The following is a 56,928-nucleotide window of genomic DNA, read 5'->3' as shown; positions in this document are numbered from 1 at the left end:
GGTCGTCGGGAGCCACGTGACCAGAGACGACGACGACCTCGTGCGCCACTCCTCGGTGCGTCACGGGCACACCGGCCAATGCGGGCACACCGAACGCTGACGTCACGCCTGGCACGACGGTCACGGGGATGCCGGCCTCAGCGCAGGCCAGGAGCTCCTCGAAACCGCGGCCGAAGACGTACGGGTCGCCGCCCTTCAACCGGACGACGAACTTGCCTTCCTTGGCGCGGTCGATCAGCGTCTGGTTGATGAACTCCTGCGTGGCGGCACGGCCGTAGGGGATCTTCGCGGCGTCGACGACCTCGACGTGCGCGGGCAGTTCCTCCAGCAGTTCGCGCGGGGCCAGCCGGTCGGCGACCACCACGTCCGCGTGGGCCAGCAAACGCTTGCCCTTCACGGTGATCAGCTCGGCGTCGCCGGGGCCGCCACCCACCAGGGCCACGCCGACCGGCGCAACAGCCTGGTCCGCGATTCGGCCGTCCCGCAGAGCCGCCACGAGCCCGTCGCGAACGGACGCCGAGCGGCGGTGCTCGCCGCCCGCCAGCACGCCGAGCACAAGGCCGTCGTGCGTGCCCACGGCCGGAGTGACGGCCGTGCCCTCGACGGCGATGTCCGCGCGCACGCAGAACACACGCGACGACGTCGCCTCATCGCCGATCTGGGCATTGACCTCTACGTTGGACGTGCACGCCACCACGTACCACGCGCCCTCGACGTCACCTGGCTGGAAACGCCTCTGGTGCCACGTCAGCTCCCCCGCGTCGACCATGCCCTGGACGGCGGGTGTGACGGACGGCGACACGAGCTCGACGGCGGCGCCGGACGCGATCAGGCGGGGCAGGCGGCGCTGGGCGACCGTGCCTCCGCCGACCACGAGGACGCGCCGGCCCCGGAGATCGAGGCCGGCCAGGTAGTGCTGTTCAAACGGCATGGGTAGAAGCATCCACACCGGACCCGCCGTGTCCAGCCGAAGGGAACATGGTCACAGACTCAGCAGCTCGAAAGAGGTAGCCAGCACGCCGCCGAACCGCTCGCCCACGGTCTCCGCGGCATGACGCAGGAACGGTTCCGGCTCGGCCATGTCCCCGCCCAGCGCAGCCAGATAGGCCTTGTGCTCGCGCAGGGATGCCACCGAAGCGTCGAACGAGTCGGTGATGTCCACGGCGTGCGTGGCCAACGGCGAGGACGCCGCCGCCACGTACCGAACGCCATTCCACGGCTCCAGGCCCAGGTCCTGGAAGATCCACCGGTTGCCCGCATCGCGAACCGCGTCCACGGCCGCTCGGCCGACCGCGATGTGGTCCGCCTGGTTCCACCCACCGCTGGGCCAGGTGTCGCGGAAGTTGCTGACGATCACGAACTCCGGCCGGTGCCGCCGGATCGCCGCCGCGATGTCGCGCCGCAGCGGCACGCCGTACTCGATCACGCCGTCCTGGTGGTCCAGGAACTCGACGACGGAGACGCCGACCGCTGCGCACGACGCGATCTGCTCCTCGACCCGCAACGGCCCGGAGACCGACGGCTCCATCGAATCGATGCCCGCCTCCCCACGGCACGCGAGCAAGTACGCGATGTTCTTGCCTTGTGCGGTCCACCGCGCGATGGCGCCCGCACCGCCGTACTCCATGTCATCGGGATGAGCGACGACGACCAGCGCGCTCGACCAGTCCTCCGGCATCGCTTCTAGATCAGCCATGCCCCGCAGGATGCGCGTGAACGTGCGCACGCTGCAACCGATGTACCGAATGCCGCAGCCGATGCTCCACGTCGTGCGCGATCCGGTGCGCCTCGACCAGCGACGTCTCCCGCGCCACCACGACGGTCAACTCGGCCAGCTGACCGTGCCCGGACCAGCGCATCCGCACGTCCTCCACGGCCAGCACGCCCGGTGTGCCGCCCGCGACCTCGGAGGCCTTGCCCACCACCACCGGGTCGGCCGCGTCGAGCAAACGAGAGAACACCTGCCGTCCCGCGTCGATCAGCACCACGCCGATGAGCACGGCCACCACCAGGCCGACCAACGGGTCGACCCACCACCAACCGAGCCATGAGCCGAAAGCAGCAGCGAGGACAGCCAACGACGTGTACCCGTCCGTGCGCGCGTGCAGCCCGTCAGCCACCAACGCCGCCGAGCCGATCCGCCGCCCCACCCGGATCCGCCACTGCGCCACGAACTCGTTGCCCAGGAAGCCCACGACAGCCGCCACCGCAACGGCCGGAACAGCCGAGACGGGGCGAGGATCGATCAGCCGCGACACCGCCTCGTACCCGGCGAACACGGCGGAGAACGCCATCAACACCACCACTGCCACACCGGCGAGGTCCTCGGCCCGCCCGTAGCCGTACGGGAAACGCACCGACGCGGCCCTGCGGCTGAGCCAGAACGCGATGCCCAGCGGCACCGCGGTCAACGCGTCGGCGAAGTTGTGCACGGTGTCGGCCAGCAACGCCACCGACCCGCTGAACACCACGACCACGGCCTGGATCAGTGCCGTCACCATCAGAACGGCGAACGACCACCACACCGTGTGCTGAGGATCGGTGTGATGGCCGTGCCCGTGTCCATGCCCGAAGCCCATGACAGCAGACGCTACCCCGAAAATGTCCACTGTGGACTAATGCACAGGTTTGCCTACTGCCAAAGGCTAGTCACAACTAGAGCTGGGCGTTGATGACCGAGTAGTAGGGCGCGATCCGGCCGTACACGCCGGGGTACTTCGGCGCCGCGCAGCCCTGGCCCCACGACGTGTCACCGATGAGCTTGCCACCGAACACCAGCGGGCCACCGGAGTCGCCCTGGCAGGTGTCCACGCCACCCTGCGGGAAGCCCGCGCACACCATGGAGGTGTTGCTGTACTGCGAGTACGCGGACTTGCAGGTCGCGTCCGAGGTCAGCGGCACGTTGGCCTTCAGCAGGTACCGGGAGGCCGAACCACCGGAGGACGTCGTGCCCCAGCCGAGGATCAGCGCGGAGTTGCCCGCCGCGTACAGGGCGGTGTCGGCCGGGGTGGCGAGCGGCAGGGTGGCCGAGCTGATGTTGCGGTCCAGCGTCAGCACGGCCACGTCGTAGCCGGCGGTCGCGGTGGTGTAGTTCGGGTGGATCCAGATCTTGGTCACGTTGGCCGTGGTGCCGACGGTGGTCTGCTTGTCGTCACGGCCGTGGACGACGCGCGTGCTGGCGGGCGTGCGGCCCTTCGCGCAGTGTGCGGCGGTGACGACCTTGTTGGCCTTCACGAGAGTGCCACCGCAGAACTGGAAGTTGGCGGTGGTCGTCAGCATGACGACCCACGGGTACGTCGAGGTGCTGGCTCGCGTACCGCCGACGATCATCGGCGACACGTCGTCGGCATTGGCTGCGGGAGCAGTCATGAAGATGCTCGCGAGTGCAGTGACCACAACGGACAAGATCAGGCGATGCAGGGTTTTCGCCATAGCTGCCAGTCCTTCCCGATAACGCTGTGTGTGCACGGTGTCGAGCGGCGGCACACACAGCGTCACGGGCGGAGATTCGGCGGCATAACCGCCATTAGTCGTACATGTCCGACTTCACAGTTGACTGCTAGATGATTTTACGAGCCTTGAACGCAGCCGTGACCGTGGCGGCATCGGCGTCACCGTAGAGCTTCTTGGCCGCGGCGACGGTCGCGTTCGCGGCCTGAGCGAAGTTGGTCGACGGTGAGTAGGAGAACTGCGCCTCCAGCACGATCTTCGCCGCCTTCTCGCGCCCGAAGCTCTTGTAGATGTCGAACAGCGCACGCGACCAGATCTCGCCGTCGTCGTGCACCTCGCCGGTCTTGTCGGCGATCGTCTTGTTGGTGTCCGTACGGCGAATGCAGTGCGGCGTGGTCGTCGTGTAGGACGTCGAGTCCCAGTCCATGATGCACGCGTACGGGGTCGTCGCCGTGTCCTTCGAGTCACGGGAGGCCATGATCAAGGCCCACCAGTCACCGAAGCCCTCGCCGATCGCGCCGCCTTCCTCGGTCGAGCCGAAGCCCGGCACCTGGGCGTCCTGGATCGCGTGGCCGAGCTCGTGCCACACCACCTCGAGGTCCTCGGCGTCGTCCACTCCACCCGTGCCGAAGGTGATCTGGTCCTTCGACGGGTCGTAGAACGAGTTGTCCTCGGTCAGCCCGAGCGTCGTGAACTTCTGGGCCTCGTTGTTGACGTTCTTGAACCCGAGGCTCTGGATGTACTTCTGGGCCTCGGTGATGCCCCAGTAGGCGTTGGTCTGTTCGAAGAACGGGTTGTGGCGGGTGTACTCGAACTTCCTCGTCGAGCTCTTCGCCAGCTTGCTCGTGGCGCCCGTGATCGACGCGAAGTCACCCCGGAGGTATCCGGACGTGCCCAGGTTGGACAGCGTGACCGACTTGTACGCGGTGGCGGGCACCGCCGAGTCCGCGTCGTTCTTGTCCGTGAGGCTCTCGTTCTGCAGCGCCACCACGGGGTTCGGGCTGAAGACCTTGCCGGTGCCCTCGGCGTGCTTGACGAGGCTCTCCGAGCGGACCACAGCGCCGGTCTCCGCGTGCACCAGCGTGCGCTCGGATCCCTTGCCGTTGTCGGAGATCACCTCGTAGACGAGTCCGGTGCCGGGCAGCACCTTGAGGTTCGCCCCTTCGGGCACACCGGCCGACTTGGTCTTCGCGGACTCGGCGGTGATGGCGGGCGTGACGTCCACCGAACCAACGGTGAGGCGGCCGTCGTCCACGGTCTTCACACCGGTCGCCTTGTCGACGTGCTCGACGTAGTAGGCACCCAGCACGGGTTTTCCGTCGAAGGTCTGCTCGTACCAGGTGTGCGTGGCGGTCAGCGAATCCTTGACGGTCAGCAGCCGCAGACCTTCTTTGGGAGCCGCGGCCTGAGCGTTGACGGTCAGCATGGACAGGACGACGCCGGCGGTGCAGGCGACTGCGACGAGACGACGCGATCTCATGTCGGTCTCCAGTGCTTCGGGCCCAAGGCAGGGGGAGGGCCGTGTGCATGGCGACGCTAATCAAGAAAAGTTGAACAGAGACCCTACGAAAGAAGGAAAAACATCAGCGATCCCACACTCCGGGAACAACAATTACGTCGGCTTCGACCGGAATGTCCAACGTTGGCCCGGTTCCGAATGCGACGAACGCGACCGCCGCACCGTGCGCGGCAAGATCACCCGCACCCTCGTGCCGCACCTCCGTGCCGGACCGCAGGATGGGCGTGACCGAGCTGATCGCCTCGGGCGTTCCGACCACGAACGCGGCGCGCCGGATCTCCGCCTCCGCACGGGGTGTGCGTTCCTCCGCGTCGCCCGGCCCAAGTCCGATCAACGCCAGCCGGCCGCGCGGCAGGACTCGTGCCGCGGCCACGGTCACGTTGTCCCGCTTGAACTTCTCGGCCGCCAGCTCGACCGGTGCGCCGTGCCCGATGATCTGCGCGCCGCGCAACGCCGCCGCTTCCGCCACGCTCGCGGTGCCCATCGAGTTGCGCACCACCGAGCTCGGGTTCGGCACGCCGATCTCCGCCAGCTCGCCGGTCGGGAACGTCAGCAGCTCGGCCGTGTCGCCGTGCCAGAAACCCCAGTCCTCGACGGCATCCACGATGCCGGGCTCGTCCGCTTTGGCGTCCGCGGTCGCAAATGCCTTGATAGCACGCAGATCCAGACCGCCCTGTGCGTCCAGTTCCGACAGTGCGGCACCGACGCTCGTGGCCGACGCACCGCGCGTCGAACCCACCCCGACGACGAGCGTGCGCGGCACGATCCGCAGCACGTTGTCCTTGGCACTCGCGGCCCGGTCGTCGACGACGATCACCCAGCTGGCGTCCTCGCCTCCCGCTACGACGTTGGGCGGCAGCGCGGGCAACGGGAAGCCCAGCGGGTTGCGCAGCACGACCGTCTCGCCCGCCTCGATGGCGGCGGTGCAGGCCTCGACGTCGCCGTCGGCGGTGGCGTCGAGCTGCTCGACGAGCTCGTCCAGCACCGAGTCGATCGACGGGCCACCCGTGACGACGGCCGTGCGGTTCAACAGGTCCGCGACCTGGCGGGCGAACGTGTCCGCGTCACCTGCCAGTGCCACCACGAAATGCGCGTCGACGCACACCACGGCCGGGTCGGATCGCCTGTCCCGCAACAACGGCGCGATCAACCGGACCGCGGAGCCCGCGTCGAGGAACAGCACCGCGGCACCCAGGCGCGACCACAACTGCTGGACGGCGGGCTTGACCGAACCGTCCGGCACGACCGCGTCCGCCCCCAGGAGACCGGCGAGGTCGGCGGCGTCACCGCGCTGAGCCGGGCCCGCGAACACACCGATCACTTCTTGGTTCCCCACAACAACGTCACCGGGACTGCCGGAGCGAAACCCGAGTCGAGCAGGCGGGAGGCGGTCCAGTGCACGCCCTCCACCTCGTACCCGGCCGCCACCAGCGCATCACGCGCGGGCACGATCTCGTCGACGCTCTCGGTCGCGACGACCACGCGTCGTGCGTTCACGGCCGCGCACGCCTTGACCTCGGCGAGCTGACCGCGGCCGACGAACACGGCGTCCGGCCGGGGCAGCGCGGCCGTGTCCAGTTCGGCTTCTTCAACGCGCACGTCAACGCCGTGCGCCGCGGCGTTCGCGATGATGCGCACGCACTGCACGGGATCCGGCTCGACCGCGAGCACCGCGGCACCCAGCCGCGCGCATTCCACTGCCACCGCGCCAGAACCGGCCAGCACGTCCCAGACCAGCACGCCGGGCCGCGGGGCGAGACGAGCCAGCACGAACGCGCGGACCTCGGCGCCGAGCACGTGCGTGCGGCTCGCGAACTCCTCGTCCGGCAGCGCCCAGCCGTCGTTCGACTGGAGGAACTCGTTGTCCGCCAGGCACAACACCGCGTCGGGCGCGGTCCAGCGACGCGTCACCGCGTCCTTCGGGTCCACAGTGGACAGCTCGCCGGAGTCCGACACCGTCAGCATGCGCCGCCAGCCGGCGAGGCCCGCGCCGATCTCAGCAGGACCGATGCCTTCGGTGAGCTTGACGATCACGGCCGAGCGGGCGCGGCACACGTTCAGCGCAGGACGCAGCCCGTCCGCCGCGTCGACGATCTCGACGGGGCGCCCGGCCGCCTCCTGCAGCGCTTCGACGGTCATCAGTTGGCGGGCCGCTTGGGCTTACGGGCGGCCGGCTTCTTCTTCGCGGTCGACGTGGAGGCACGAACCGTCGGCGGCTTCGGCTTCTCCGCCGCGACCACGGTCAGCTTCGGCTTCGGAGCGGGCTCCTCGGCCGGCTTGCGCACGGACTGCTGTATTTCCTCCACCGCCGTCCACGCCGGATTCGGCTCCGCAACAGTGGCGGCGGGCACGGGCTCGTCGACGCGCGTCGAGATGCGCGTGGCGGCACGGCGCGACCAGCGGGTCGGCCGGGCGGCGCGGATCGGCTCGTCCACCGACGACGTGGCGGACGTGGAGACCCGCCGGGTCGGCTGCTTCACGGCAGCTCCGACCAGGAACAACGTCGGGCGGTACAGCTTGTGCTTCTTCACCACCGACTCCAGCTCGCCGACCGTGGTGTGCACGACCAGTTCGTCGGCCTGGCTGACCTTGTACGCGACGACGACCGGGGTCTGCTCGGAGTAGCCGCCCTGCAGGAGCTTCTCGACGAACTGACCGGTGCGCGCGCCCGAGACCGTGGCGGCCATCGTGGTCTGCAGCGCGGCGAACTCGGCGACCAGCTCGCTGCTCTCCGGCGAGATCAGCACGGTCGACGACGCCTCGGTCAGCGTGATCTCGCGGCCGATCTTGGCGGCGGCGGCGGCGACCACGGCGACACCGGGCACCACGTCGACCTCAAGGCCGAGACGCACGCACAGGTCGTGCTGTTCCTGCACACCACCACCGGTCGCGGCGTCACCCGCGTGCAGCCGGACGACCGTCTGGCGCGAGGCGGCGGCGCGGCGGTAGATGTCCGTGATCTCCTCCTGCGTCACGCGCGAGAAGTCGACCAGCTCGGCATCCGCGCGGGCGTGCTCGCGGACGCACTCGGCGTCCACCGCGGCGGGCGCCCAGATGACGACGTCGGCTTCCGCGATGCGGCGCGCGCCTCGGAGAGTGATGAGGTCAGCGGCACCCGGACCGGCACCGACGAAGGAGACCCGACCGGTCGTCGTCACGACAGCTCCACAGGGGTTCGGCTTTGGCTTAAGCGAAGACCGTACCGTCTGCCGCTCCGGCCACGAACGGGTGGCAGGCCCGCACGAACCGGGCTACGGCTTCCGGATCACCGGCGGGGTGCGTGTGGAGGTACGACGCGTGCACTCCCCCGGCCACGAATCCTTCTGCGACGGGCCGGGAATCGACGCCGCGCCAGTGCCACGCGGGCGGGGTCGAGTGCGGTGTGGACAGCTGGGTGCGGTGGAACTCGTGGCCGGTCACGCGGCTGCCGGGCGGGTGCAGCGGCGAGCTCGTGGACGCCACCGCGTCCCGGTAGCCCAAGGTCAGCTTCGGCGTCATGAACCCCTCGGCGTCGAGCACGCCGCACATCGGGTGACCGTCAAGTGATCTTGCCAGGTAAAGAAGTCCGCCGCACTCCGCGTGGACCGGCGCACCCGATCGAGCGAACCGCGTCACGGCGTCGCGCAACTTCGCGTTGGCCGACAACGCTTCCGCGTGCTGCTCCGGGAAGCCACCGGGGAGCACCAGGCCCGCAGTGCCCTCCGGGAGATCTTCGTCGTTGAGCGGATCCACGACGGCCACGGCCGCGCCCGCGGCTTTGAGGACCTCGACGTGTTCCGCGTAGCCGAACGTGAAAGCTGCTCCACCCGCGACGGCGATCAGCGGTTCGCCGGTGACCGGTTCTACCCGGGGTTCCCACGCGGCCACGGCCATCGACGGAACCGAGCTCGCCAGTCTGCGGACGGCGTCGAGATCGACGTGCTTGGCCACCGCGGCGGCGATCGCGTCCACCGCCCGGACTGCTTCCGGGCCGTGCTCTGCCGCCGTGACGAGGCCCAGATGCCTTGAGGGCAGAGAGAACTGCGGGTCTCGTGGCAGCACGCCGAGAACGTCGAGGCCCACCTCGTCGCACGCTGATCTGAGGACCTGCTCGTGGCGTTCGGAACCGACCTGGTTGAGGATCACGCCGCCGAGCCGGACCGTCGGGTCGTAGCCGCGGAAGCCGTGCAGCAGGGCCGCGAGTGATCGGCTCTGACCGCGTGCGTCCACGACGAACAGCACCGGGGCGTTGATCAGCTTGGCGACGTGTGCGGTCGAGCCGACGCCTGCTGTGTCGACACGGCCGTCGAACAGGCCCATGACGCCTTCGACGACCGCGATGTCACAGCCCTTGGAACCGTGTGCGAACAGGCCGGGGATCCGGTTTTCGCCGACCATGACCGGGTCGAGGTTGCGACCCGGCTTCCCGGTGGCCAGCGAGTGGTAGCCGGGGTCGATGTAGTCCGGGCCGACCTTGAACGGCGCGACCCGCGACCCGGCGCGGCGCAACGCGGCCATGAGGCCCGTCGCGACCGTGGTCTTGCCGCTGCCGGAGGCCGGGGCCGCGACGACCAGTCTGTTCACCACCTGGTCTCCCGCTGACCCGGACGGGCGGCCGTGCCCATCAGCCCGTTCACCACTCGATCCCCCGCTGGCCCTTCTGCCCGGCGTCCATCGGGTGCTTGACCTTGGTCATCTCCACGACGAGATCGGCGGCGTCGATCAGGACTTGTGGTGCGTACCGGCCGGTGATCACGACGTGCTGGTGGCCGGGGCGGTTCGCGAGCACGTCGACCACCTCGTGCACATCGATCCAGCCCCAGTGCAGCGGGTAGGTGAACTCGTCGAGGACGTAGAAGCCGTGGCGTTCGGCCTGGAGGCGGCGGGCGATCTCCTCCCAGCCCTCCCTGGCGGCTGCGGCGTGGTCGTCCTCGGTGCCCTGCTTGCGGGTCCAGGACCAGCCCTCGCCCATCTTGTGCCACTCGACGGCGCCGCCCTCGCCGGTCTCGTCGTGGAGTTTGCCGAGCGCCTTGAACGCGGACTCCTCGCCGACCTTCCACTTGGCGGACTTCACGAACTGGAACACGCCGATGTCCCAGCCCTGGTTCCAGCCGCGCAACGCCATGCCGAACGCCGACGTCGACTTCCCCTTCATCTCACCGGTGTGCAGCATGAGCAACGGCCGATTGCGACGCTGTCTCGTCGTCAGGCCGTCCTTGGGCACCTCGGTGGGCTGTCCCTGTGGCACTGGGGTTTCTCCTTATGCGGCGCGGACGACGCCGGCGAGGTGGTCGGCGCTGAGCTGGTCGAGGCGGACACAGGTGCCCTGGAGGGCTTCGGCGACCTTCTGCGCGAGGCCGAGGCGGATGTGGCCCTGTTCGCAGTCGACGACCACGACGGCGGTCCGTTCGAGCAGGCCCGCGGCTTTGAGCGCGTCCTTGGTGGGGTCGCCGCCGAGTCCGGACGACGTGGCGCGGCCGTCGGTGAGGAGGACGACCAGGGGGCGCTTCTGCGGGTCCCTGAGCCGTTCGATCTCCAGGATCTTGTGGGCCTTGAGGATGCCGTCCGCGAGTGGAGTGCGGCCTCCGGTGCGCATCTTCTTGAGACGGGTTGCCGCCGCGTCCACGGAAGTCGTCGGGGGCAAAGCGACTTCGGCCGTGCCGCCGCGGAACGTGATCACGCCGACCTTGTCCCGGCGCTGGTAGGCGTCGCGGAGCAGCGAGACGACCGCGCCGCTCACCGCGGACATGCGCTGACGCGCGGCCATTGAGCCCGAGGCGTCGACCACGAACAGGATGAGGTTGGACTCCTTGCCCTCCCGCACGGCCTTGCGCAGGTCTGCTGCCGTCAGGAGGAGTCCGGGGCCGCTGCGGCCGCGTTCGCGCTGGTGCGGTGCGGCGTTCAGGAGCGTGTCGACGAGGTGGAGCCCACTTCCGTCCACTTTGGACGAACGGACGATCCGGCCGGTGCGGGCGCGGGCCCTGGAACGCTTGCCCGGCGCGCCTTCTCCGACTCCGGGGACTTCCAGCAGCCTGGCCTTGAACGCCGGGGCGGGTTCCGGGGCCGGACGGTCGTTGGGCGCGTTTCCGTTGCCTGCCGGACCTTCCTGCGGTTCGGGGAGCTCACCGCCGCCGGGGCCGTCGTCGTCCGGGCCGCCGTCGTCGTTGGCGTGCTCGGCCGCCTCGCGCATGGCGTCTTCGAGCTGCTGCTCCTCGATGCCGGGCTCGTCGAACGGGTCGCGCCTGCGGCGGTGCGGGAGGGCGAGCCGGACGGCGGTTTCCACGTCCAGCTCTTCGACCTGGGTCGCGCCTCGCCAGGCCGCGTGGGCGGTGGCGGCGCGGGCGACGACGAGGTCGGCGCGCATGCCGTCGACCTCGAAAGCCGCGCAGACAGCGGCGATCCGGCGCAGCTCACTGTCCGGAAGAGACACTTGGGGAAGGTTTTCGCGTGCGTGGGTGATCTGCTGCTTGAGCTTGGCGTCTTCCTCGGCCCACCTGGCGGCGAATCCTGTGGGATCGGCTTCGTAGGCGAGCCGGCGGCGGATGACCTCGGTGCGGATGCTGACGTCGCGCGCGGCCTTCACCGCGACCGTGAGCCCGAACCGGTCGAGCAGCTGCGGCCGAAGCTCGCCTTCCTCGGGGTTCATCGTGCCGACCAGCAGGAACTGGGACGGGTGCGAGATGGACACGCCTTCGCGTTCGACGTGTGCACGGCCCATCGCGGCGGCGTCGAGCAGCAGGTCGACGAGGTGGTCGTGAAGCAGGTTGACCTCGTCGACGTAGAGCACGCCCCGGTGCGCGGCGGCGAGCAGGCCCGGCTGGAACGCCCGCACGCCCTCGGTCAGGGCCTTCTCCAGGTCGAGCGAGCCGACCAGGCGGTCCTCGGTGGCGCCCACCGGCAGTTCGACGAGCTTGGCTGGCCGCCGCTCGGCTCCCTCGTGCGGCGCGTCGGGGCAGTCGGTGCTGCCGGGGACGCAGCCGAAGCGGCAGTTCCGCGAGACGTCCAGCTCCGGCAGCAGCGCGGCAAGGGCACGCACGATGGTCGACTTCGCGGTCCCCTTCTCGCCGCGGACGAGAACGCCGCCGATGCCGGGGTGCACGGCGTTCAGCAGCAGGGCCAGCCGGAGGTCGTCATGTCCGACGACAGCCGAAAAGGGGTACATGCTCAGCGAAGTCCTTCCTCGGGTGTCCACGCCCGTGGCCGGTCGAATGAAGAGGGGGCGAGTTCCTGGCTCCCAGGGCTGGCCTGGTCACAGTCGCGGGCACGGCGCCGGACTCACACCGGCTTCCTCGCGCTCCCCTCACAGCCCCGGCATCGTCGCACTTCGCACCGCCGGGTCCAACAGCCAGGTGAGCGACGTCGCCCTAGATCAGGCTCTGGAACTCCGCCCAGGCCTCCCCGACCTCGTCCGCCGTCCACTCCAGCGCGGGCTCGGCGACCGTGATCTCGGTCTTGGCGAGCGTGCCGTCCCGCCAGAAGCCGCCGAGGAACTTGCCGCTCAGCTCCTTGAGCCGGGCCGGGTCGCCGGGCAGGTGCAGCGCGAACTGGTGGGTGTGCGGTTCGGGCAGTCCCATCGCCGCCGCCACGACCTTGGCGTGCTGCACCTGGGCGCCCAGGCGGGGCAGCACGGTGTCCAGGCCGTGCAGGGCGGAGAGAGCGGCGGGCCACTGCTGGAAGAGCATGCCGCCGTAGCGGTGACGCCAGACGCGTGCCTGGTCGATGAAGTCCTGGGTGCCGGCCAGCGCGGCGCCGGAGATGCCTTCGAGCGACTTGTAGAACGACACGTAGACCGAGTCGAACAGGCCCGCGATCTCGGGAAGCGGCTTGCCGAGGCCGTGGGTGCTCTCCCAGAGGCGGGCGCCGTCGAGGTGCACCACGGCGTCGCGATCGCGGGCGGCGTCGACCGTCGCGGTCAGCTCGTCCCAGGTCGGGAGGATGAAGCCGGCCTCGCGGTCCGGGACTTCGAGCAGCAGCGTGCCGAACGGTTCGGGGCAGGTGGCGACCTCGTCGTTGCGGACCTTGACCGGGCGGAGGCCGGACAGCACGGTCAGCGCGTCGTCCTCGTGGTGCAGCGGGTGGGCCTGGGGATGCATCGCCACGATCGGGTTGTGGGTGCGGTCGGCCCAGCACTTGAGGGCGATCTGCTGCGCCATGGTTCCGGTCGGCACGAACAGCGCGGCCTCGGTGCCCAGCAACTGCGCCACCCGAGTTTCGAGGGCGCCCACCGGACCGCCGTCGCCGTAGCGGTCGGGATCGACGTCCGGCACGGGGCCGAGCGTCTCCAGAAGAGTCCGCTTCCTGACGCCGGAGAGCTGTCGGTTCATCACCTGGGCATCAAACCTCAGGTCAGCGGCTCACTGCCACCGACTTCGGGGCGCGGAAGGACAGCAGGTTGAGCCACTCGGGGTTGTCACCGAGGAGGCGCAACGACGGTTCGTGCTCGGCGACGGTCTGCAGGGTCACCGCGGCTTCGAGGCGGGCCAGGCCGGCGCCGAGGCAGAAGTGGCGGCCGTAGCCGAACGCCAAGTGCTTGGGGTCGGTTTCCTTGCCGCTCAACAACAACACGAGTTCGGCGCCTTGCGGGATGCGGGTGCCCGAGAGGACCACCTCACGGGCGGTCAGGCGGCGCCAGGTCACGACCGGGGTTTCGGTTCGGAGCACGTCCTCCACGAACGACTCGGCGACGTCGCGTTGGGGCAAACGTGCCCACAGGTCGCGGTTCTGGAGGGCACGCCGGAGTGCGGTGGAGAGCAGCTGGGTCGTGGTCTCCTGGCCCGCGATGAGCAGGAAGTAGCAGAGGCCGGCGGAGTCCTCTGCGGACACACCGGCATCGGCGAGGGCTTGGAACAGTTCGCCGTCGCGGGCGTGATAGCGCTTGACCAGCCACTGGTGGAAGTCGCCCACGTCGTCGACCAGTTCGAGCTGACGTTCGGTGGAGATGTTGCCCCAGAAGAACTCCAGCGAACCCGTGCTCCAGCGCTTGAGCGTCGGGATGTCGACGTTCTCCAGGCCGAGCAGCTCCATCAGCACGATGGCGGGCAGGTCCCACGCCAGGTCGCTGACAAGATCAATTTGGCTGAGATCTGAGCCACCCAGGCGTTCCAAAACGAGCGCACGAATGCGAGGCTCCGCGGCGGCGACCCGAACCGGCGTGAAGAACGACGCGACGAGTTTCCGCAGGCCGGCGTGCGACGCTGACCCGTTGTTCGCGAGTGTCGGTGGCAGCGAGAACCGGGCTCTGACGAGAGCGCGCAGCGCTGCGGGCGCGACCGGCGTGACGGCGGTCAGCGCGTTGTCGGGCAGGTAGGTGACGGGGTCGGCGAGGATCGCGCGCACGTCGTCGTAGGCCGACACCACCCAGCGGCCGTCGCAGAACCGCACCGGTTCGGTGAGGTCGGCGCGCGTGAAGGTGAACAGGTCCACGAGCGGGACGCTAGTCGGCGGATGGGAGACTCAGGCGGTGACCGTGAGCACAACTGAGGCGATTTCCAGTGGTGGTGAGTCGACGCTCGACTGGATCGACGTCCGCTCTGAGGCGCGGGCCAAGGCGGGGCTGACCCGCCGCGTCCGGCCGCGCACTTCGGACTCGACGGACCTCGACCTCGCCAGCAACGACTACCTCGGGCTCGCGAAGGACAAGCGCGTCGCGGGTGCCGCGGCCGCCGCGACGTTGAAGTGGGGCGCGGGGTCCACCGGCTCGCGCCTGGTCACCGGGTCGACGGAGCTGCACGCCGAACTGGAGTTCGAACTCGCGAACTTCTGCGGCTCTCAGTCGGCGCTCGTGTTCAGCAGCGGCTACCTGGCGAACCTCGGCGCGGTCACGGCTCTGTCCGGGCCGGGCACGGCGATCGTGGCCGACCAGCACATCCACGCGTCGCTGATCGACGGCACGCGGCTGTCCAAGGCGGACGTCGTCGTCGCGGACCACTGCGACGTCGGCAAGGTCCGGCACGCTTTGGAGACCCGCGGCAAGCGGCGCGCGATCGTGGTCACCGACTCGGTGTTCTCGGTGGACGGCGACATCGCGCCGCTCAACGAACTGCACGAGGCCTGCCGCGCCAACGGTGCCGCTTTGGTGGTGGACGACGCGCACGGACTTGGTGTGGTCGGGCCCGGCGGACGGGGCGCGGTCGCCGAGGCGGGCATCGTCAGGGCGCCGGACGTGATCACGACTTTGACGCTGAGCAAGTCGCTCGGCGCGCAGGGCGGTGCGGTGCTCGGCCCGAGCCGGGTGATCAAGCATCTGATCGACACCGCGCGCACGTTCATCTTCGACACCGGCCTGGCCCCGTCGAGCGCGGCGGCGGCTCTCACCGCGATCAAGATTCTGCGTGAGGAACCGGACCGTCCCGAGCGCGCGCTGACCGTGGCGCACGACCTGTCGAACCGGCTGAAGGAAGCCGGGTTCCAGGTCAGCACGCCGACGGCCGCCGTGGTGAGCGTGCGGGCGCCGTCGCCGGAGCAGGCGTTCCAGTGGGCCGAGGCGTGCCGGACTCAGGGCGTGATCGTCGGGTGCTTCCGGCCGCCCTCGGTGCCGGACCAGATCAGCAGGCTGCGGCTGACCGCACGTGCCGACCTGACCGAGGCCGACATCGAGCGCGCGGTCCGCGTGATCACGGAGTGCGCCGCGACCGCCGGAGTTGAACGCCGCCCTCGGTGAGCTCCCCTGGCTTCCGAAGCAGTACGCGGGGAGCTTTCGTACGCTCCTGCAGTACGAAAGGGCCCCGCGTACGGCCAGGCGAGCAGGGCGGGTGACTACGGGGTGCGGCGCATCGTCAGGTGCGGGATGCCGTCCTCGATGAACTCCGCACCCTCCGCCACGAAGCCGAACGACGCGTAGAAGTCCGCGACGTAGGTCTGCGCGTCGAGCACGCAGGACGTGGTGCCGATGTCCGCCAGGGCAGCCTGCATCAGCCGGCGGCTGTACCCGCGGCCCCGAGCCATGCGGGCGGTGGCGACCCGGCCGATGCGGAAGGTGCCGTCCGGCTCCTCCAGCAGGCGCAGGTAGGCGAGCGGGTCGTGCGAGCCGTCGGCTTCCAGCCAGAAGTGCCGGCTTCCCGGTTCCAGGTCGCGGCCGTCCACGTCGCAGTAGACGGAGTTCTGCTCGACTACGAAGACGTCCTGGCGCAGCCGCAGGATGGCGTAGAGCTGGGCGGGGCTCAGGTCGAGTCCCCACTGCCGGCGCAGGGTGGCCGGAAACTGTGTGGTTCGCACCGCACCTTGGATATCAGAAGCCCAGCACGGACCGGTAGTGCGCGAGACGGGTGTAGACGCCCGGTTCATCCGCCCGCGCGCAGCCGCGGCCGTACGACACGACGCCGGCCAGCCTGCCCCGGACGACCAGAGGGCCGCCGGAATCGCCCGTGCACGCGTCACGGTTTCCTCGTCCTGCGCACAACATCGCACCCGGCCGGTAGTCCGGCTCCTTCAGCATGCACTCCTGGTCCGACAAGATCGGCACGGTCACCTTGCGCAGCGTCATGGCCGGTGGCGTGTTCTCGGCGGTGCGGCCCCAGCCGAGGACGGTGCCCTCGTCGCCCACCTCGCCCAAGGAGATCGTTCGGTACGGCAGCTCGCGGGCCAGCGTCAGGATCGCCACGTCGTCGCCCTTGGTGACCTCACGGTAGTCCGGGTGCCGCCACACGTCGGCGACCTGGACTTCGACGCCGTCGCCACGAGAGCGCAGGTCGGTGCGGCCCGCTACGACGTGGAGCTGCGCGGCCGGGCGCTGGTCCTTGCCGAGCACGCCCTTCAGCGTGGCGCAGTGGGCGGCGGTCATGACCTTGTCCGGCGCCACCAGGGCGCCGCCGCAGATCAGCTGGCCGTCGGTGGTGGTGATCGCCACAACCCACGGGGTGTCCGACACCCGCGCGGGTGTCCCCCCAACGATCGCATCAGCCGAAGACGCACCGTTGACCAGCGCGATCACCGCTGCGATCACGGCAAACCGCTTACCCCTCACGGACCACTCCTCGTTGCGCCAGGTGGACGATTGGTCACCTACGGTAGCGATCGCGCTAGGACGGCGTCAAAACCGGAGATTCTCGTGTTAGTGTCCCGTTAGACCGGAGATTTTGCGGTCAGTGGCACAGATCACGGGGGTATGTACGGTGTTGTTCGACTTCGGCCAGGTTCCGGCCTTTCTCATCGCGTGCGCGGTCGTCATCGTGACCCCCGGTGTTGACGCGTTCCTGTTGCTGCGCACGTCACTGCGGTCGGGCACCCGCTCCGGGCTACTGGCGCTGGCGGGGATCCACTCGGCCGCGGCGGTCCAGGTCGCGCTGGTGATCTCGGGCCTCGGCGTGGTGCTCGCGCGGTACCCGATGGTGCTCACGGCACTGCGCTGGATCGGTGCGGCCTACCTGCTCTACCTCGCGGTTTCCATCGCGCGCGGCCTCATCAAGCGAGACGCGGACCAACCGGAAGAGGTCATCAGCAACCGGCCGTTCCGCCAGGGCTTCCTGACCAACATCACGAACCCGAAGATGATCCTCTTCTCGCTCGCGTTCCTGCCGCAGTTCATCGGATCGGGTGAACCGACACCTCAGCTCGCGATGCTGGCGGCGGTCTTCCTCGGCCTCGCCGCGATCTGGGAGCTGATGATCGTGCTGGCGGCCTCCCGGATGGCCGGGAAGCTCAAGCGGCCAGGCGTCACGACGGCGCTCGACGCGGTCTGCGCGACGGTGTTCCTGAGCATGTCCGTGGGGCTTGTGCTCTGAGGCAGACTCGCTTGCGTGGCGGATCGACTGCAGGCCCTGCGCGACGCACTGGCCGCGCATCCCGGTGAACCCGTGTCGTTCGACCAGCTGGTCGCCGAGGTCTGGCAGGGCGATCCGCCGAAACACCCGCGAGCGGCGCTGCGCACGTTGGTCCAGCGGCTGCGCGCCACCGAGCGAGTGATCACCGAACCGTCCGGTTACCGGCTCGTCGCCCGCCCGCCCGCACCTTGCCAGCTGCCCGCGGACCTGCCTGATTTCGTGGGCAGGAAAGAGGAGTTCGCGAAGCTGCGGGAGCTGGACGCACCGGTGCGGGTGATCACCGGCCTGCCCGGTGTCGGCAAGACCGCGCTCGCCGTGCGGGAGGCCTACCGGTTACGCGAGCAGTTCCCGGACGGCCAGCTGTACGTCAACCTGCGCGGCTACTCCACCGGCCCGTCGATGACCGTCGAGCAGGCGCTCGCCAGGTTCGTGAAGGTTCTCGGCGGCGGCCCGGAGGACGACTACCGGGCGCTGCTGCGCAACCGGCGGGTGCTGGTGGTGCTCGACAACGCGACCGAGGACGTGATCGCCCCGCTGCTCCCCGAGGAGCCCGGCTGCGCGGCGTTGATCACCAGCCGCGCGGAGATGCCGAAGTTCCCGCAGGTCAACTTGGGTGTGCTGGCGGATCTGGAAGCACGCGAGCTGCTCGAACGGATGCGCGTCGACGGCGACACGAACGAACTGATCGAGCTGTGCGCGCGGCTGCCGCTGGCTCTGCGCATCGCCGGGGCCAACCTCGCCGGCCGCCATCTGCCGGACTACGTGGCGGAACTGCGCGAGCACCGGCTGGAGGCGTTGGAGATCGAGGAGGACGACACCGCCGTGCGGGCGGCGTTCGACCTCTCCTACCGGAAGCTGTCGGAACGGGCGCGGCGGACGTTCGACTTCCTCGGCGCCGTGCCGGGTCCGGACATCCCGCGCACCCTCGTGGGTGACACGATCGACGAGCTCGTCGTGGCGAACCTGGTGCAGAGCAACGGAAACGACCGCTACCAGCTGCACGACCTGCTGCGCCTGTACGCCCATTCCCGTGCGACACCACAAGACCGGCGCACGGTCTTCGACTGGTACCTCGCCAGGGCGGACGGTGCCGACGCCGCGCTGAACGCCGGATTCACCCGACTGCTGCCGCCTGTGCCGGAAGCCGTGCCGTTCGCCGACGAGCACGAGGCCCAGGCGTGGTTCGAGGCCGAGCGGCTGAACCTGGTCGCACTGGCCGAGGACCAGCCGGACGCCGCACTGGTCGCCGCTCTGCGCGCACACCTGTCCCTCACCGGGCCCTTCGCCGACCTGCGCTCGATCGCCCGTGCCGCGCTCGCCAGGGAGACCGGGCAACGCGCGGCCGCGATGCGCGTGTGCCTCGGGTATCTGGACTACCGCTTCGGTGACCACCGCTCCGCCATCGAGCACTGCGAGCGGGCGATCGCCGAGTTCCGGGCCGCGGGCCGGCAGGCGGAGGAGTCCGTGGCGCTCAACATGCTCGCCGGCGCCTATCACAGCCTCGGCGAGCTCGACCTCGCGCGCAGGCATCTCGGTGCGGCGATCGAGCTGTACCTGGCGAACGACCTGAAGCCGAACCTCATCGGCGGCCTCGGCAACCTCGGGTTGCTGGAGCTGGAGCTCGGCAACCTCGACGCCGCGGAGAAGACGCAACGCCGGTCGATCGGGCTGGCGCGCGAGATGGACTACGTGAGCCAGTTAGCGAACCAGCTCGGCAACCTCGCCACGGTGCTGACCGCGCGCAAGAAGTTCGCGGAGGCGGAGGAGGCTTTCCGCGAGGCGCTGGAACTGGCCGGGCGGCACGGCCTGCGTCCGATCGAGATGTTCGTGCTGGTCGAGTTCGCCGAGCTGTTCGCCACCACCGGCAGACGTGACGAGGCCCGCGACCACGCTCTGCGCGCGCTCGAGATGGCCGGGCAGGACAACCCGTTCATCGAGGTCAACGCACGCCTGGTGCTCGCGGGGTTGCACCGTTCGATCGCCGAGTACGACGACGTGCACCGGCGCGCGGCCGACGCCGAGTTCCGGCTCCTGGAAGTGCTCGCACTCGCGGGCAAAGCGGCTCTGTTACGCGAAAACGGCGACGTAGAAGCCGCGAACACGTTGTGCCACAAGGCGATCGAGCGTGCGGAGGCAGCCGGGTTCCGCTACCGCGCCGATCTGGTGCGTGCTCAGCTCAAGTAGGTCGTGACGCGCGTGTAGACGCCAGGGGCGTTGGGGCGGGCGCACCCGATACCCCACGACACGATCCCGGCGAGCCTGCCGTCCACCACGAACGGTCCGCCGGAGTCGTCGACGCACGAGTCGATCCCGCCCTCGGGATACCCGGCGCAGAACATGGCCTCGGCGTCGTACCGCGCGTACGTCCCGGCGCACTGCTCGTCCGCCATCACCGGGATGGAAGCCTTGTGCAGCAACGGACTCTTGTCCGTGTCGTTCTCCGCCTGCCGCCCCCACCCGTACACGACACCGACCTTGCGCGCGGCGTAGACACCGGTGGTGGAGGCAACGGGCAGCACCCGGTACGGCATGGGCCGAGCGAGCGTCAGCAAGGCGATGTCCTTGCCACGCGAGGGAGTCGAGTACCCGTCCGCGATCTGGTACTTCGCGACGACGGACGTCGATCCGCCATCGGTGCGGAGGTCGAGCCTGCCACCGACCACGGTGATCGAACCGGGCTGGCGGCCGTAGACGCAGTGCGCCGCCGTAGTCACGAGATCGGGCCCGACCAGCGCGCCGCCGCAGAACTGGTAGCCGGACGACGTCGTGAGGGCGACCGTCCACGGCGCCTCGTCGGCGTTCTCGACCACGACACCGCCGACGACTCTGGGCTCGGCGTGCGACGGGGTCACCGTGATCACGAGCAGAGCCAGAACCGCCACGAGCAGACGCATGCACCCCACTGAACCCAGGGGCCTAGGAGCCGACAACTCCAGTCGGCAAAGCATCCACGACCGGGTGAAGGTCCTTCGCGTACCGGGAGAGCCGCACGTACACGCCGGGCTTGCCCCTGCGCGCACAGCCCTCGCCCCACGACGTGACGCCGACGAGCTTGCCGCCCGCGACGATCGGGCCGCCCGAGTCGCCCTGGCAAGTGTCGATCTTGCCGCCGTCGTAGCCCGCGCAGAACATGTCCGTCTTCACGAACTGCGGGTACGCCTCCACGCAGTAGTCGTCCGGCAGCACCGGCACCGTGGCCTGCATGAGGAACCGCGACGTCTTGCCGTTCTCGCTGGTGCGGCCCCAGCCGAGCGCGCGCAACGGCGTGCCGGGCTGGTAGAGCGCCCGATCGGTCAGCTCGGCGATGGGCAGCGGGGTGTACGGCAGCGGGCTCTTGAGCGTCAGGACGGCCACGTCCTCGCCCTCGTCCGCCGAGATGTACTGCTTGTGGATCCAGATGTCCGCGGGCATCACCGACACCCCGGAACCACGATCTTGCTTGTCCTCACGGCCGGCGACAACGCGCAGCTCACGGGTGCTGCGGCCGACAGCGCAGTGGGCCGCGGTGAGCACCTTGGACGGCGCGACGATCGTGCCGCCGCAGAACTGCATGCCGTTGTCGTCGGTCAGGTAGACCGCCCACGGGTTGGCCTCGATCGAGGCCCGCTCGCCGCCGATGACCTGCTCACCGGCGGCGGCGGTGCCTGTCGACACCAGCATCGCGGCCGCAACCAGCACCAGGAGTCGTCTCATGACTCCAGATGGTAGCTACTCCGCTGGGCCGTTCGGAGCAACCTTGCTCCACATCCTGCCCGCGGCCCCCATGACGGACTCGCCGATGTCGTTGATCGTCTTGATCAGCGGGTCGGCGGAGTTGCTCATCGACTCCTTGTACGACCGGGCGGCGGACTTCACGTCGTCCGTGAGGTTGGTCGTCGGCCGGTCGTCCTCGCGGCGCGGATACGTGCCGGTCAGGATGTCGCGGTACTCCTCGCTCGCGGCCCAGCGCTGCAGCTCGGCGGCCCGCACCACGACCAGCGGGTGCGAACGGTGCTCGGTGTGCAGGAGCTTGAGGAGGCTGTCGCGGATGTCCTCCACCTCCTCGTACTCCTTCGCCTGCGCGAGGAACGACGCGATGTCGACCTGACCACCCAGGTCACCGGCCATCGCCAGGTGCGTGCGCAACGCGGCCTGCGGGTCCTGGCACGCGAGCAGGCCCGCGCGGTCGCAGGACAGCTCGGTCTTGCGCTGCCACTCGCGCAGCGCCGCGATGACCGCCCGCATGGCGATCGCGCCCGCGGGCACCCAGGCGAACGACGTGGTGAGGTCGATGAGCCGGCGCAGCAGCGTGTTGTAGAGCGCGTGGCCCGACATCACGTGGCCCATCTCGTGGCCGATGAGGAACCGCAGCGACTCGTTGTCGAGCAGGTCGACCGCACCGGTGCTGATCACGATGAACGGCTTGTCGATGCCGTAGGTGAAGCCGTAGACCTGCGCGTTGCGCTCGACGTAGAGCTCGGGGACCTCGTCGAGGTCGAACGTCGCCGCCACCTCGTTGCGGATCCGGTCGATCAACGGGTACTGCTTCGGGCCGACCCGCACGGAGGAAGCCACCTGGAGCAGGCGCTCACCACGCTCGGAGAAAGCACCGGCGACCGCCTTGAGGATCGGTGCCACGGCGGGCACCGCCCTCAGCACCGCGAGGGCGCCTCGGTCGGCTGGATGTTCATAGGCGCGCGGACTGATGCCTGGAAACCGCACCCTCGACGACTGCTCAATATCCCCCGTCACACCCCCAGGTTAGACACGATCCGGACAAGGCTGCACGGAATCGGCGCCGGATGGTTGCAAACTGACGCGGTGACCGACGAAGACACCACCGTCCTGCCGCTGCGTGGCGGTGCTTCCGCGACCCTGGTCCGCAGGCGTGCCGCGGCCAACGACCGCGGCGCGATCCTCTACGTGCACGGGTTCGCCGACTACTTCTTCCAGGAGCACGTGGCCGAGCACTACACGGCCCAGGGCTACGACTTCTACGCGGTCGACCTGCGCGGATACGGCCGCTCGCTGCGCGAAGGCGAGGTCCCGAACTACACGACCGACATGGCCGTGTACTTCGAGGAGATCGACGCCGCCGTCGCCAAGGTTCGCGAAGAGCATTCACGTGTCGTGCTGATGGGCCACTCGACCGGTGGCCTCACCACGTCGTTGTGGGCGCATGAACGACGCTCCAGCGACCTCATCACCGCGTTGGTGCTCAACAGCCCGTGGCTGGACGTCGTCGAGCCGCCGTTCATGCGCCAACTGGTTCGCGTGATCGGTCAGATCGCACCCAAGGTGAAGATCCGCGCGAACCTCGGCGACGCCTACGGGTCGGCGATCCACAGCTCGCGGCACGGCGAGTGGGACTTCGACCTGAAGTGGAAGCCGCTCGCGGGCTTCCCGGTGCTCGCGGGATGGATCCGGGCGATCCTCATCGCGCAGGAGAAGGTCCACAACGGACTCGACGTGCGGGTGCCCGTGCTGGTGCTGCACTCGGACAAGAGCATGTTGAACGCCAAGGCCTGGAGCGAGGACGTGTCCAAGGCGGACGCGGTGCTCGACGTCGAGGGCATGAGGAAGTGGGGTCCGAAGATCGGATCATCCGTCAAGGTCGTGGAGATCAAGGACGGCATGCACGACCTGTTCCTCTCGTCCGAGCCGGTGCGGGCGGCCGCGCTCGCCGAGATCGACGAGTTCCTGAAAACGGCTTGACCTCGTCGTAGGTCGAGGTTCGAGACTGGTCGTCATGAACATCGACTTCAACGCCTGGTACGCGCTCGAAAGCGCGATGCAGGACGAGAAGAATCGCCGCGTCAGCCGGGCGACGTTGAAGCGCGTCGCCCGGTTCGCACGGCCGCAGCGCCGTGCCGTGTACGCGTTGCTGGCCACGAGTTCCGTTGCCGCCGTGCTGGCCGTGGCCTCGCCGGTGCTGGCCGGCCGGGTGATCGACCAGATCGTCGGCGGCCATGACATCGGGCTCGTCGTGTGGCTGGCTCTGGCGATCGCCGGGGTGGCGGTGCTGGAGGCCGGCTTCTCGCTGGCAGAGCGGTGGCAGTCGTCGCGGGTCGGCGAGGACCTGATCCTGCGGCTGCGGCAGTCCGTCTTCGACCACGTGCAACGGATGCCGATCGCGTTCTTCACCCGCACGCGCACCGGAGCGTTGGTGTCGCGGCTGAACAACGACGTGATCGCGGCGCAGCGGGCGTTCTCCGAGACGATCTCCGGCGTGGTCACGAACGTGATCGCGCTGGTGTTGACGCTGGCCGTGATGCTGACGCTGTCGTGGCAGGTCACGGTGCTCGCGATGGTGCTGCTGCCGATCTTCCTGATCCCGGCGCGGCGGATGGGCAAGCGGTTGGCGTCCATGCACCGCGAGGCCGCCAACCTCGACTCGGCGATGACGACGCAGATGACCGAGCGGTTCTCGGCGCCGGGCGCGACGTTGATCAAGCTGTTCGGGCGGCCGTCGTTGGAGAGCATGGAGTTCGGAGCGCGCGCTCGGCGCGTGCGGGACATCGGCGTGCGGACTGCTGTGGCGCAGTGGCTGTTCCTCGTCGCGTTGACTTTGGTGTCGTCGTTGGCGCTCGCGTTGGTCTACGGGCTGGGCGGGTACTTCGCGATCGTCGGGCAGATGGCGCCGGGGACGATCGTGACGCTGGCCTTGTTGTTGACGCGGTTGTACGCGCCGTTGACCGCGTTGGCCGGCGCACGGGTCGACGTGATGACCGCGCTGGTGTCGTTCGAGCGGGTCTTCGAGGTGCTGGACCTGCCGCCGCTGATCAAGGAGAAGCCGGGCGCTGTCGCCGTTCCGGATGGACCGGTCTCCGTGGAGTTCTCGGACGTCCGGTTCGCCTACCCGTCCGCGGACAAGGTGTCGCTGGCTTCGCTGGAAGAGGTCGCGTCGCTCGACACCCGTGGTGGTGAGGAGATCCTCGGCGGGATTTCGTTCGTCGCCGAGCCTGGATCGTTGATCGCGCTGGTGGGTGCGTCGGGTGCGGGCAAGTCGACCGTCGCCTCGTTGGTTCCTCGCTTGTACGACGCGGACTCCGGCTCTGTTCGGCTGTCCGGGGTGGACGTTCGGGAGCTGTCGTTCGACTCGATCCGCGAGACCGTGGGCATGGTGACGCAGGACGGGCACCTGTTCCACGAGTCGATCGGGGCGAACCTGAGGCTGGCCGCGCCTTCTGCCTCCGATGAGGAGTTGTGGGACGCGTTGAAGCGCGCTCGGCTGTCGGACCTGGTGTCGTCGTTGCCGGATCAGCTGGACACCGTGGTGGGGGAACGCGGCTACCGGTTGTCGGGTGGCGAGCGGCAGCGGCTGACGATCGCGCGGTTGCTGCTGGCCAAGCCGCGCGTGGTGATCCTGGACGAGGCGACCGCACATCTGGACTCGCGCTCCGAGGCGGCGGTGCAGGAGGCACTGGTCGAGGCACTGGCCGGGCGAACGTCGTTGGTGATCGCGCACCGGCTGTCGACGATCCGGGCCGCCGACCAGATCCTCGTGGTTGACCACGGTGCGATCGTCGAGCGTGGTACGCATGAGGAGCTGCTGGCCCTGGAGGGCCACTACGCCAAGCTGTACCGCACGCAGTTCAGCGAAGAACCGATCGGAACGCCATGACCATTCCCTCGCCCGACAACCTCTACCCGCTGCCGGACATCGCCCGGACCGTGCAACTGCGGCCGTTGGTGAAGAACCCGCAGATCGAGGTCGGTGAGTACACCTACTACGACGACCCGTTCCACGCCGAGGAGTTCGAGCGCCGCAACGTGCTCTACAACTTCGGCGAGGAGAAGCTGGTCATCGGGCGGTACTGCGCGCTGGCCGAGGGGGTCCGGTTCATCATGTCCGGTGGGAATCACCGGACTGACGGGGTGTCGACCTTTCCGTTCACGATCTTCGGCGGGGCTTGGGGCGAGAAGACGCTCGACATCGCGTTGGGGGCGGCTTCTCGTGGGGACACCGTGGTGGGCAACGACGTCTGGATCGGGTACCAGGCTTTGATCATGCCTGGGGTGCGGATCGGGAACGGGGCGATCATCGCGTCCGGGTCGGTGGTGGTGTCGGACGTGCCGGCTTACGGGGTGGTCGGCGGGAATCCGGCGAAACTGCTGAAGAAGCGGTACAGCGACGAGGAAATCGAGTTGCTGGAGCAGATCGCCTGGTGGGACTGGCCGGTCGAGAAGGTCACCGAGCACGTCCGGGTGATCATGGCCGGGACGCCCGCGGAGCTGGCCGAGGTGGCGGGCTGAGATCGGTTTGGCGGCGACCGAGTGAACTTTGGCGGCGAATCGATCTGAGCGCGCGACCATGAGCACATGGAGTACGACCGCTACTGCGACCTGACGATGCGCGGCGGCACGACCAGCGGTGTTGTGTACCCGCTGGCGGTTGCGTCGCTGGCGCGCCACTACGAGTTCAAGCAGATCGGAGGGGCGTCCGCCGGGGCCATCGCGGCGGGGTTCACCGCGGCGGCTGAACGCGGGCGTGGTTCCGGTGGGTTCGAGAAGCTGGCCAAGCTGATCGACTGGTTCACCTCCGGGACCGGGGCGGAGCAGTGGCGGATGGCGCAGTTGTTCCAGCCCAACGAGAAGACGCGGGCGCTGTACCGGATCGTCGTGGCGACCATGCAGAAGCGGGACACGACCGGGCGCAGTGCGATCTCGTGCCTGTTCTTCGCGTTGCTCGGCGCTGTTGGCCTGCGGGCGAAGGCCGTGCTCGCGTTGATGGCGTTGTTGTGGCTGGGCGGGCCGGTGCTGTGGTCGGCGTGGCTCGCGCCCGCGACGTATCCGGGGTGGCTCGCCGCGCTGGTCGTGGTCCTCGCGCTGGCGTGCGTGGTGCTGGCGCTGTGGCCGTTGCGGGGCAGTTTGCCGTGGCCCGCCTGGGTGTTCGTGGCAGTGCCGCTCGCGCTCGGACTGGCGTTCTCGCGGCACTACGCGACTGCGGCCGTCGTGTTGCTGGTGTGGCTGGTGCTGACGCTGGCCGCGGTCAGCGCGTTGATCGTCACGTACGGGTATGCCATGCAGCGGTACATGAAGAACAACGCGCGGTCCATCCACTTCGGACTCGTGCCGGGCACCGGCGACTTCACGCCGTCGTTGCTGGACCGGTTGGCGGGCATGCCGAAGTCGACAGGGGTGCCGCCGCTCGCCGACTGGATCGCGGACAGGCTCGACGACCTCGCCGGGACCGAGCACGCGTTGACGTTCGGTGATCTCGGCGACATCAACCTCGTGCTGATGACCACCGACCTGTCCCAGGGACGGCCGTACCGGTTGCCGTTCAAGGAGAACTGGCAGTACTGCGAGGAGTGTCTCGGGTACGTGCTGCCGCGCCGGGTCGTCGAGCAGATGAACGGGCCGGAGCTCAAGGCCAAGTGCCCGCTGCACGAGCACATGCCGTTGCGGGACCTGCCTTCCCGGGACCGGCTGCCGGTCGTGCTGGCCGTGCGGATGTCGTTGTCGTTCCCCAGCTTGATCGCGGCGGTGCCGTTGTGCCGGGACGGGCGGGTGCACTGGTTCTCGGACGGTGGCATCACCAGCAACTTCCCGATCCACTTCTTCGACTCGCTGCTGCCGCGGTGGCCCACGTTCGGACTGAGCCTGCAGGCATACCCGAACGGCGACACGAACGAGGTGTGGCTGCCGGAGCAGGACGCGTCCACCTCCGGCACGCCCTACTCGTCGCTGAACTCGATGCCGAGGTTCCTGGTGTCCATTTTGGACACGTTCCTGGACTGGCGGGACACGATGCAGTCGGCGTTGCCGGGGTATCGAGGACGCATCGCGCACGTGCGGCAGGCGGAGGACGAAGGCGGCACGAACCTGTTCATGCCGCCGGCCACGATCAGGAAGCTGGCGTTGCGCGGGCAGAAGGCCGGGGATCTGCTGCGGGAGCGGTTCGAGCAGCAGGAGAACACGGACCGGTACCGGTGGATCCGGCTGCGGATGGCGGTGCGGGAGTACCAGGAGCTCGGCGTGCAGGCCGAGGAGCGCGACGCGATGTACGAGGAGCTGCTCGCGCGGTTCCAGATTCCCGAGGCGCTGCACGAGTGGTTCACGACTCCCCCGGCCGACGGTGACCCCTACCGGGCCCAGATCGAGGTCGCGCTGGACGACGTCGGGCGGTTGAAGGACGACGGGCCGTTCGACGGGGTGCCGCCGGTCGATCCGGATTTGCGGCTGACGCCACCCGAGTGAGAGCGGTAGCCTGGGCGCATGACGCGATTTAGCCACCCCCGGCCTGCGGCGGTGGCGCGCGCTTAAAACCTTCCCGTTGGCCGGGGGACTCCGCATCCCACCAGGACCACGCAGAACGGGAAGAACCCCATGTACCGCACCGATGAACTCGTGCGCGCCCTGAGCGTGCGCGACCTCAGCGATCCCGCGCAAGGCCCGCACGCGATGCAGTTGTTGATCAAAGATCTGCTCGCCGTCCTGGACGATCCCCAGGAAGTTCGCCAGCACCCGCTCGTGCCGGTGGAGCACAACTACGAGCGGCTCGGTTATCCGGCGGACGCGGTCACCCGGGAGGCGCGCTACACCAGGTACGTCAGCGAGACGTGCATGCTGCGCAGTCACACGACGGCGATGATCCCGCCGGCGATGCGGGCGTCGACACCGGACGTGACGCTGGTCTGCCCCGGACTCGTGTACCGCCGTGACACGGTCGACCGCCTGCACACCGGTACTCCGCACCAGCTGGACGTCTGGCGGATCAGCAGGAGTCAGGAGGACTTCCGCGAACTGGTCGACGTCGTGGTCAGGACTTCGTTGCCCGGCAAGCGCTATCGGATGATCGACGCGCAACACCCGTACACGACGGAGGGCAAGCAGATCGACGTCTCGCACGACGGTGAATGGGTGGAGATCGGCGAAGGCGGGCGGACCGCGCGCCACGTCCTCGAAGACCACCCGCACGGCCTCGCGACAGGATGGGGACTCGACCGGCTCCTGATGCTGCGCAAGGGAATTCCGGACATCCGGCTGTTGCGCAACGAGGACCCGCGGATCGCCGCGCAGATGCTCGACCTCGACGAGTACCGGCCGATCTCACGACATCCGGCCGCGATCAGGGACATCTCGATCATGGCTCACGAGAGCGAGGACATCGAGACGCTGGGCGACCAGATCCGCGCGCTCACCCCGGAGGACGTGATCGAGGAGATCGCGATACTCAGCGAGACGCCTGCCGAGGACCTGCCCGCACACGTTCAACAACGCCTGGAAGCCAAGCCCGGCCAGAAGAACGTGCTGATCCGCGTGACGATGAGGGCACCGGAACGCACCCTCACCGACCGCGAGACGAACGAGATACGGGACAGGCTGCTTCAGGGCTTGCGGGCGACGGCGCCGTAGATGGCCGTGTGGTCCTCGTAGGAGTCGGGCCGCCAGTCGTTGACCGGGACGACGCCCGGCTCCAGCATCTCCATGCCCTCGAAGAACCGGCTCACCTGCTCCTTCGTGCGCATGGTGAGCCGGTTGTCGGAGCTGTTGTAGATCTTGGCGACCCGCGCCGCCTCGGACTTCTCCTCGTCGCTCAGGCCGTCCCAGGTGGCGTGGGTGATCGCCAGGTGCGAACCGGGCGCGAGCGCTGAGGTGTACTCGGCGACGGCCTCGTACGGGCTGTCCGTGTCCGGGACGAAGTGCAGCGCCGCGATGATCAGCACGCCGATCGGACGGCTGAAGTCGAGCGTCTCGCGGGCGCCTTCGAGTACGGCGGAGGTCGCACGCAGGTCGGCGAGGATGGCGTTCGCGTTGGGGTTGTCGGCCAGCAGCGCGTTGCTGTGCGAGACCGCGACCGGCTCGAAGTCCACGTAGACGACGCGGGCGTCCGGGTTGTCGTGCTGGGCGATCTCGTGGACGTTGCCGACGGTCGGGATGCCGGAGCCGAGGTCGAGGAACTGGTCGACGCCCTGCGAGACGAGGTGGCGGACGACCCTGCGCAGGAACGAGCGGTTGGCCTGGGCGCTCTGGGCGACGCCGGGGAAGATCTGCTCCACCTGCTTGGCGGCGGCGCGGTCGGCTTCGAAGTTGTGCGAGCCACCCAGGTAGTAGTCGTACATCCGCGCGACGCTCGGGCGCGTGACGTCGACCGTGGACGGGACCCACTTCAGCTCTTCCATCACGCGCGCATCCTTGCCCGTGTACACACGAGTGTCCACCGACGTCACCCGTTGCGCGGCGCTCGCTCACAGCGAACAACGGAGGGGAACACCACCACGCTCCAGATGGTTGAGCGGTACAGACTCAACTTTGGAGGGTGACGAGATGGGCGAGACTCTGGCCCTGCCGGTACTGCCGCTGGACGACGTCGTGGTGCTGCCCGGCATGGTGGTGCCGATCCGCATCTCGGGTGCGGACGCGAGCGCCGAGGCACGTGCGGCCGTAGACGCGGCTACGACGGCCGCGAATCATCAAGTGCTGCTCGTCCCGCGGCTGGACGGGAAGTACGCGGCGGTGGGCACACTGGCCGAGATCGAGCAGGTCGGACGCCTGCCCGGTGGTGAGCGCGCGGCAGTCGTGCGCGGCACCAAGCGCGTGCGCATCGGCACGGGCACCACGGGGCCGGGCGCGGCGCTGTGGGTGAACGCGACGATCGCGGACGAGTCCCCGATCACCGAGCGGACCCGTGAGCTCGCCCGCGAGTACCGGGCGCTCGTCACGAACATCCTGCAGACGCGCGGCGCGTGGCAGATGGTCGACTCGGTGCAGCAGATCAGCGACCCGTCGGCGCTGGCCGACCTCGCCGGGTACGCCTCCTACCTCGACGAGAAGCAGAAGATCTGGCTGCTGGAGACGTCCGACGTCACCACGCGGCTGGAGAAGCTGGTCGAGTGGGGCCAGGCGCACCTGACCGAGCTCGACGTCAACGAGACGATCGCCAAGGACGTCAAGGAAGGCGTCGAGAAGCAGCAGCGGGAGTTCCTGCTGCGCCAGCAGATGGCCGCGATCCGCAAGGAGCTGGCCGAGCTCGACGGCAAGCCCGCCACCGAGCAGGAGGACTACCGGGCTCGTGTCGAGGCCGCCGACCTGCCGGAGAAGGTGCTCAAGGCCGCGCTGACCGAGGTCGACAAGCTGGAGCGCACCTCAGAGCAGTCGCCCGAGGTGGGCTGGATCCGGACGTGGCTCGACACCGTTCTCGAGATTCCGTGGAACGAGCGGACCGAGGACTCCTACGACATCAAGGCCGCGCGCGAGATTCTCGACGCGGACCACGCCGGGCTCGACGACGTGAAGCAGCGCATCACGGAGTACCTGGCCGTGCGCAAGCGGCGCGCCGACCGCGGCCTGGGCGTCGTCGGCGGACGTCGTTCCGGTGCCGTGCTGGCTCTGACGGGCCCTCCCGGCGTTGGCAAGACCTCGCTCGGCGAGTCCGTGGCACGCGCGATGGGCCGCAAGTTCGTGCGCGTGGCACTCGGTGGCGTGCGCGACGAGGCCGAGATCCGAGGCCACCGCCGCACGTACGTCGGCGCGTTGCCGGGCCGGATCGTCCGCGCGATCAGCGAGGCCGGGTCGATGAACCCGGTCGTGCTGCTCGACGAGATCGACAAGGTCGGCTCCGACTACCGCGGCGACCCCACGGCGGCGTTGCTCGAGGTGCTGGACCCGGCGCAGAACCACACGTTCCGCGACCACTACCTGGAGGTCGAGCTGGACCTCTCGGACGTGGTGTTCCTCGCGACCGCGAACGTGCTGGAGTCGATCCCGGCGCCGTTGCTCGACCGGATGGAACTGGTGCAGCTCGACGGCTACACCGAGGACGAGAAGGTCACGATCGCGAGCGACCACCTGCTGCCGCGCCAGCTCGACCGCGCCGGCCTCACCGCTGAGGACGTCAAGTTCGAGAAGCCCGCGTTGCACCAGCTCGCGAGCGAGTACACCCGCGAAGCCGGTGTGCGGCAACTGGAGCGCGCACTCGCACGGGTGCTGCGCAAGGTGACCGCGAAGGTGGCGCTGGGCGATTCGGAACTGCCCGTCGTGGTCGACCAGCCGTCACTGAAGTCGTACCTGGGCAGCCCGAAGAACACGCCGGAGTCGGCCGAGCGCACCTCGGTTCCCGGGGTGGCAACGGGTCTGGCCGTCACGGGTGTCGGTGGCGACGTGCTGTTCATCGAAGCCTCGTTGGCACCCAAGGACACCGGAGCTTCCGGTGTGACCCTGACCGGTCAGCTGGGCGACGTGATGAAGGAGTCCGCGCAGATCGCGTTGTCGTACCTGCGTTCGCACGACGACAAGGCGGCGACCCTGGAAGGCCGCGGCGTGCACATCCACGTCCCGGCGGGTGCGGTGCCGAAGGACGGTCCGTCCGCGGGCGTCACGATGACGACGGCGCTGGCGTCGCTGCTGTCGGGCCGCCCGGTGCGCTCCGACGTGGCGATGACGGGTGAGATCTCGTTGACCGGCCGGGTGTTGCCGATCGGTGGCGTGAAGCAGAAGCTGCTCGCCGCCCACCGCGCGGGCATCACGACGGTGCTGCTGCCGTCGCGCAACGAGCCGGACCTGGACGACGTGCCATCGGCGATCCGCGAGCAGCTGACTGTGCACCTGGTGTCGGACGTGGCCGAGGTGCTGGAGCACGCTCTCTCGCAGGAGAACGCCGCAGCCGTTGCGGCGTAAGGATTTCTAGACCCCTCGTGGGGGCAGTAGCGGCGACTGCTGTCCCCACGAGGCTTTTTCACGTCAGTTGCGACCGATGTCGATGACGAGCCTGGCCGGGTCCCTCAGCTGGGTAACCCGGTGCCACGAGCTGGTGTTGGCGTAGCCGACGGCAATGCCGAGGTCCGCCTCGAAGTCGCACGTGAGGGCAACCCTGCGGACGTTGTACAGGCCGGGCGTCGCGAAGTTCTGCGAGCCGGTGTACGTCGGGTTCCCGTTGTCGTCGTGGGCGGCGGCGCCCAGCACCTGGACCGCGAGGATCTCGCTGCTGCCAGGCATGGAGATCGGGGCGCCGGACGCACAGCCGGCGACACCGCTGACTTCCCTGACCCGGAAGTCCGGGGTCAGACCGGACATGTCCAGCACCACGCGGTCGTACTCGGGGTGCTGACCGGTGCGGATGTTCGTCAGGTAGGGCGTGGTCTGCGCCGACGCCATCGGCACCACGAAGGTGAAGACCGCGAGCACTGCCATCAGCACCGCGGCCAAGCGTCTGTTCTTCATCATTGGCCCCCTTCTCAGGGCTTCTCGATGAAAGAACAGACGCGTGACCCGCGTCACAGTTGCGTCAGCTGTAGTAGATGTCCACGACATACCGCAACGGACCAGTGGTCGTGAACCAGGCGTCGACCCGCCGGTTCGCGTCCTTCGTGCCGATCGCGATCGACAGGTCAGCCTCGAAGTCACAGGTGAACACGACGCTCTTCACCTGCGGCAGGTTCGGCCGCAGGTCGCGGGACCCGGGGTAGGTCGGTTGCCCGTTCTCGTCGTGCGCGGCGGCCGGCTGCAGCCGCACCTCCACGAACTCCGCACCCGGCGCCGAGATCGGCTTGCCGGAGCCGCAACTGGTCGGCTCAGTGGTCCGCGAGTAGCTCGCCCCCGGCTGGGCACCGGTCAGGTCGAACACCACGCGGTCGAACGTCGGGTGCTGCCCCGTCCGGACGCCGGTCAGCAGCGCGTTGTCGGCGGCCGACGCACTCGGAACGATCGTCACCGCCATCACGGCAGCGGCGAGCACAGCGATGAATCGCTTCATGAAGATCCCCCTCTTCACAGATCTTGCTACCCCAGAAAGTCCTCCAGCGGAACTGGAGTCAACCCATCTTGCTTGGCGCGGTTCAAAAACGCCGTGAAATCCTCGACGAAAGTCGTCCGGAAGTGCATCAGGACGATGTCGCCCGGCTTGAGCTTGTCCCCCATCTGGAACTGCACGTGGCCGTCGTTGACCGCGGCCGTCCAGTTCACCAGCGCCTTGAACCCGCAGCTGGCGGCGGCCTTGCGGGTGTTCATGTCGTAGTTGCCGAACGGCGGCCGGAACAGCGTCGGGCGCTTGCCGTAGTCGGCGGCGAGGAAGTCCGCGTTGCCGCAGATCTCCTGCCTCTGGAACTCGTACGGCTTGCCTTGCAGGTTCGGGTGGTTGGTCGTGTGGCTGTGGACCGTCACCGGTAACTGCTTGAAGTAGTCCTTGTGCCCCTCGGCGTACTTGGTGTTGAGGAACACCGACGGCCACACGCCGGCGTTGACCATCAGCTCCTGCGCCTTCGGGTGCTGCACCGCGCCGTCGTCGATCGTGATGAACACGTACGGCTTGTCCATCGGAATGTGCGTGACCACGGGCACCATGCCGTCGGCGGTCGCGGGCGCGTGGGCCTGCACCGTGCCGTACGGGTACGGCGGCTCGAACATGCGCTTCGGCCGCTCGGTCGTGGTCGTCGTCGGCGCCGGCGAGGACGTCGTGAGAACGGGACCACTGGGTTGCGCGTCTGGCGCCTCTCCGCATGAGACAAGCCCGGCAACCAGTACAAATGCAGCAGCTAGCCGCAACCTGGACATCGTATTTCCCCCTCCACGCGGAAGACGCCGCGCAGGCCCTCATGGTTGCACGGGGATAGGCTCGAACTGATCACAAAGAGGAGGAGAAACGATGAGCCTCGAGCGCCCGGTCGCTCCCGACCCCTACCAGTTGCTCCCGCAGGTCGGCACCTTCGACGTGACGTCGTCGGACGTGCGCGACGGCGAGCAGCTCCCCGACGCCCAGGTCTTCGAGGGCGGTAACACCTCGCCCCAGCTCTCGTGGTCCGGCTTCCCCGCCGAGACGCGCAGCTTCGTGGTCACCTGCTTCGACCCCGACGCCCCCACCCCCTCCGGCTTCTGGCACTGGGTGGCCGTGAACCTCCCCGCGACCACCACCTCGTTGGACACCGGCGCGGGTGCCTCCGACGGCACACTTCCGGGTGACGCGTTCCACGTGCGGTCCGACTACGGCACCAAGGCGTTCGGTGGCGCGGCCCCGCCCAAGGGCGACCACCCGCACCGCTACTACTTCGTGGTGCACGCGGTCGACGTCGACAAGCTGGACGTGGACGGGGACGCCTCGCCTGCCGTGGTGAGCTTCAACCTCGCGTTCCACACGCTGGCCCGGGCGATCATCACGCCGACTTACCAGCACTGACGGCCCGGCCGGCTCGCTGGGACGTGCCCAGCGAGTTGGCCAGGCTCGCGCCGCAGATCAGCAGAATGCCGACGATCTGCAGCGGGTGGATCCTGGTGCCGTAGACCGACATGTCGACGATGATCGCGACCACCGGGTAGACGAAGGACAGCACGGCGATCAGCGACGTCGGCAGCTTCTGGTAGCTCGCGTACAGCAGGACGTACATGACGCAGGTGTGGATCACGCCGATGCCGGCGAGCCACGCCCAGCCGCCGCCGATCGACGCGGTGCCGGAGAAGTCCACGAACGGCAGCAGCAGGAAGATGCCCGCGGTGACCTGAACGAGGGCGATCAGGTGCGGGCGGATTCCCTTGAGCTGCTTGGCGACGATCGTGGCGAACGCGTAGAGCAACGCGGCGAGCAGCGCCTCGCCGATGCCGAGCAGGTAGGAACCGCTCACGGTGACACTGGTGATGTCGGTGACGAGCACGACGCCGACGAACGCGACACCGACCCAGCCGAGCTTGGCCGCGGTGAGCTTTTCCTTGAACACCAACGCTCCCAGCAGCACGACGTAGAACGGCTGCGTGTGGTAGACGACGGTCGCGAGCGAGATCGACGTCTTCTCGTAGGCGGAGAACAGGAACGCCCAGTTGTAGACGATGAACACGCCGCCCAGCAGAGCGAGCAGGAACGTCTTGCGGGTGAAGCCGGTGTCGCTGAAGAAGCCCCGGACCCAGCAGTACAGACCCAACGCCCCAGCGCCGAACACGCAGCGGCAGAACGCCACGGTGAACGGCTGCGCGCCGGACTCGAAGACGAACACGCCGATGGTCCCGGACAACACCATGGCGATCGTCAGCTCGACGATCCCCTTCTTCTGCAGCTCAGCCGCCTGAATGCTCATGGCGCCAAGTTTGCGATAGCTCACATACCGCCAACAGTGGCAGCGTTGACACCCTTCGCTAAGATCCTGCCATGCTGCGCAGTGTTGCCGTGGTCCTGATCGACGGGGTCGCGCCGTTCGAGTTCGGTGTCGTGTGCGAGGTGTTCGGCATCGACCGGACCGAGGACGGCGTGCCGCCCTTCGAGTTCCGGGTGTGCGGGGAACGGCCGGGTGAACCCGTCGGCACGAACGTCGGCGTGCAGCTGGTTCCCGAGCTCGGACTGGACGCGCTGGCCGACGCCGACCTCATCGCGGTGCCTGCCGCCAGGTTGCGCGAGCACTACCCACCGGCCGTGCTGCAGGCGTTGCGCGATGCCCACGCGAACGGCGCGACGCTGCTCTCGGTGTGCAGCGGGGCGTTCCTGCTCGGTGAGGCCGGGCTGCTCGACGACCGGCCGTGCACCGTCCACTGGCATCACGCCGCCGCGTTCTCCGAGCGCTTCCCCCGTGCGGAGGTCGACCCGAACGTGCTCTACGTGGACGACGGCGACATCGTGACGAGCGCGGGCACGGCGGCGGGCATCGACGCGTGCCTGCACATCGTGCGCCGCGAGCTCGGCACCGGCCCGGCGACCGCGATCGCCCGGCGGATGGTCGTGCCGCCGCAACGGGAAGGCGGGCAGCGGCAGTTCATCGAGATGCCGGTGCCGACGAACGCGGCGATGAGCCTGCAGCCGGTGCTCGACCAGATGCTGGAGTCGCTCGACGTCGAGCACACGGTCGCCGACCTGGCTCGCCGCGCTCAGCTCTCCGAACGCACCTTCGCCCGGCGGTTCGTCGCGGAGACCGGCACCACCCCGGTCCGCTGGCTGACCGCGCAACGCGTCCTGCACGCCCGCAAGCTGCTGGAGGAGACCTCGCTGGCCGTCGAGGAGATCGCCCGGCGCAGCGGGTTCAGCACGTCGGCGCTGTTGCGGCACCACTTCTACAAGGACGTCGGCGTCTCCCCCAACGCCTATCGCCGCACCTTCTCCAACGGCAGCCTGACCTCGGCGTAAGGCCCACGTAACACCTGGTCCGGGAACATCACCCGGCGCGAGGTGGTTGGATCGACATGTGAGGCACTTCGACCTGGTCATCATCGGTACCGGCTCCGGCAACTCCATCCCGAACGACGCGATGGCGGACTGGAAGATCGCCATCCTCGAGAAGGGGACCTTCGGCGGCACCTGCCTGAACGTGGGCTGCATCCCCACCAAGATGTTCGTCCACACCGCCGACCAGGCCGCGGCGCCTGCGAACGCCAAGAAGCTCGGCGTGGACGCGCACCTCGACGCGGTGCACTGGCCGCAGATCCGCGATCGGATCTTCGGCCGGATCGACCCGATCGCCGAGGGCGGCCGCAACTGGCGCGCGAACGAGAACGCGAACGTCACGGTCTACGAGGGCACGGCGAAGTTCATCGACGCGCACACGATCGACACGGGCACCGGCGAGACGATCACCGCCGACCGGATCGTGGTGGCGGCGGGCAGCAGGCCCACGATCCCCGACATCGCGGACATCGAGACGACCGGCTTCCACACCAGCGACTCGATCATGCGGCTGGACGAGCTGCCGGAGAGCCTGATCATCCTGGGCAGCGGCTTCATCGCGTCCGAGTTCGCGCACGTGTTCAGCAGCTTCGGCGTCAAGGTCACGATGATCGCGCGCTCGAACCTGTTGCTGCGCCACGAGGACCTGGAGATCGCCGAGCGGTTCACCGACGTCGCGAAGCGGAAGTGGGACGTCCGGCTGCAGCGCAAGACGATCCGCGCGGAGAAGACCGGGACCGGTGTCCGCCTGCACATGGAGGGCCCGGACGGCGAGGAAACCGTTGAGGCCGCTCAGCTTCTGGTCGCGGTCGGCCGGCAGGCGAACACGGACCTGCTCGACGCGGGCAAGGCCGGGCTGGAGCTGCACGACGACGGCCGGATCAAGGTCGACGAGTTCCAGCGCACGAGCCAGCCGCACATCCTCGCGCTGGGCGACATCAGCTCCGACTACCAGCTCAAGCACGTCGCGAACCACGAAGCCAAAGTGGTGCAGCACAACCTGCTCAACCCGGACGAGCCGAGGGCGAGCGACCACCGGTTCGTGCCGGCCGCGGTGTTCTCCAGCCCGCAGATCGCGAGCGTCGGCCTGACCGAGGAAGAGGCCAAGGCGCAGGGAATCCGGTATGTGACTTCGTCGCAGGCCTACGCGTCCATCGCGTACGGCTGGGCGATGGAGGACACGACCGGTTTCGCGAAGCTGATCGCCGATCCCGCGACCGGAAAGCTGCTCGGCGCGCACATCATCGGCCCGCAGGCGTCGACGGTGATCCAGCCGCTCATCCAGGCGATGAGCTTCGGCCTGGACGCGAAGTCCATGGCGCATGGGCAGTACTGGATCCATCCCGCGATGCCGGAGCTGGTCGAGAACGCGCTGTTGAACCTGCCGCTGGACTGAAGGCCTTGAACGACAGGGACTTCCGCCGCTGTCGGTAATCGCGTTCACCGACCACCATGCAGCGATGACTGACAGAGTCCTCGTCGCGTACACCTCGAAAATCGCCGCCACCGACGAGATCGCCGAGATCATCGGCACCGAACTCGCCGGCTGCGGGCTGAGGGTCACCGTGCTCTCGGTCGCCGCCGCCGACACGCTGCACGGGTTCGGTGCCGTGATCATGGGCGACGCCGCGGCCCGCGATGCGCATCGGTTCGTACAGCAGCACAAGGTTTCGCTGAAACACACGCCCCTGTGGTTGTTCCACCGCGGCACCCCGCCCGTGCCGAACGACGTCACTCGCATGGTCCGGAAGCTGGGGGCCAACGGGCCGGTGAGCTTCGCGGGTGCGGCACCGGACTGGGATCGGGCGAAGGCGTGGGCCCGCTACCTCGCCGATCAGCTCACGGTGCTGCACCGCGGGTTCGTGTCGAACTAGGCCTGCAGGATGCGGACGTTGTTGCCGGCCGGGTCGCGGAACACGCAGTCGCGGCTGCCCCACGGCTGTTCGGTCGGCTCCTGCACGACGTCGGCGCCGCTCGCCTGCAGCTTGTCGAACACGCCGTCGAGATCGGGCGTGGACAGCTGGATGAACCCGTACGAGCCGGCGTCGATCATCTCGGCGATCGCGGTCTTCTGCGTGTCGGTGAGGCCCTCCGCCATGGCCGGCGGGGAGAGCACGACGGACGTTGCCGACCCCACCGGGGCGACGGTGATCCAGCGCATCGTGCCCTGGCCGACGTCGACGCGGACCTCCCAGCCGAGCAGGTCGCGGTAGAACGCGAGCGAGGCCTCGGGGTCGGTGTGCGGGAGGAACGTGGCGTGAATGTTGATGTCCATGCCGACAACGCTAGAAGCACCGCGCGCACCCCGCTTCTCGATTCCTGACCACCTGCTGACCTGCTGTTCCAGTCACGTCCCAGCGTGATCCAGACGCGTCCCAGAGCCTGCCTGTCGACTTCGGCCCGGCGTCCGAACGGGCACCGCAAGACGACATGCGAGGGGCGAAGAAGAACGTGCGATCCATCAAGAAGACGTTCATCGCGGGAGTGCTGTCCGCGATCATCAGCACGCTGCTGCTGGGGTCGTCCGCGACCGCCGCACCCACCGAGGAAGTGCAGATCTCGGCCGCTGCCGACATCGTGCGCATCGCGACCGCCGAGGTGGGCTACAAGGAGCGGGCGAACAACTGCAACAAGTACAGCGGCGACTGCGCGGCCTGGTGCGGCATGTTCGCCAGGTGGGTGTGGAACAAGGCGGGGGTGAAGAAGCTCCCGCCAGCCGGTTACGGCAAGGCGTGGGTGGCGACGTACTGGGCCAAGTGGGGTGCGGACCAGGGGCTGCTCAAGAAGCGTCCGGCCGGCACCCGCGGAGGGTCCCCGAAGGCCGGTGACGCGATCGTCTTCGGCGTTCCCGGCAGCCTCAACGGCCACGTCGGACTCGTCGTGAAGGTGCACGCGGACGGCACGCTGACCACGATCGACGGCAACCTGTCCGACAAGGTCACCAAGCGCACCATCGACCCGAAGACCGCCACCACCAACGGCGGCGCGGTCTACGGCTACGTGAAGCCGACGTTCTAGATCCGTTCGACCGTGAACTCCTGATCGGCACCACCGGTGCACCGCTCCAGCACCACCTCGGCACCCGGTGCCAGCGGCTCCTGCACTCCGACGCACAGGTCGGTGTGCAGGGGCCGCAGCCGGTAGCGGTCCTGGCCGACGCGTTCGAACCGGAACTGCTGGAACGTCATGTCGTCACGGCACTTGTCCCACGGCTCCAGCCGCGCGCCTTCCTGCACCGAACCGCCCATCGCGCTCAGGCACCCCAGGCCGTTCGCCGGGTGGTCCCACCAGATCCGGTCGTTCTCGCCGCCGAGCGGTTCGATCAACGTCTTCGGCGGTGCTTCAGAACAGGCGCCCTGCACGGCGATCGGTGGCCCGTCGTGCGTCTGCCGGTCCCTGCCCTCGGTCACGCACAGATCCCCCGCCTTCAACCTGGCCGCGTACTTGCCCATGACCGCCGACGAAGGCGTGGTGGACGTGCCCTGGTTCACCATCACCACCAACAACACCACCACCACGACCACTCCAGCCGCCACGAACACCACAGCATTCCGGCGCTTGACGGCACGCGGGGCGCTTTCGTTTGGCTGGAGCACACGCGAGGGCCCCGCGTGCGGGAGAATGTCGGGCGGTTCGGGTTCGGTGAGGATGCGGTGGTGGAGGTCCCGCAGCGGGGAGCTGGGGTCGGTGCCCAACTCGTCGGAGAGAGTGCGGCGCAGGCGCTCGAACCGCTCCAGGGCCTCAGCCGAGCGCCCGCTGCGGTGCAGAGCGAGCATCAGCTGGCCCGCGACGCGTTCGTCGAGCGGATGTTCAGCGGCCCGAGTGAGCAACGCCGGGAGCACCTCTCCGTGCCGTCCCTCCCGCAGCGCGACCTCGGCGCGTTCGGTCTCGGCGACGTGCTTCTCCTGCAGCAACCTGTCCCGCACGGAATCGAGCCACGGCGACCGCAGCCCGGCGAACGGTTCGCCACGCCACAACCGCAGCGCTTCCTGGTGACGGCCGTCGGAAATCAACTGTGAGAACCGGTGCAGATCGACATCGGAAGCGACCAGCGCGTACCCGCCGGACTTCCGCACGATCACGTCGTCGCCGAGCACCTGCCGAAGCCGGTAGAGGTAGCCGTGCAGCGCGTCTCGCGGCTTGGCGGGCGGATCGTCACCCCAGACGCGGTCGGTGAGCTGGTCGAGCGAGACCGGACGCCCGGCCTGCACCGCCAGCACGGCGAGCACGCACTGCTGACGTGCGTGCCCGGTCTTCAGCTCCTGACCGTCCCGCGTGACGACGACGTCGCCGAGAAATCCGAACCCCAGTCCCACGGGGTCAAACGTAGCGAGGACGGCCCGCGATCATGCCCAGAACGGTCAAGGCGGCCAGCAGCACCAGCTGCAGCACGAGCGACGTGGTCCACGAGCCCGTCGCTTCCCGCAGCACGCCGAACGCGAACGGCCCGCTCGCCGCGATCAGGTAGCCCAGGCTCTGCGCCATCGCCGAGAGCCGCGCGGTGTCCGAAGTGGACTTCGTGCGCAGCGACATGACCAGCAACGCCAGCGGGAACATGCCCATGCCGAACCCGATCAGCACGACCCACAGGCCGGGCGCGGCGGACGGCGCCACGAGCATGCCGAAGATGCCCGCGAACGACAGCACGCCCAGCGCCAGCACCATCGGTCCCTGGCTGGAGAACCGAGCGGCGATCGGCGGCACGAACAGGCTGACCGGCACGCTGAGCAGCATCGAGACGGCGAGCAGCATGCCCGCGGTGTTCCGGTCCACGCCCGAGTCCACGAGCATCGCGGGCAGCCAGCCCATGACGGTGTAGGCGAACAGCGACTGCAGGCCGAAGAACACGGTGATCACCCACGCCAGCGGGCTGCGCAGCAACGACCGCTTCTCGGCCGGAGCGGCCGAGCGGACCACCGAGGCTGCCGAGCCGTGGCGCGCACCGGCGAACCACACGATCACCGCGCCTGCCGACAGCAGCGCCCACACCCCGACGGCCATGCGCCACGAGCCGAAGAAGTCCTCAAGCCGTGGCGTGATGGCGGCGGCGAGTGCGGCGCCCGCGGAGAGCGTTCCCGTGTAGACACCGGTGATCAGGCCGACCTTGTCCGGGAAGGACGCCTTCACCACCACCGGGATCAGCACGTTGGACACCGCGATGCCCGCACACGCGATGAAGGTGCCGCCCAGCACGACCCACGGACCGTCGATCACGCGCAGCACCAGGCCGAGCGTGAGCACCCCCAAGGACAGTCCGATCGCACGAGCCATGCCGAGGCGGCGACCCAGCCAGGGGGCCGCGAACGCCGCGAAGCCGAAGCAGAGCGCCGGAACGGCCGTCAACGCGCTGGTCCAAGCGGCCGAAACCCCAAGGGCGGCGCGGACATCGACGAGCACCGAGGCCAGACTGGTCACCGCAGGGCGGAGATTCGCCGCCGCGAGGGCGACCCCGATCGCGAGCAGCGTGGACCCGACCAGCGGAACGTGACGATTCTTGACGACCGTCACCCTGCGACCCGGATCGGTGGCAGTCTGTGCGGCACTAGTCGTCTGCTGAATCGTCACGCGCACCACTATCGCAGACATGGGATGTTCGGATGAAAGGATGACGCTGTGCCGTTGGCCACTACCCGACGTGCAGGCCTCGTCGACCAGGTGATCGAGCAGATGCGAAGCGCGATCACCGGCGGCGAATGGCCCGTCGGGCAGCGCATCCCGCCCGAGCCCGAGCTGGTCACCGCGCTCGGGGTGGGTAGGAACACGGTTCGTGAAGCCGTGCGCGCTCTCTCGCACGCCGGCCTGCTGGAGGTGCGGCAGGGCGACGGCACGTTCGTCCGCGCGACCAGCGAGATCTCCGGCGCGGTCCGCCGCATGTGCGGGACCGAGCTGAAAGAGGTCCTGCAGGTCCGCCGGACGCTGGAGATGGAAGGCGCGCGCCTGGCCGCGAAGCACCGCACCGACGCCGAGCTGGCGCGCCTCACCGAGCTGCTGCGCAAGCGCGACGCGGCGATGGAGGCCGAGCAGTGGGCCGAGGTGATCGAGCACGACACCGCGTTCCACGTGCTGCTCGTGCAGTGCTCGCACAACACGCTCCTAGCGGAGCTCTACCAAGGGTTGACCGAGGCGGTCAAGGCTTCGGTGGCGGCATCTGTCGACACCAGCACGCCTGGTCAGGACCAGGTGTCGCACACGGGGCTGCTGCACGCGGTGCGGGACGGCGACCAGGAGAAGGCGGCGATCGAGGCGGGCGGGTTCTTCGAGGAGCTGATCGAGAAGTTCTGCTGAAAACGCGGACGAAAGTTGTCCGCATGAGCTCATAGCGTGGGGGCCATGGAGATCACGCCGTTCCGCATCGAGGTCCCGCAGGCCGAGGTCGACGACCTCCGTGCGCGGCTGGCTCGGACGCGTTGGCCCGAGGACGACCTCCCCGGCGTCGGCTGGTCCTACGGCATCCCGCTGAGCTACCTGCGCCCGCTCGCCTCGTACTGGGCGGACGAGTTCGACTGGCGGGCGCAGGAAGAGCGGATCAACTCCTACCCGCAGTTCATCACCGAGATCAGCGACCAGCGCATCCACTTCGTGCACGTCCGCTCCGAGAAGCCGGACGCGTTGCCGTTGCTGCTGATCCACGGGTGGCCGGGCTCGTTCGCCGAGTTCCTGGACGTGATCGAGCCGCTGTCGCGCGACTTCCACCTGGTGATCCCGTCCATTCCCGGTTTCGGCTTCTCCGGGCCGGTGCGGAAGACCGGGTGGAACGTGCTGCGCATCGCGTGGGCGTTCGCGAAGCTCATGGAGGGCCTGGGCTACGAGCGGTACGGCGCGCAGGGCGGCGACTGGGGTTCCGGGATCGCGCAGGAGCTCGGCCGGGTGTTCCCCGAGCAGGTCGTCGGCGTGCACGTGAACATGCTGCAGACGTTCCGGCCGTCCGGGGTCAACGACCTGACGCCGGAGGAGCTCAAGTCGCTGGAGTCGCTCGACCACTACCAGCGGGAGCTCTCCGGCTACATGCACGTCCAGCGCACCCGCCCCCGCACGCTCGGCTACGGGCTGACCGACTCGCCGGTCGGGCAGCTGGCGTGGATCACCGAGAAGTTCCACGACTGGACGGACAACCAGGGCGTGCCCGAGGACGCGGTGGACCGCGACCGCATGCTGACCAACGTGTCGATCTACTGGTTCACCGCCACCGCGGGCTCGTCGGCGGCACTGTACAAGGAGGCGTCGGCGTCGTGGGGCCAGCAGCAGCCGACCACCGTGCCGACCGGCGTGGCGATCTTCCCGCACGACATCAGCGTGCCGGTGCGGTCGCTGGCGGAGAAGATGATCCCGACGCTCGTGCACTGGACGGAGTTCGACCGCGGCGGCCACTTCGCCGCCATGGAGGAGCCGGACCTGCTGGTCCAAGACATCAGGAAGTTCTTCGAATCGCTGTGACCACCACACTTTCGAACCGCACGCTCAACCGGACGCTGCTCGCCCGGCAGATGCTGCTGGAGCGGACCAGCATGCCGATCGTCGAGGCCGTCGAGCACCTCGGCGGGCTGCACGCGCAGGCACCGGTGCCGCCCTACCTCGCGCTGTGGACGCGGCTCAAGCCGTTCAAGTTCGAGGCGTTGAGCAAGCTGATCATCGACAAGTCGCTGGTGCGCATGACGTTGTGGCGCGGCACGTTGCACCTGATCTCGGCGTCCGACGTGTACCTGATGCGCACGGCCTTGCAGCCGGAGCTGAACAAGTGGGCGCGCAACGTGATGCCGCCCGCCGAACGGGTCGAGATCGACCTGGACAAGCTGACCCGGATCACCCGCGAGTTCGTCGACACCGACCCGCGGACGGTCGCGGAGATCGGCGCGCACCTGGAGGAGCACTTCCCCGAGGCGAGGGCGCGCGAGCTGTCGACGCAGGCGCAGATGCTGGTGCCGATGATCCAGGTGCCGCCGCGCGGGATCTGGGGCGTGGGCGGCATTCCGCAGAACATCGCGATGACGACGTGGCTCGGCGAGGACCTGCCGGCCGAGGCCGCGGTGCACGAGCTGATCACGCGGTACCTGCGGGTGTTCGGACCGGCGACGCTCGCGGACATGCAGGCCTGGTCGCGGTTGATCGGGTTGAAGGCGCACGCGGCCGGCCTGGATCTGGTGGAGTACCGCAGCGAGGCCGGCAAGGTGCTGCTGGACGTGCCGGACGGCGTGATCGTGGACGAGAGCACGCCCGCGCCCGCACGGCTGCTGCCGGCGTTCGACAGCGTCATGTTCGGGCACGCCGACAAGACCCGGATCATGAGCGACGACGCGCGGGCGCGGTGGGGCGCGGTCCGCAACGCCGTGTTCCCGCCGACGTTCCTGGTGGACGGGTTCGTGCGCGGCACCTGGAACGTGGTGGAGAACAAGGACACCGCGACGCTGACCATCGAGCCGTACTTCAAGACCTTCAAGAAGGACATCGCGGGTGTGGTCCGCGAGGCCAAGGCGGTGCTCAAGGTGATGGCGCCCAAGAAGCGCCACGTGATCGTTGCCCCTTAGGGCGGGAATTCCTGCCCTTGTGCGTGCCTGGGGGTCGTGTTCCAGGTCGCGAGGCCCGGTCACGCTCGTGCCATGGTCGCCGCACGCCGGTCAGCCGACGAGAAGGTCACGGCCGCCCTCGTGGACGGCAAGCGCAAGGCGGGCCCCGGTGTGCACGCCTTGCTCGCGCTGCAACGGGACGCGGGCAACGCGGCCGTGGGCGCGCTCATGGCGGCCAAGCAGAAGCAGCCGGACTCGGCGCCGATCGACGCCGCCCTGAAGGAAGTGCGCGGTTCCGAGCCGGACGTCGACACGGTCGAGAAGGGTTTGAAGGCGGCGCAGTCGGCCGGGGTGCCGGTGACGCTGGAGGGACCGAAACCGCCCGCGTCCGCGCTGGCCGTGACGACGACCGGGTTCGGCCCGAACGCCGTGCCGCCCAAGAAGCCCGTGCCACCACCGAAACCGGTGCCTGCTCAGTCGAAGCTCGGCAAGGCGGGCGCTCGTCCGGCGGCTGCGGGCGGTGGTCATTCGGCGAAACCCGTTGCGGCGCCTGCGGTTCCTGCCATTGCGGCGGCGGATCCGGCGTTCATGCAGGTGACCGCGAAGGTGAAGGGGTTCGCGGCGGCCAAAAAGGCACATCCGCCTGCTGCCGCGAAGGCCAAGGAGGCACAGGACGCCGCGCAGGCGCCGGCCGACGACCTGGCCGGGCAGGCGAAGGCCTCGAAGGTCGACTCGATGGACGCGCAGCAGGCCGGGTCGTTCGACAAGCAGGCGTTCATCGCGGCGGTGAAGTCCGCGATCGAGGCGAAGTCGCCGAAGACGTTGCAGGACGCGACAGCACCTGCGGGCAAGGCCGACGGGGTCGCGTCCGAAGTGAAAGGCATGGTCTCCCAAGGCAAAGACGGCCAGGCACGCGACATCGCGGCCGCCACGGACGCGCCGCCGGACCAGTCGAAGGCCGTGCCGAAACCCGTCACGCCGATGGCCGCGGAGAACCCCGGTGCTGCCGCGTCGATCCCCGCCGCGGGCGCCGTGCCGAAGCCCGCCGCACCGGCGCGGACCGACCTGTCCGCTGGCAAGCAGCAGGTCGCGCAGGAACAGGGTGACGTCACCGACGAGCAGCTGCGGCAGTCGAACGAGCCGCAGTTCCAGCAGGCCCTGGACGCGAAGAGCGCGGCCGCCGCGCACGCCGACACCGCGCCGGGCCAGTTCCGCGCGCAGGAACAGCAGGTGCTGGGCCAGGCCAAGGCCGACGCGTCCGCCGAGACCGCCGCGGGTGTGGCCGGCATGCAGGGCGCCAAGGGTGCCGCGCTGGCGAAACTGGTGGCGGACAAGGGGAAGACGAAGACCAAGGACGAGGCCAAGCGCGCCGAGGTGACCACGCGCGTGCAGGGCATCTTCACGGCCACCGAGGCCGCGGTGAAGAAGATCCTGGAGGGCATCGACCCGAAGGTCGACGAAGCGTTCACCAAGGGCGAGGCGCAGGCGCGGCAGGCGTTCGAGGCGTTCGTCGCGGCCAAGGTCAACGCCTACAAGCAGGACCGCTACTCCGGCTGGCTCGGTGGCTACCGCTGGGCCAAGGACAAGCTGCTCGGCATGCCGGACAAGGTGAACGAGTTCTACACCGCCGGCCGCGAGCTGTACCTCAAGCAGATGGACGGCGTGATCTCGCGCGTCGCCGACATCGTGGGCACCGATCTCTCCCTGGCCAAGCAGAAGATCGCTTCGGGCAAGGCCGAGATCGCGGCCTATGTGAAGACCCTGTCGCCGGACCTGCAGAAGGTGGGCGCCGAGGCGTGCTCGGAGATCAACTCCAGGTTCGAGCAGCTCGAAAGCGACGTCACCGACAAGCAGAACTCGGTCGTGGACTCCTTGGCCAGCAAGTACGTCGAAGCGCGCCAGGGCCTCGACGAGCGCATCGAAGCGTTGCAGGCGGAGAACAAGGGCCTGGTCGACGCCGCGCTCGACGCCGTCAAGGGCGTGCTCAACACCATCCGCGAGCTCGCCGCGATGCTGCGCGACGTGCTCTCCCGCGCGGCCGGAGTCGTCGGCGACATCATCAAGAAGCCGGTCGAGTTCCTCGGCAACCTGATCGCCGGTGTGAAGGGCGGCATCCTCAAGTTCAAGGACAACATCCTCGACCACCTGCGCAAGGGCCTGATGGGCTGGCTGTTCGGCGCCTTGGCCGAAGCGGGGATCGAGCTGCCGGAGAAGTTCGACCTGCGCGGCATCGTCAAGCTGCTGGCGTCGATCTTCGGCCTGACCTGGTCGAACATCCGCAACCGCCTCGTTCGCCAGATCGGCGAGAAGGCCATGGCGGCGGCCGAGAAGGGCGTCGAGATCTTCCAGGTGCTGACCACGCAGGGCGTCGCGGGCCTGTGGCAGATGCTGCTGGAGAAGCTCGGCGACATCAAGAACATGATCCTGGAGCAGGTGAAGGACTTCGTGATCACGAAGATCATCACCGCCGGCATCACCTGGCTGATCGGGCTGCTCAACCCCGCCGCCGCGTTCATCAAGGCCTGCAAGCTCATCTACGACGTCGTGATGTTCTTCGTGAACAACGGCAGCCGCATCATGAAGTTCGTCAACACCGTGATCGACTCCGTGGCCGACATCGTGCGCGGCAACGTGGGCGGCGTCGTCAACAAGATCAACGACGTGCTCGGCCAGATGGTCCCGATCATCATCGGCTTCCTCGCCAGCGCGATCGGGCTGGGCGGGATCGGCGCGAAGATCAAGTCCATCATCGAGACGCTGCAGAAGCCGGTGAACAAGGCGCTGGACTGGGTGATCAAGAAGGGCCTCACGCTGGCCGGGCCGATCATCAAGGCCGCCAAGGGCGTCGGCGCCAAGGTGAAGGCGAAGGTCGCCGCGGGCAAGGCGTGGGTGAAGGGCAAGGTCGACGCGGGCAAGGCGTGGGCCAAGGACAAGTGGCAGAAGTTCCGGCAGAAGGCACCCTTCACCGCCCAGGGCAAGGCGCACAACGTCATCGTGTCCGCCGACCACCCGAACGACGTGCGGATCCTGGTCGCGTCGAAGCCGAAAACGCCCGCCCAGGCGATGAACGACGCCATGGCCGCGGCCGACCTCGACGGCCCCAGGCTGAGCGCCTACCGGGAACGCGTCGCGGTCGCCGCGAACAGGGAGAGGGCACTGCGCGAGCTCGCCCGCCAGACGATGATGAGCGCCGGTCCGCACATGGGGGTGTCGGTGAACATGCTCCCGGAGGCGAGGGCGCTGGCCGACGCGATCGCCGCGTGCTGGGACCTCATCGGCTACGACGGCGAGGCGGTCGGCCGGACGTCCCATCGGCGCGGGGAGGCGGGCGCCGCCGGCGATGTGCACCAGCACAACAAGAAGGGCAGGCAGTACGACGACGACCTCAAGGGCGAGGAGCGCAAAGCCGCACGGCTCGAAAGCGAGCACGTGATCCCGTGGGGCTGGGTCCAGGAGATCGTGCACAAGCTGATGCAGCTGGGCGAACTCCCCGGCCAGAAGCCGTCGAGGGCGTACAAGCGGATGACGACCGTGATGGTCTACGAAAGGGCGGCTGAGCTGAAGACCACCCAGCTCACCAGCAACGACGCCGAGTTCAAGAACTGGATCAAGGGCATCAGCCCGGAGGAGGCCAGGCTGACGCTGGCCGACCACCTGCCGAAGCTGGTCGAGTCCAGGGTGCAGATCATCGTGAGTGCGACCGAGGTGTACGTGGAGAAGGTGAAGCGGGACAGCAACGGCCAGATCGTCCTGGAGAAGAAGCCCGACCGCGCGACGATCGTCCGCGCCACCGCGGGACAGCTGGCCGAGATCTTCGCCGCGGTGCGCGAGGCACGGCGTTAGGGCTCAGCGAGCGACCTGCTTGATCACGTCCAGCGCCGCCGTGATGGCCGGGCGGCGAGAGGCCTGCTTGCGCCACACCGCGTACAGCTGCCGCGCTGGAGTGGGCCGCAACGGCACCACGCGCACGTTGTCCGGCACCTCTCCCCTGCCCAGCCGCGGGATGAGCGCGACCCCGATTCCCTTGGCCAGCAACGCGTACTGCGTGTGGTACTCGTTGACCCGGTAGGCCAGCTCCGGCTCGATGCCCGCCGCGTGGAACGTGCGCACCAGCCAGTCGAAGCAGATCGACCCCTCGGACTGGCACATCCAGCGCAGCCCCGCGAGGTCGGCGGGTTCGAGGAACTCCTTGTGCGACAACGGGTTCGAGGCCGGGATCAGCACGTCGGCCACGTCCCGCAGGATCGGCATGCGCGACAACGAGTCCGGCACCGGCAGCGGGGTGTTCTCCCAGTCGTGCACGATCGCGAGGTCCAGCTCGCCGCGTGCCACGGCCTCGCCGGCCTCGGGCGGGTCGATCTCGGTCAGGCGCACGTCCAGCGCCGGGTGCTGGTCGGCCAGGCCCGCCAGCACGTCGGGCAGGAGGCCGCGTGCGGCCGTGGCGAACGAGCCGACGCAGAGGCGGCCGATCGCGGCGCCGCGTTGTTCCTCCAGGGCGACCTCGGCCTCTTCCACGAGCTTGAGGACCTGCCCGGCGGTCTCGGCGAGCAGGAGCGCGGCGTCGGTGAGGCGAACGCCCCGGCCCTGGCGTTCCAGCAGCGTGGTGTGGGTTTCGCGTTCGAGCTTGGCGATCTGCTGCGAGACCGCGGACGGCGTGTAGCCGAGCACCTCCGCCGCGGCGCCGACCGTGCCGTGCGTCGCCACGGCGTGCAGTGCTTTGAGCCTTCCCAAGTCGAGCATGTAGCAATGCTAAACCCATACCCTAAGCAAGCGGAACTAGTGCTAAATAGTTAGCGCGTGCAAGCTTAGTTCCATGAGTCCCCGACACATCCTGCTCGCCGTGCTGGTCGCCGCCATCTGGGGCTTCAACTTCGTCGTGCTCAAGATCGGCCTGGACGAGTTCCCGCCGATCCTGTTCTCGGCGCTGCGGTTCCTCGCCGCCGCCGTGCCGGCGATCTTCTTCGTGGGACGGCCGCGAGTGGCGTGGCGCTGGATCATCGCGGTCGGGCTGGTGCTCGGCGTCGCGAAGTTCAGCTTCCTGTTCATCGGCCTCAAGGCGGGCATGCCGGCCGGGCTCGGGTCGCTGGTGCTGCAGAGCCAGGTGATCTTCACGACCGTGTTCGCCGCCGTCGTCCTGCGCGAACGGCCGCGGTCCGTGCAGGTCACCGGGATCGTGCTCGCCGTCGCGGGCATCGGGGTGATCGCGTGGGACTACGGCCTGAGCTCGCCGCTGCTCGGGTTCATGCTGGTCCTCGTGGCGGCGGCGCTCTTCGGCGCGTCGAACGTGCTGATGCGTTACGCGAAGCCCGCGGACACGCTGCGGTTCATGGTGTGGGTGAGCGCGGTGGCGGTGCTGCCGTTGTTCGCGCTGGCGTTCCTGACCGAGGACGTGTCCGCGCTGGGTCGCCTGAACTGGGCCGGGGTGGGCGCGATCGGATACGTGGCGTGGATCTCGACGCTGCTCGGGTTCGGCATCTGGGGGTTCCTGCTGCGCAAGTACGAGTCGTCCGTCGTGGCGCCGTTCTCGTTGCTGGTGCCGGTGTTCGGGATGTTCTCGGCGTGGCTGTTCCTCGGCGAGGACGTGACCGTGCTGCGGGCGGCGGCCGGCGGGCTGGTGCTGCTGGGCCTCGCTATCCCGCAGCTGGCGGGGCGCCGGGCGGCACGAACGGCAGCCCCGCCGGTGCTCCTCGTTCCAGCAGGTCGATGACGGCCTTGGTGTCGAGGTTCTCCGCGACCAGGTCGCCCAGGAGGTTCAGCTGAGCCTCGCGGGCGGCCTGGAAGCTCACCTCACCGGGCACGAAGTCCCTGCCCGCACGATCAGCGGCCCAGACCAGGAACTTGCGGCGGAACGTGTCGTTCTCCAGCAACCCGTGCCAGTGCGTGCCCAGCACTCGTTCGGTTTCGGCACCTTCATCGGCCACCAACGGCTGTTCGGTGCTGCGCACGACCTGGCCGTGGTGGATCTCGTAGCCGGTGACGGGCTCGTCCCACGCAAGAGCAGCAGGCCTGGCAAGGGTTTTCGAAGGCTGGAAGCGGATGTCGACGTCGAGCAGCCCGAGCCCTGAAACCACGCCGTTCTGGGACTCGACGTCGTCCTCGATGCGCTTCGACAACATCTGGAAGCCGCCGCAGATGCCCAGGATCGGGCCGTCGAACCGCTGGACCGCCTCAGCCAGGCCGGTTTCCCGCAGCCACGCGAGGTCGGAAACGGTGGCCTTGGAACCGGGCAGCACCACCAGGTCCGCGTCCGCCAACCGGGACGGCTCGGTCACGAACCGCACGGAAACCCCTGGCTCACAAGCCAAAGCCTCGACGTCGGTGGCGTTGGAGATGCGCGGCAACCGGATCACGGCGACCCGCAGCCAGTCCTTCACGGGTGGCTGCGGACGGCCGATCACGCCGTCCGCGTTGTAGGACAACGAGTCCTCTGCGTCGAGCCACAGCTCTTCACGCCACGGCAGCACACCGAGCACCGGCCTTCCGGTCAGCGCCCTGAGCTGGTGCAGGCCCGGTTCGAGCAGACGGGCATCGCCGCGGAACTTGTTGACGACAAAGCCGGACACCAGCGCCTGGTCAGCGGCGTCCAGCACCGCCACCGTGCCGAAGAGGTGCGCGAACACACCGCCGCGGTCGATGTCGCCGATCACCAGCACGGGGAGCCCCGCCCGCGTCGCCAGTCCCATGTTCGCGATGTCGTTGGCACGCAGGTTGATCTCGGCCGGCGACCCCGCGCCCTCGCAGATGACGACCTCGTGACCGGCCCGCAGACCGTCCAGAGTGGACAGAACCGTGTCGAGCAGCTGGTGCTTGCGTTCCCGGTAGCTCAACGCGGAGACCTCACCGACCGCCTGGCCGAGCACCACGACCTGTGACGTCCGGTCACTCCCCGGTTTCAGCAGCACGGGGTTGAATCGCACGCTGGGCTCCTTGAACGCCGCCCGCGCCTGCACCGCCTGCGCCCGCCCGATCTCCCCGCCGTCGAGTGTGACGAACGAGTTGTTGGACATGTTCTGCGCCTTGAACGGCACGACGTCAACGCCCTGGCGTGCCAGAAAGCGGCACAACCCGGCGACCAGAACGCTCTTGCCCGCGTCCGAGGTCGTCCCACAGATCAACATCGCGCCCCGCATGGACGCCAATGCTGCCATCATCACCCACATGGTCTCCGTCGTGCTCATGCACAGCCCGTTCCTCGGCCCGTCGAGCATGCGTCCGCTCGCCGACGAACTGGCCTCCGACGGGGTGGCCGTGCTGCTGGTCGACCTGCAGATGACCGTCAACGAGGCACCCGTCCATCAGCGGCTGATCGGCGCTTTCGCGGACGCCCTGGAGGACTCCGGCGTCGGCGGCCCCCTGGTTCTCGTGGGTCACAGCGGCGCCGGGCCGTTGCTGCCCTGCTTCGCGGACGCGCTGGAGCTGGAGGTGGCGGGTCTGGTGTTCCTGGACTCCCACCTGCCGACGCCGGGCAAGGCGTGGCGCGAGACCGTCGATCCCGCGCTGGTGAGCCAGGTCAAGGCGTCGGTGCGCGACGGCAGGCTGCCGCGCTGGGACCGGTGGTTCTCCGAGGACCCGTTGCGGCTCGTGCCCGCCGGCCTGCGCGAGGAGATGCGCGACGAGGCACCCGAGGTGCCGTGGGAGTTCCTGAAGGAGCAGCGCCCGGTCGTCGAGTGGTCCGGGGCGTGCGGGTACGTGCTGCTGTCCGCGGTCTACGAGGACCAGGCGGACAAGGCCGAGGCGCTGGGGTGGCCGGTCGAGCGCGTCGAGTCGCACCACCTGGCGGCCGCGACGTCGCCTTCGTCGGTCGCGGCCGCGCTCAAGGCAGTGATCAGCAGACTGTGAGGATCTCCGCGCCGTCGTCGGTGACGACGAGCGTGTGCTCGAACTGAGCGGTCCAGCTCTTGTCCTTCGTGGTGACGGTCCAGTTGTCGTCCCACATGTCGTGCTCGAAGTCGCCGAGCGTGATCATCGGCTCGATCGTGAACGTCATGCCCGGCTCGAGCACCGTCTTCACCGACGGCTCGTCGTAGTGCAGGACCACGAGCCCGCTGTGGAACGAGCGGCCGATGCCGTGGCCGGTGAAGTCGCGCACCACGCCGTACCCGAAGCGCTTGGCGTACGCTTCGATCACGCGGCCGATGACGTTGATCTCACGGCCGGGCTTCACGGCCTTGATCGCGCGCATGGTCGCCTCGTGCGTGCGCTCGACGAGCAGCCGGTTCTCCTCGGAGACGTTGCCCGCGAGGAACGTCGCGTTCGTGTCGCCGTGCACGCCGCCGATGAACGCCGTCACGTCGATGTTCACGATGTCGCCGTCCTCGACCACCGTGGAGTCCGGGATGCCGTGGCAGATGACCTCGTTCAGCGAGGTGCAGCACGACTTCGGGAAGCCGCGGTAGCCCAGCGTCGACGGGTACGCGCCGTTGTCGCACAGGAACTCGTGCGCCACCGCGTCGATCTCGTCCGTCGTCACGCCGGGAACGACGACCTTGCCCGCCTCCTGCAGCGCCTGGGCGGCGAGGCGCCCGGCGATCCGCATGGCCTCGATGATCTCCGGCGTCTGCACCCACGGGTCGGTGCCGCGCTGCGGCGCGGGCTTGTCCACGTACTCGGGACGCACGATGCGCGACGGCACCTGACGCCGCGGAGACTGGACACCGGGTTGCAACGGGGCACGAACAGCCATGCGCTCCAGCCTACTTGGCGACGACCGAACCGCCTCGGACCTGGTCCTTGCCGCGCATCCACGGCAGCTCGACGGGGGTGTCCCATTCCTGCGACTCGCGCGGAGCCGGGAGCAGCACGCCCGCGCGGAGCAGGCGCTCCCGCAGGGGGAGCAGGTCGGGTCGAGTCATCACGGCACCGCCTTCAGGAACCTCGCCGCCACCTCCACGGCTGGAGTTGAAGTTTCTCCGCTCAGGACCAGCGTCGCGAACGCGAGATCGCCTCGGTAGCCCATGAACCACCCGTGTGAGTGCACGCCGTCGCCGAACTGCGCGGTACCAGTCTTGCCGCGCACATCGCCGAACGGCTTGAGTTGCGGTGCAGTGCCGTAGTCGACGACCTCGCGCATCATCTGCCGCACCGGGTCGAGGGCGGCCGCGGGCGGCGCGGTGGGCTGTTTGTCCGCTTTGGTCTCCTTGCCGCGCACCAGCTGCGGCACCGGCATCGAACCCTTCGCGATGGACGCCGAGACCAGCGCCATGCCGAACGGCGACGCCAGCACCTTGCCCTGGCCGAACGCGTCCTCCGCCCGTTCCACGACGTCGGTCGCGGGCGGCACGGACCCGGTGATGGTGGTCAGACCGGGGATGTCGAAGTCGACGCCCAGCCCGAGCGACAGGGCGGCGTTCGGCAGCAGGTCCGGCGGCATGTCGACGGCGAGCTGCGCGAACGTCGTGTTGCAGGAGAACGCGAAGGCGCTGCGCAGCGGGATGGTGCCCTTGTCGAACTCGTTGGAGTTCGGCACGATCCGGCGCCCGTCGATCGTGGTCTTGCCGGGGCAGGGCAGCGGCGTCTCGGCGTTGACCTTGCCGGACTGGATCGCGGCGAGCGCGGTCACGGCCTTCTGCGTGGAGCCCGGAGGGAAGCGGCCGGTGAGCGAGATGGCGCCCTGGGCGTCCGCCGGGTCGTTCTGCGCGACGGCCAGGATGTCGCCGGTGGACGGCTGGATGGCGACCAGCACGGTCGGCTGCTGCACGGGCTCGACAGCGTCCTCGGCCGCGGCCTGGATCGCCCGGGAGAGCGCGATGTTCACGGCTTTGGCGGGTTCGGGGGCCTTCGAGAACAGCTCCTCGACCTCGGTGCCCTGCCCGTCGACCGTGGCGATCCGGAAGCCCGCATTGCCCGCGATGTCGTTCTCGACGAGCTTGCGCACGGCGGGCAGCACCTGGGAACCGAAGTTGCGGCTCGGGGCCAGCAGCGACGTCTGCGTGCTGAACCGCACGCCGGGCAGGTCGTAGATCTTGGCCTTGACGGACTGGTAGTCGGGATCGCGCAGCGCCGCGACCTGGTACGCCTGGCCTTCTGGGGTCTTGCCGGCGCCCTCGGTGATCGACTGCTGGGTGATCGCCTTGTCGAGCGGGGTCAGCGCGTCCGAGAGGGACTTGGCGACGGCGTTGACGTCACCGGCCTCCTTCGCGACCAGGAGGACCGACACGACGCGTTCGGGGGCCAGCAGCGGCGTGCCCTCGCGGTCGAGGACCGGGGCCGGGTCGGGCTTGAGGTCGGTGAGCAGGATCGACTGCTGCGGGTTGAGCTTCGGGTGCGCCACCGACGTCTGCCAGTGCACCTTCCAGAAGTCGCCCTCCTGGCGCACGTCGAACTTGGTCGGGTACGTCCAGTGGCGGTTCTTGTCGAGGTCCCAGTCGAGGCTGACGGACGCCTCGGAGGCGGTCTCGCCGTTCTTGCGCATCTGGTCGACCTTGCTGGTCAGCCCCTTGGGCTTGAGGGCTGCCCGGAACTTCTCCAGGGTGTCCTTGGCCTCGTTCGGGTTGTCCGTGAGGTTCGCGGCGCCCTGCACGTCACCGGACGCGAGCTTCGCCAGGAAGTCGTTGGTGATCTCCGGGGCACCCGGTTCGGACTTGAACAGGCCGCAGCCGCTCAGCGTCAGGACCATGACCGTGATCGTCACCGTGATCGTCGCGAGGCGCACCTCGGCGAGTATGCCCGGTCAGAAGAGGACCGTGGCGTATTGCCCCACCTGTTCGAAACCGATCTTGCGGTAGGCGGCCTGGGCGACGTGGTTGTAGCCGTTGACGTAGAGGCTGGCCGTGCGGTTGAGGACGCGTGTCAGGCGGTCCGCCACCGCTGCGGTGCCGGCGGTGCCGATTCCTGCTCCCCTGCGGTCCGGGCGGACCCAGACGCCCTGGATCTGGCCGACCCTCGACGACATCGCGCCGATCTCCGCCTTGAACACGACCTCGCCGTTCTCGAACCTGGCGAAGGCTCGTCCGGCCGCGATCAGTTCGCTGACCCTGGCTCGGTAACCGGCGCCGCCGTCTTCCGCGCACGGGTCGATGCCCACCTCTTCGATGAACATCGAGATGGCCGCGGGGAGGTAGCGCTGCAGTTCGCTGGGACGGACCTGGCGGACCAGCGGGTCCGGGGTGATCTTGGGCGTGCTGGAGATCGCCATCAACGGCTGGTCACCGCGCACCTCACGGGCCGGTCCCCAGTCGGGCTGGAGCTCTTCCCAGAGGGTTAAGACCTGTTCGGCGGGCCCGACGAGCGACGAGCACAGGCGACCGCGGCGTCTCGCGCGGTCGGCGAACATGCGCATCGCCGACGCGCTGCCCTTGAGCGGGATCAGGTTCGGGCCGGAGAAGCAGAGGCCGTCGACCTTGCCCCTGATCGGGCGGGTGTCCGAGCCCCACATCTCGCCGCCCAGGCGCCACGGGTCCAGGCCGGCTATCTCCACCCTCGCGGCGACCATGCACGCGGCTACGGGGTCGTTGTCGAAGACCCCGCGTACATCGATCAGGTCGCGTTCGTCCAGCACGCGCGCTCCGGCCAGCCTCAGCACGTCACCTAGCGTGCCAGATGAGATGTACCTGTGGCATCAGCCAACTGTGCGGACCGGTCGTGACGGTGCGTGGGTGACCGGGGCCGGGGCCGAGCACGATGAGGTCGGGTCGCATGCGTGTCACGGCGGCGTGCGTCAGCTCGTTC

General features: G+C 68.8%; 52 protein-coding genes and 1 riboswitch (1 of these 53 only partly in view). Of the genes, 20 read left to right on the top strand and 32 right to left on the bottom strand.

The window, feature by feature from the left end:
• From cobA to ABZX92_RS10275, 13 genes are all read right to left on the bottom strand, one after another.
• Positions 1-931 carry the 5' portion of a uroporphyrinogen-III C-methyltransferase gene (gene cobA / locus ABZX92_RS10335; protein ID WP_355556166.1) on the bottom strand. Its footprint begins 278 nt before the window's first position, so the window shows 931 of its 1,209 coding nt (coding positions 1-931); its start codon is at positions 929-931; its stop codon lies off the left edge, out of view.
• A 51-nt stretch (positions 932-982) separates the two neighbouring features.
• Complete coding sequence (locus ABZX92_RS10330) at positions 983-1,696, bottom strand: PIG-L deacetylase family protein (protein WP_355556163.1); 714 nt, start codon at positions 1,694-1,696, stop codon at positions 983-985.
• Complete coding sequence (locus ABZX92_RS10325; protein WP_355556160.1) at positions 1,689-2,579, bottom strand: cation diffusion facilitator family transporter; 891 nt, start codon at positions 2,577-2,579, stop codon at positions 1,689-1,691. Before ABZX92_RS10325 ends, ABZX92_RS10330 begins: the two co-directional genes overlap by 8 nt.
• Before the next feature lie 76 nt (positions 2,580-2,655).
• On the bottom strand, positions 2,656-3,369 hold the full coding sequence (locus ABZX92_RS10320) for a serine protease (protein ID WP_355556157.1): 714 nt from the start codon (positions 3,367-3,369) through the stop codon (positions 2,656-2,658).
• 190 nt (positions 3,370-3,559) lie between these two features.
• Positions 3,560-4,930 carry a M36 family metallopeptidase gene (locus ABZX92_RS10315; protein ID WP_355556154.1) on the bottom strand — a complete coding sequence of 457 codons (1,371 nt, stop codon included), beginning with the start codon at positions 4,928-4,930 and terminating at the stop codon, positions 3,560-3,562.
• A 103-nt stretch (positions 4,931-5,033) separates the two neighbouring features.
• Positions 5,034-6,290: a cobalamin biosynthesis protein gene (locus ABZX92_RS10310; protein ID WP_355556151.1), complete on the bottom strand. Its 1,257-nt coding sequence runs from the start codon at positions 6,288-6,290 to the stop codon at positions 5,034-5,036.
• Entirely contained in the window at positions 6,287-7,108 is an 822-nt protein-coding gene (locus tag ABZX92_RS10305; protein WP_355556148.1) for a hypothetical protein, read from the bottom strand. The genes ABZX92_RS10310 and ABZX92_RS10305 overlap by 4 nt, the downstream gene beginning before the upstream one ends.
• Complete coding sequence (locus ABZX92_RS10300) at positions 7,108-8,127, bottom strand: cobalt-precorrin-4/precorrin-4 C(11)-methyltransferase (protein WP_355556145.1); 1,020 nt, start codon at positions 8,125-8,127, stop codon at positions 7,108-7,110. The genes ABZX92_RS10305 and ABZX92_RS10300 overlap by 1 nt, the downstream gene beginning before the upstream one ends.
• Before the next feature lie 28 nt (positions 8,128-8,155).
• Complete coding sequence (locus tag ABZX92_RS10295; protein WP_355556142.1) at positions 8,156-9,535, bottom strand: cobyrinate a,c-diamide synthase; 1,380 nt, start codon at positions 9,533-9,535, stop codon at positions 8,156-8,158.
• 46 nt (positions 9,536-9,581) lie between these two features.
• Complete coding sequence (gene cobO, locus ABZX92_RS10290) at positions 9,582-10,196, bottom strand: cob(I)yrinic acid a,c-diamide adenosyltransferase (protein WP_355556139.1); 615 nt, start codon at positions 10,194-10,196, stop codon at positions 9,582-9,584.
• Between the two features lie 12 nt (positions 10,197-10,208).
• On the bottom strand, positions 10,209-12,110 hold the full coding sequence (locus tag ABZX92_RS10285; protein ID WP_355556136.1) for a putative cobaltochelatase: 1,902 nt from the start codon (positions 12,108-12,110) through the stop codon (positions 10,209-10,211).
• Between the two features lie 38 nt (positions 12,111-12,148).
• Positions 12,149-12,274: riboswitch (cobalamin riboswitch) on the bottom strand.
• Between the two features lie 38 nt (positions 12,275-12,312).
• Complete coding sequence (locus ABZX92_RS10280; protein WP_355556134.1) at positions 12,313-13,272, bottom strand: beta-eliminating lyase-related protein; 960 nt, start codon at positions 13,270-13,272, stop codon at positions 12,313-12,315.
• A gap of 22 nt (positions 13,273-13,294) precedes the next feature.
• Positions 13,295-14,371, bottom strand: coding sequence for a hypothetical protein (locus ABZX92_RS10275; protein WP_355556131.1), 1,077 nt, complete (start codon positions 14,369-14,371; stop codon positions 13,295-13,297).
• 43 nt (positions 14,372-14,414) lie between these two features.
• On the opposite strand from ABZX92_RS10275, the gene ABZX92_RS10270 reads away from it, so the two are divergent.
• Complete coding sequence (locus tag ABZX92_RS10270; RefSeq protein WP_355556129.1) at positions 14,415-15,608, top strand: 8-amino-7-oxononanoate synthase; 1,194 nt, start codon at positions 14,415-14,417, stop codon at positions 15,606-15,608.
• A gap of 95 nt (positions 15,609-15,703) precedes the next feature.
• Here ABZX92_RS10270 and ABZX92_RS10265 read toward each other — a convergent pair whose 3' ends face one another.
• Positions 15,704-16,162 carry a GNAT family N-acetyltransferase gene (locus ABZX92_RS10265; RefSeq protein WP_355556126.1) on the bottom strand — a complete coding sequence of 153 codons (459 nt, stop codon included), beginning with the start codon at positions 16,160-16,162 and terminating at the stop codon, positions 15,704-15,706.
• 13 nt (positions 16,163-16,175) lie between these two features.
• A complete protein-coding gene (locus ABZX92_RS10260) occupies positions 16,176-16,889 on the bottom strand; it encodes a serine protease (RefSeq protein WP_355556123.1) in 714 nt (237 codons plus the stop codon).
• Between the two features lie 169 nt (positions 16,890-17,058).
• On the opposite strand from ABZX92_RS10260, the gene ABZX92_RS10255 reads away from it, so the two are divergent.
• Both ABZX92_RS10255 and ABZX92_RS10250 read left to right on the top strand, forming a co-directional pair.
• The gene (locus tag ABZX92_RS10255) at positions 17,059-17,667 is read left to right on the top strand and encodes a LysE family translocator (protein ID WP_355556120.1); all 609 of its coding nucleotides are present in this window, start codon (positions 17,059-17,061) and stop codon (positions 17,665-17,667) included.
• A 15-nt stretch (positions 17,668-17,682) separates the two neighbouring features.
• Positions 17,683-19,890 (top strand): tetratricopeptide repeat protein, encoded by a 2,208-nt coding sequence (locus tag ABZX92_RS10250; protein WP_355556117.1) that lies wholly within the window; start codon positions 17,683-17,685, stop codon positions 19,888-19,890.
• On the opposite strand, the gene ABZX92_RS10245 is transcribed toward ABZX92_RS10250, so the two are convergent.
• Genes ABZX92_RS10245 through ABZX92_RS10235 form a run of 3 tightly spaced genes read right to left on the bottom strand, consistent with a single transcriptional unit; the run spans position 19,878 to position 22,437 of the window.
• Positions 19,878-20,600, bottom strand: a complete 723-nt coding sequence (locus tag ABZX92_RS10245) for a serine protease (protein ID WP_355556114.1) — start codon at positions 20,598-20,600, stop codon at positions 19,878-19,880. The two genes, ABZX92_RS10250 and ABZX92_RS10245, sit on opposite strands and share 13 nt — an antisense overlap.
• Before the next feature lie 22 nt (positions 20,601-20,622).
• Positions 20,623-21,399, bottom strand: a complete 777-nt coding sequence (locus tag ABZX92_RS10240; protein WP_355556111.1) for a serine protease — start codon at positions 21,397-21,399, stop codon at positions 20,623-20,625.
• Between the two features lie 15 nt (positions 21,400-21,414).
• A complete protein-coding gene (locus ABZX92_RS10235; protein ID WP_355556108.1) occupies positions 21,415-22,437 on the bottom strand; it encodes a M48 family metallopeptidase in 1,023 nt (340 codons plus the stop codon).
• Positions 22,438-22,506: 69 nt separating this feature from the next.
• Here ABZX92_RS10235 and ABZX92_RS10230 point away from each other — a divergent pair, with 69 nt between their 5' ends.
• From ABZX92_RS10230 to ABZX92_RS10210, 5 genes are all read left to right on the top strand, one after another.
• Positions 22,507-23,400, top strand: coding sequence for an alpha/beta hydrolase (locus ABZX92_RS10230; protein WP_355556105.1), 894 nt, complete (start codon positions 22,507-22,509; stop codon positions 23,398-23,400).
• Between the two features lie 34 nt (positions 23,401-23,434).
• Positions 23,435-25,309 carry an ABC transporter ATP-binding protein gene (locus ABZX92_RS10225; protein WP_355556102.1) on the top strand — a complete coding sequence of 625 codons (1,875 nt, stop codon included), beginning with the start codon at positions 23,435-23,437 and terminating at the stop codon, positions 25,307-25,309.
• Complete coding sequence (locus ABZX92_RS10220) at positions 25,306-25,941, top strand: CatB-related O-acetyltransferase (RefSeq protein ID WP_355556100.1); 636 nt, start codon at positions 25,306-25,308, stop codon at positions 25,939-25,941. The genes ABZX92_RS10225 and ABZX92_RS10220 overlap by 4 nt, the downstream gene beginning before the upstream one ends.
• A gap of 66 nt (positions 25,942-26,007) precedes the next feature.
• Positions 26,008-27,888 carry a patatin gene (locus tag ABZX92_RS10215; RefSeq protein WP_355556097.1) on the top strand — a complete coding sequence of 627 codons (1,881 nt, stop codon included), beginning with the start codon at positions 26,008-26,010 and terminating at the stop codon, positions 27,886-27,888.
• Between the two features lie 129 nt (positions 27,889-28,017).
• On the top strand, positions 28,018-29,046 hold the full coding sequence (locus ABZX92_RS10210; RefSeq protein ID WP_355556094.1) for a hypothetical protein: 1,029 nt from the start codon (positions 28,018-28,020) through the stop codon (positions 29,044-29,046).
• Here the strand turns inward: ABZX92_RS10210 and ABZX92_RS10205 are convergent.
• Complete coding sequence (locus tag ABZX92_RS10205) at positions 29,019-29,852, bottom strand: SAM-dependent methyltransferase (RefSeq protein WP_355556091.1); 834 nt, start codon at positions 29,850-29,852, stop codon at positions 29,019-29,021. The two genes, ABZX92_RS10210 and ABZX92_RS10205, sit on opposite strands and share 28 nt — an antisense overlap.
• A 106-nt stretch (positions 29,853-29,958) precedes the next feature.
• Here ABZX92_RS10205 and lon point away from each other — a divergent pair, with 106 nt between their 5' ends.
• On the top strand, positions 29,959-32,307 hold the full coding sequence (gene lon, locus ABZX92_RS10200; RefSeq protein WP_355556088.1) for an endopeptidase La: 2,349 nt from the start codon (positions 29,959-29,961) through the stop codon (positions 32,305-32,307).
• A 63-nt stretch (positions 32,308-32,370) separates the two neighbouring features.
• Here lon and ABZX92_RS10195 read toward each other — a convergent pair whose 3' ends face one another.
• The 3 genes from ABZX92_RS10195 to ABZX92_RS10185 form a co-directional block, all read right to left on the bottom strand.
• Positions 32,371-32,850 (bottom strand): hypothetical protein, encoded by a 480-nt coding sequence (locus tag ABZX92_RS10195; RefSeq protein WP_355556085.1) that lies wholly within the window; start codon positions 32,848-32,850, stop codon positions 32,371-32,373.
• Positions 32,851-32,914: 64 nt separating this feature from the next.
• On the bottom strand, positions 32,915-33,382 hold the full coding sequence (locus ABZX92_RS10190; protein ID WP_355556082.1) for a hypothetical protein: 468 nt from the start codon (positions 33,380-33,382) through the stop codon (positions 32,915-32,917).
• Between the two features lie 26 nt (positions 33,383-33,408).
• Entirely contained in the window at positions 33,409-34,032 is a 624-nt protein-coding gene (locus ABZX92_RS10185) for a polysaccharide deacetylase family protein (protein ID WP_355556079.1), read from the bottom strand.
• Between the two features lie 238 nt (positions 34,033-34,270).
• Between ABZX92_RS10185 and ABZX92_RS10180 the strand changes: the two genes are divergently transcribed.
• Positions 34,271-34,798 carry a YbhB/YbcL family Raf kinase inhibitor-like protein gene (locus ABZX92_RS10180; RefSeq protein ID WP_355556076.1) on the top strand — a complete coding sequence of 176 codons (528 nt, stop codon included), beginning with the start codon at positions 34,271-34,273 and terminating at the stop codon, positions 34,796-34,798.
• On the opposite strand, the gene ABZX92_RS10175 is transcribed toward ABZX92_RS10180, so the two are convergent.
• Positions 34,776-35,687, bottom strand: coding sequence for a DMT family transporter (locus ABZX92_RS10175; protein ID WP_355556073.1), 912 nt, complete (start codon positions 35,685-35,687; stop codon positions 34,776-34,778). The two genes, ABZX92_RS10180 and ABZX92_RS10175, sit on opposite strands and share 23 nt — an antisense overlap.
• A gap of 71 nt (positions 35,688-35,758) precedes the next feature.
• Between ABZX92_RS10175 and ABZX92_RS10170 the strand changes: the two genes are divergently transcribed.
• From ABZX92_RS10170 to ABZX92_RS10160, 3 genes are all read left to right on the top strand, one after another.
• The gene (locus tag ABZX92_RS10170) at positions 35,759-36,724 is read left to right on the top strand and encodes a helix-turn-helix domain-containing protein (protein WP_355556070.1); all 966 of its coding nucleotides are present in this window, start codon (positions 35,759-35,761) and stop codon (positions 36,722-36,724) included.
• Between the two features lie 58 nt (positions 36,725-36,782).
• Entirely contained in the window at positions 36,783-38,156 is a 1,374-nt protein-coding gene (locus tag ABZX92_RS10165; RefSeq protein ID WP_355556067.1) for a mycothione reductase, read from the top strand.
• A 64-nt stretch (positions 38,157-38,220) separates the two neighbouring features.
• Positions 38,221-38,634: a hypothetical protein gene (locus tag ABZX92_RS10160; RefSeq protein ID WP_355556064.1), complete on the top strand. Its 414-nt coding sequence runs from the start codon at positions 38,221-38,223 to the stop codon at positions 38,632-38,634.
• Here the strand turns inward: ABZX92_RS10160 and ABZX92_RS10155 are convergent.
• Positions 38,631-39,035, bottom strand: a complete 405-nt coding sequence (locus ABZX92_RS10155; protein WP_355556061.1) for a VOC family protein — start codon at positions 39,033-39,035, stop codon at positions 38,631-38,633. The two genes, ABZX92_RS10160 and ABZX92_RS10155, sit on opposite strands and share 4 nt — an antisense overlap.
• A gap of 176 nt (positions 39,036-39,211) precedes the next feature.
• On the opposite strand from ABZX92_RS10155, the gene ABZX92_RS10150 reads away from it, so the two are divergent.
• The gene (locus tag ABZX92_RS10150) at positions 39,212-39,778 is read left to right on the top strand and encodes a CHAP domain-containing protein (RefSeq protein WP_355556058.1); all 567 of its coding nucleotides are present in this window, start codon (positions 39,212-39,214) and stop codon (positions 39,776-39,778) included.
• On the opposite strand, the gene ABZX92_RS10145 is transcribed toward ABZX92_RS10150, so the two are convergent.
• Together ABZX92_RS10145 and ABZX92_RS10140 are read right to left on the bottom strand one after the other, a co-directional pair.
• Complete coding sequence (locus ABZX92_RS10145; RefSeq protein WP_355556055.1) at positions 39,775-41,076, bottom strand: BTAD domain-containing putative transcriptional regulator; 1,302 nt, start codon at positions 41,074-41,076, stop codon at positions 39,775-39,777. The genes ABZX92_RS10150 and ABZX92_RS10145 overlap by 4 nt on opposite strands.
• A gap of 4 nt (positions 41,077-41,080) precedes the next feature.
• Positions 41,081-42,268: an MFS transporter gene (locus ABZX92_RS10140; RefSeq protein WP_355556052.1), complete on the bottom strand. Its 1,188-nt coding sequence runs from the start codon at positions 42,266-42,268 to the stop codon at positions 41,081-41,083.
• 105 nt (positions 42,269-42,373) lie between these two features.
• Between ABZX92_RS10140 and ABZX92_RS10135 the strand changes: the two genes are divergently transcribed.
• From ABZX92_RS10135 to ABZX92_RS10120, 4 genes are all read left to right on the top strand, one after another.
• Positions 42,374-43,045, top strand: a complete 672-nt coding sequence (locus ABZX92_RS10135) for a FadR/GntR family transcriptional regulator (protein WP_355556050.1) — start codon at positions 42,374-42,376, stop codon at positions 43,043-43,045.
• A gap of 45 nt (positions 43,046-43,090) precedes the next feature.
• A complete protein-coding gene (locus ABZX92_RS10130; RefSeq protein WP_355556047.1) occupies positions 43,091-44,194 on the top strand; it encodes an epoxide hydrolase family protein in 1,104 nt (367 codons plus the stop codon).
• A complete protein-coding gene (locus ABZX92_RS10125) occupies positions 44,191-45,282 on the top strand; it encodes a winged helix DNA-binding domain-containing protein (RefSeq protein WP_355556044.1) in 1,092 nt (363 codons plus the stop codon). The genes ABZX92_RS10130 and ABZX92_RS10125 overlap by 4 nt, the downstream gene beginning before the upstream one ends.
• Before the next feature lie 72 nt (positions 45,283-45,354).
• Positions 45,355-49,104 carry a hypothetical protein gene (locus tag ABZX92_RS10120; RefSeq protein ID WP_355556042.1) on the top strand — a complete coding sequence of 1,250 codons (3,750 nt, stop codon included), beginning with the start codon at positions 45,355-45,357 and terminating at the stop codon, positions 49,102-49,104.
• Positions 49,105-49,107: 3 nt separating this feature from the next.
• On the opposite strand, the gene ABZX92_RS10115 is transcribed toward ABZX92_RS10120, so the two are convergent.
• Positions 49,108-50,001, bottom strand: coding sequence for a LysR family transcriptional regulator (locus ABZX92_RS10115; protein WP_355556039.1), 894 nt, complete (start codon positions 49,999-50,001; stop codon positions 49,108-49,110).
• A 73-nt stretch (positions 50,002-50,074) separates the two neighbouring features.
• On the opposite strand from ABZX92_RS10115, the gene ABZX92_RS10110 reads away from it, so the two are divergent.
• On the top strand, positions 50,075-50,968 hold the full coding sequence (locus ABZX92_RS10110) for an EamA family transporter (RefSeq protein WP_355556036.1): 894 nt from the start codon (positions 50,075-50,077) through the stop codon (positions 50,966-50,968).
• Here ABZX92_RS10110 and ABZX92_RS10105 read toward each other — a convergent pair.
• Positions 50,892-52,391 carry a cobyric acid synthase gene (locus ABZX92_RS10105; protein ID WP_355556240.1) on the bottom strand — a complete coding sequence of 500 codons (1,500 nt, stop codon included), beginning with the start codon at positions 52,389-52,391 and terminating at the stop codon, positions 50,892-50,894. The genes ABZX92_RS10110 and ABZX92_RS10105 overlap by 77 nt on opposite strands.
• A gap of 28 nt (positions 52,392-52,419) precedes the next feature.
• Between ABZX92_RS10105 and ABZX92_RS10100 the strand changes: the two genes are divergently transcribed.
• Complete coding sequence (locus ABZX92_RS10100) at positions 52,420-53,100, top strand: hypothetical protein (protein WP_355556034.1); 681 nt, start codon at positions 52,420-52,422, stop codon at positions 53,098-53,100.
• On the opposite strand, the gene map is transcribed toward ABZX92_RS10100, so the two are convergent.
• Genes map through ABZX92_RS10080 form a run of 4 tightly spaced genes read right to left on the bottom strand, consistent with a single transcriptional unit; the run spans position 53,087 to position 56,782 of the window.
• The gene (gene map, locus ABZX92_RS10095) at positions 53,087-53,944 is read right to left on the bottom strand and encodes a type I methionyl aminopeptidase (RefSeq protein ID WP_355556031.1); all 858 of its coding nucleotides are present in this window, start codon (positions 53,942-53,944) and stop codon (positions 53,087-53,089) included. The genes ABZX92_RS10100 and map overlap by 14 nt on opposite strands.
• Before the next feature lie 10 nt (positions 53,945-53,954).
• On the bottom strand, positions 53,955-54,113 hold the full coding sequence (locus ABZX92_RS10090) for a hypothetical protein (protein WP_355556029.1): 159 nt from the start codon (positions 54,111-54,113) through the stop codon (positions 53,955-53,957).
• Positions 54,113-55,912, bottom strand: a complete 1,800-nt coding sequence (locus tag ABZX92_RS10085; RefSeq protein WP_355556026.1) for a penicillin-binding transpeptidase domain-containing protein — start codon at positions 55,910-55,912, stop codon at positions 54,113-54,115. Before ABZX92_RS10085 ends, ABZX92_RS10090 begins: the two co-directional genes overlap by 1 nt.
• 18 nt (positions 55,913-55,930) lie before the next feature.
• Positions 55,931-56,782 (bottom strand): GNAT family N-acetyltransferase, encoded by an 852-nt coding sequence (locus tag ABZX92_RS10080; RefSeq protein ID WP_355556023.1) that lies wholly within the window; start codon positions 56,780-56,782, stop codon positions 55,931-55,933.
• Between the last annotated feature and the right edge of the window lie 146 nt (positions 56,783-56,928).

It is taken from the genome of Lentzea sp. NPDC006480, from assembly GCF_040611995.1.
GTDB lineage: Bacteria > Actinomycetota > Actinomycetes > Mycobacteriales > Pseudonocardiaceae > Lentzea.
This window is presented reverse-complemented; position numbering and strand designations above follow the sequence as displayed.

Coding starts and splice junctions, on each gene's coding strand:
- ABZX92_RS10285 (WP_355556136.1), bottom strand. CDS start 12,110: ATGTACCCCTTTTCGGCTGTCGTCGGACATGACGACCTCCGGCTGGCC.
- ABZX92_RS10225 (WP_355556102.1), top strand. CDS start 23,435: ATGAACATCGACTTCAACGCCTGGTACGCGCTCGAAAGCGCGATGCAG.
- ABZX92_RS10215 (WP_355556097.1), top strand. CDS start 26,008: ATGGAGTACGACCGCTACTGCGACCTGACGATGCGCGGCGGCACGACC.
- ABZX92_RS10280 (WP_355556134.1), bottom strand. CDS start 13,272: ATGAACCGACAGCTCTCCGGCGTCAGGAAGCGGACTCTTCTGGAGACG.
- ABZX92_RS10305 (WP_355556148.1), bottom strand. CDS start 7,108: ATGACCGTCGAAGCGCTGCAGGAGGCGGCCGGGCGCCCCGTCGAGATC.
- ABZX92_RS10120 (WP_355556042.1), top strand. CDS start 45,355: ATGGTCGCCGCACGCCGGTCAGCCGACGAGAAGGTCACGGCCGCCCTC.
- ABZX92_RS10220 (WP_355556100.1), top strand. CDS start 25,306: ATGACCATTCCCTCGCCCGACAACCTCTACCCGCTGCCGGACATCGCC.
- ABZX92_RS10105 (WP_355556240.1), bottom strand. CDS start 52,391: ATGCGGGGCGCGATGTTGATCTGTGGGACGACCTCGGACGCGGGCAAG.
- ABZX92_RS10210 (WP_355556094.1), top strand. CDS start 28,018: ATGTACCGCACCGATGAACTCGTGCGCGCCCTGAGCGTGCGCGACCTC.
- ABZX92_RS10115 (WP_355556039.1), bottom strand. CDS start 50,001: ATGCTCGACTTGGGAAGGCTCAAAGCACTGCACGCCGTGGCGACGCAC.
- ABZX92_RS10325 (WP_355556160.1), bottom strand. CDS start 2,579: ATGGGCTTCGGGCATGGACACGGGCACGGCCATCACACCGATCCTCAG.
- lon (WP_355556088.1), top strand. CDS start 29,959: ATGGGCGAGACTCTGGCCCTGCCGGTACTGCCGCTGGACGACGTCGTG.
- ABZX92_RS10090 (WP_355556029.1), bottom strand. CDS start 54,113: ATGACTCGACCCGACCTGCTCCCCCTGCGGGAGCGCCTGCTCCGCGCG.
- ABZX92_RS10160 (WP_355556064.1), top strand. CDS start 38,221: ATGACTGACAGAGTCCTCGTCGCGTACACCTCGAAAATCGCCGCCACC.
- ABZX92_RS10100 (WP_355556034.1), top strand. CDS start 52,420: ATGGTCTCCGTCGTGCTCATGCACAGCCCGTTCCTCGGCCCGTCGAGC.
- ABZX92_RS10180 (WP_355556076.1), top strand. CDS start 34,271: ATGAGCCTCGAGCGCCCGGTCGCTCCCGACCCCTACCAGTTGCTCCCG.
- ABZX92_RS10130 (WP_355556047.1), top strand. CDS start 43,091: ATGGAGATCACGCCGTTCCGCATCGAGGTCCCGCAGGCCGAGGTCGAC.
- map (WP_355556031.1), bottom strand. CDS start 53,944: ATGGCTGTTCGTGCCCCGTTGCAACCCGGTGTCCAGTCTCCGCGGCGT.
- ABZX92_RS10195 (WP_355556085.1), bottom strand. CDS start 32,850: ATGAAGAACAGACGCTTGGCCGCGGTGCTGATGGCAGTGCTCGCGGTC.
- ABZX92_RS10170 (WP_355556070.1), top strand. CDS start 35,759: ATGCTGCGCAGTGTTGCCGTGGTCCTGATCGACGGGGTCGCGCCGTTC.
- ABZX92_RS10155 (WP_355556061.1), bottom strand. CDS start 39,035: ATGGACATCAACATTCACGCCACGTTCCTCCCGCACACCGACCCCGAG.
- ABZX92_RS10320 (WP_355556157.1), bottom strand. CDS start 3,369: ATGACTGCTCCCGCAGCCAATGCCGACGACGTGTCGCCGATGATCGTC.
- ABZX92_RS10315 (WP_355556154.1), bottom strand. CDS start 4,930: ATGAGATCGCGTCGTCTCGTCGCAGTCGCCTGCACCGCCGGCGTCGTC.
- ABZX92_RS10110 (WP_355556036.1), top strand. CDS start 50,075: ATGAGTCCCCGACACATCCTGCTCGCCGTGCTGGTCGCCGCCATCTGG.
- ABZX92_RS10330 (WP_355556163.1), bottom strand. CDS start 1,696: ATGGCTGATCTAGAAGCGATGCCGGAGGACTGGTCGAGCGCGCTGGTC.
- ABZX92_RS10175 (WP_355556073.1), bottom strand. CDS start 35,687: ATGAGCATTCAGGCGGCTGAGCTGCAGAAGAAGGGGATCGTCGAGCTG.
- ABZX92_RS10185 (WP_355556079.1), bottom strand. CDS start 34,032: ATGTTCGAGCCGCCGTACCCGTACGGCACGGTGCAGGCCCACGCGCCC.
- ABZX92_RS10240 (WP_355556111.1), bottom strand. CDS start 21,399: ATGAGACGACTCCTGGTGCTGGTTGCGGCCGCGATGCTGGTGTCGACA.
- ABZX92_RS10245 (WP_355556114.1), bottom strand. CDS start 20,600: ATGCGTCTGCTCGTGGCGGTTCTGGCTCTGCTCGTGATCACGGTGACC.
- ABZX92_RS10190 (WP_355556082.1), bottom strand. CDS start 33,382: ATGAAGCGATTCATCGCTGTGCTCGCCGCTGCCGTGATGGCGGTGACG.